The sequence below is a fragment of the Paenibacillus oceani genome (assembly GCF_014705615.1).
GTDB classification, from domain to species: domain Bacteria; phylum Bacillota; class Bacilli; order Paenibacillales; family NBRC-103111; genus Paenibacillus_AB; species Paenibacillus_AB oceani.
Map to the genome: position 1 here is coordinate 115343 of NZ_JACXJA010000010.1, position 57671 is coordinate 173013.

Genomic DNA, 57671 nt, shown 5'->3' on the forward strand with positions numbered 1-57671 from the left:
TCACTTTGAAATCCACGTCGACGACATGGAACGCGGTAAGACGTTTTACGGAGAAGTGTTTGGCTGGACATTCGAGGATTGGAGCGAATTTGCGGGCATGCCTTATTTTGGAGCAGTAACGGGCGACTCTGAGGAGATGGGGATCAACGGAGCCCTGGTGCAGCGGAAAGGAGCCTCCCCGAAGCAGGGCCAGGCGGTTAACGGCTATGCATGTACAATCAGTGTTGCCAATTACGATGCCGCGGAAGAAAAAATTATTGCTCTCGGCGGCACTGTGGCGTTGCCTAAGTATGCACTTCCCGGCATGGCCTGGCAAGGCTACTACCACGATACGGAGGGAAATCTTTTCGGGATCCACCAGCCGGATAAAAATGCCGGTTAATCTAACCGTATGCGGAAAAGCCACCGTCACTCATCAAATGAGAAGAAGATCGCAATCACCTGCCCGAGAGGACAGGAGGATTGCGATCTTCCAGTATGAAAGCCGGATTTGGAGGCTATTGCTTTTTCTTATGTCAGCGTTTTGATATAGCGCATGAGCTCGGAGGAATAATCCGTCTGGATGATGTTGACGTTCTGCTTTAGCAGCCAGCCCCAGCCCTGATCCGGGTTTATTAAGGACAAGCTGTCATTGTGCCCGCCGTTCTTAGATCCGTCCAAGGCGTTCACCCAGATATTCATGGTGACCCCCGGCCGTTTGCGAAATACTTCCTGTAAAACCGGGCTGTTGTCACTTGTAAAGCCGATTTCGATCGCTACCGGGTTAATCACCTCCAAAATGAAATCAAGTTCTTGATAGTTGCTCTCGTTTATTTTATGCATATAGTTCAAATTGCTGGGGGCGGTACTCAGGAAGTGGTTGACCTCCTCCACATTGGCTCTGCTTTTTAACAAGGCGTGCTCCATACAATCGGTCTGCTCCAGCAGCCGGACAACCTGTTCGCGGAGATGCCAGCATTTATCGAGATTGGCCAGCGCTTTTCCCTTGATCAAGCTCAACGCCTGTTCCAGCGTCGGGATCCTTTCCTCGGTCAGAACTGCCTCGCCTCGTCCGTTCCTGCTCTTCAGATTCAATCGCTGAATGTCCTCGAGCTTCAGTTCGGACACTTTCCCTGTTCCGTTCGTCATCCTGTCAACCGTACTGTCATGCATCAGGATGAGATAGCCGTCCTTCGTTTGCTGAACGTCGATTTCAATAATATAGATCCCGTTATTCATACTGTCTTGAATTGCGGCTAACGAATTTTCAGGCGCTTCGTTCCAGCAGCCCCGATGGTCGGCCAAAAACAAGGCGCTGCCTTTATTCATAAAGCTTCCAAAAAAGTCAACATAGCTTGCAAAACTTAAGTTCTTCATTAAGCAATACCGCTCCACTGTGTCGTTATTTAGATGAGAAGCTTTAGGTAAGACCTGTCGTCAAAGGACGCGTTTCCTTTGGTCAAGCCTTTGGTCGAACGGTAACTTCGATAACATAAAGGATCCTCTGCAAGCAATTCGTGCAGCAGCCTCTCGGACTCCTGCCGGTCTTCCTGTAAAACGGGGTATCCGTCGCTCGCCATTACGATTACTTTTGCGTCCGAAACGGCTATGACTCTAATATCGGATTCACGGACCGGAAATCCGTCCAATACCGCATAAGATAACAGAGAGTCATACCTGTTGTTCTGAAACTCGTACTGAGTGACCAAAAAGCGGGACAAATCTTCTCTGCTCCGGTCATTGGCGAGAAGCTCATCCACGGAATACTTGAGCAAATACTGCTCGACAAGCTTGCTCCTCCAATCCGAGAGCAGGTGGTCAACCAGCTTCTCGTTTGTCACGTGAACACCGTCAATCAAGCATTGGCAATCGCCAACGAGCCAAAGCTCTTTCCGGCAGGAGCTGTACAGGATGAGGCTCGCAGCCATTCTATTCGCCGGATGAAGCGACACTTCCTCAAGGATCCCGCGCTGCTTATAATACCTGTACAAGCAGCGGGTCAGCTTGCTTACCGCATCCGGGTATGGAATGTCGGCGCTGAAGCTATTGATTTCCCGGGCCAGCAAGTCAACAGCAATCCGGGCCGACGATTGACCGTCGTAAAGCGCCTTTTCCTTCGGCGTCATCCCGTCGATGATTGCCGCAAAATGATCTGTGACAACGATGGCATCTTCGTTGTCACAAGGCTGCCCTGTTTTGGACATGGAGAACTGCTCGACAATTTTCACAACATCGCTCCCGAACGCCGGGTTCTCTCGGCATAATGCGGCGACACGATCGGCGGCTTGCCTGCTTGGCAAACGAGCCGATTGCCATCGGTCAAACCGGCGCTGCGGGGAGCCAGCACGCCGATCAAGCGTTCCCGCCACATCAGCAGTTCGGACGCGTGCGCCTCGCTGCCCGCCAGATCGTTCAACTCTGCCGGGTCGCGGCGCAAATCGAACAATTGCTCCGAACCGATCCGCGGAAACCATATGTACTTCCATTTGCCGTCGGTCAAATATTGCATCTCCTGCTCTTCGGAGTAACAGGTGGAATGCTCCCCGTGCACATACGGCCTCCAGTCCGGACATTCGCCTTGCATAAGCGGCAGCAAGCTTCTGCCGTCCACCGTCTGCGGGATAGGGGTACCGGCCGCTTCCAGAATGGTCGGCATAATGTCCTGCAAGCATACGGGATTCTCCACCCGCTGTGTTGCGGGCGTTCCCATGCCGGCCGGCAGCTTGACGATCAGGGGGATGTGGGCCGATCCTTCGTATGCATACGTTTTTCTCCACAAGTTGTGATCCCCCTGCATATCCCCGTGATCAGAGGTGAAAATGACAATGGTATCGCGCAGCAGCTTATGCTTTGTCATGAATTGCAGCAAACGCCCGATTTGGTGATCAATAAAGTGAATCGATCCGTAATACCCGGCACGAGCGCGCCGGGTTTCTTCCGCACTGCGCCCCCCTCTCCACGCATCCGGGCTGGCGGCGTCCTGGGGTACATCGTGCATAGACGCCCACTCCCCTACATGCGGCTCCGGCATTTTCTTGTTCGCGTACAAATCGAAATAAAACGCCGGGGGATCGTAGGGGGAATGCGGCCTTGAGAACGACACTTTCAGGAAGAAAGGCTTGGTCGGATCGCGCCGGTTCAGAAATTCGATCGATTCCTTGATCGTCCAAAACGTGGGGTGCAAAAACTCTGGCGCATGCGTCGGCCGGGCCATCCATGAATTCGGACCGATGCCATGATCGAATATTTCGTAATCCCCCGTCTTGTTCCGATCGAACCAGGAACGGAAATCGGATCCGATTCCTTGCTCATCCACTTTGTTGAACTCGTCCAATACCGTATGATGAAAACCGTTCAAAGCACGCATCGGATGGAAACTCATCTTTCCGATCCCTCGCGTGTGGTAACCGGACTTCGCCAGTTCTCCGGGCAGCGTATGTTCGAACCCGACTCCCATCGGCCCCTGGCCCTTGCCTGTGCCCAATATTCCCGTATTCCACGGATTCATCCCCGTAATCAGGCTGGCGCGTGCAGGGACGCAGGAAGGGGTAGAGCTGTAGGCGCTGGTGAACACCGTGCCCTGTGACGCCAGCCAATCCAGATTAGGCGTTTCGATGACCCGATTGCCGTAACAGCCCAGCGTATCCCAGCGCTGCTGATCGGTCATAAGCAGCAGCACATTCGGTTTATTGGCCATCCCTATCTTCACTCCCACATCACGTATCCTGAACCTCTTATCATTCGTTGAAGCTAAGCTGCGCTGCGTCCAAAAATGTCATAATCATTCCATTCGGCCAATGCGTTATAATCGCTGCCGCACAAACTCGATGATTGACTCGCGCATCTCTTCCGTCTCTGCGTGTCCCGCATCGTATCTGAGCAGCGACCATGCCCCGGGCTCGCCGTACCCCGCATACACCCGCTTCATCTCGGCATCGATTTTGTCCAATCCGGCAGCCGGTGTCAATGGATCGTGGATGCCAGCCGTACAAAGATGCGGCCGGGGGGCAATCAAGGCGTTAATTTGGGATGTAGTAAAATGATGGAGCAAATCGGGTACATAATAATACAGTCCGTGCTTACGAACGTTCTGCTCCTTTAGCAGCTCCTGAAAATCGGTCATGCAGCACATATCGACAACAAGCCGTATGCGCGTATCGAGGGCTGCAAGCCACCACGCCATCGTGCTTCCCATCGAAATCCCCATCGTCCCGATTCGAGCCGGATCTACATCCGCTCTGCTTGTTACATAATCGACGGCGCGCAAGCTGTCGTACACCATCATCCCCCACATGACCTGGCCATTCCAAAGCATTTCTTTGAAAATATCCGATTCGCTCCGGCCATTGCGCTCCCCGAAAGCCCAGCTGTCGAAGCAGAGCACCGAAATGCCGAGAGCGGTCAATACTTCCCCGTAAGGCGGGGACTGCAACGCACCGCGTCCGTGCAGGATTTCCTCCTTGCCGATCTCGTACTTTCCGCCGTGGGCATGATTGTACAGCATGACCGGCGCCTTGTCCGAAGCCTGCTTTGCCCGCAAATAATAGGCAGGCACTGGCTCGATTCCATTCAGATCCAGAACGAGCTTCTCCAGTACGAACGAATCGTATTCCTGCTCCTCCAGCAATTGAGCCGAAATCGGCCTTGATCGTGAAGGTAGTCTGCCGAGAAGTCCGTACAACCGTTCCCTTTCCGCAACTTGACTCATAATACCCCTCCCATGATCCCTATAGTAACATTTATTTCCTCCCTGCGGGTGTGAGAAAAAACAAGCGGTTATAATGAAGCTTCTGCACGTTTAAAGCTGCAGGACCATACTGGATGAATGGCGGATACCGGCATGCGCCATATCCGCCATGTAAAGTTCGTTTATGAAACCGCGAATTCAGTCGAGCGGGGTTTATTTGATTCCCTTCATTGCCCGTTCTTCCTCGATTTTACGGTTCGCTTTCTCTTCTGCTTCCCTCAGCGCCGTATTGATATCGCTTTTGTTATAGGCAATATCTTTGAGGGCGCTATCTATAAACGGCTTGACTGCCGGTGTCCAGGTGGAGTAATCCGGAAGTGGGGAAGGGGGAACCGAAAGCACCGCTTTTAAGTTTTTTCCTTCAAATACTTTGGAGTCGGAAGCATACGTTAATTTCACATTCGGATCATTCAGGATCGAGAGGCGGCCCGATTTGCTTAGAGCAAGCTGCATTTCTTCGGACATCATCGTAAGCAGAACCCGGTATGCCGCCTCTTTATGTTTACTTGTCTTCGATACGGTCATCATATGAAAGTCGACAGGATTACCGGTTTGTTTGTCCTTGAACACCGGATAAGCCGTCAGGTCCCAATCGTATTCCGGCGGGTTCTTGGTAAAAAAAGCAGCGAAAGAGGCAATCCAGTTCGATTTCATGGCGATTGTGTTGCTGTTGACATTCGTCGGCAAGTGCACCTTATCGTTTACGAGTCCCGGTATTTCAAACAATTCCTTCATGTAGGAAAATACATACTGGTGTTTTTCCGTGGTCAGTATCGCCTTTTCATCCTTGGCATCCATATTCGATATGCCGTTTTGCTTTAATAAATTCATGATTCGATCGGGCGTGCCTCCGATATATTGGACCTCGCCGTCCATGCGGGTCAGCCGTTTCGATAAATCGAGAAATTGTTCCCATGTAATCGAATCTGTCGGATATGGGACGCCGAACTTATCAAAAATATCTTTGTTGTAAACCATCGCGCCATAATTCATGCCAAAAGGGATGCCGTAAATGCCCCCGTCCTTGCCATATTGTTTCAATGTCTCCAAAACAGTCGGGTCGATTCGATTCAAATCAACTTTGAAACGTTTGATCATCGGATTTAAATCTTCGGGGTAGTCGATATCCAGATACGTGCCCAAGGAAGGATTGCTCACCGTCACCAGATCCGGAACCGTGCCGGCAGCGAGCAGCGTATCGATGGGGTCTTTTGTCATTTTGAGCGATATATCCGGATATTTCACTTTCACCTGACGCGCGATTTTCTCAAATTCACTTTCCGTTAAAGCCGCATTCTGATCTTTAACAAGCAGTTCTACGGGACCTCCGCTATATTCGTCACTTGCCTGCGGCAAATCCGCGTTGTTCCCAACTGTATTGCTAGCCTCTTCGCCGCCTGCGCATCCGGCGATTAGAACGATTGATCCTGCCAAGAACAAACCGCCTAAGTAATTTTTGCGTTTTGTGACCACAAAAAACCCTCCGATTCGTCAATTTAATAAGTCCTGCTGAACCATCCGACTGAACGACCCGACCGATACCTCATTGACGTGGAACCCCTATTCGATCACCCCTTTCAAGCTGCTTACGGTTCGATTTCAATTCAAAAAGTAATCGATTACAAAATAGACACAAAAAAAAGAAGACGGATGGATGCTGGATTTATGTCTCCCTGATCACAAGCTGGTGGTTTAAAATGACCTGTTTGCTTTTATGGATCTCTTTATTTTTAATTTTCCTCAAAAGCAATTGGACGGAGGTGAAACCCAGCTCATAAGCGGGTTGAACAATGGACGATATTCGGGGAGATGTAATCTGGGTAACGAAGGTTCCCGCGAAGCTGATCAACCCGGTTTTCCGATCAAGATGTATCGTCCGATCTTCCATTCCCTTTAAAATATGAGCGGCATATAAATCCGAATGGGTTAGCAGGCCGTCGATTGGTATACCTCGATCGACCATATCGTTTAGCAAGGTCCCGATTTCCTCGCGCCCCTTTTTTGGCTGTACAAAAAAATGAGGCTGAAACGTCACCCCTGCATCCGCCAAAGCCTGCTTGAACCCTCCCAAACGGTCCTTGACCGAGCTGGAATCCTTGGCGCCGGCCACATAAACGATATGTTTGCAGCCTCTTTGCAGAAGCTCGCATGCGGCGTCATAGCTTGCTTTCCGGTTGTCGATCGCTACGTACGAGAGATTCATATTTTCATAATATTCATTGCACATGACAACCGGATAGTGTGCGTTCAAGTCTTGAATGGTCTGTTCATTGGCCCAGGAAGAAATAACCAAAATTCCATCCACCTGATTCGTCCTCAGCATGTTCCTGTAAGTGTCCGCCTGCCACTCTGTCGTGCCGATGATCATGTTGTAGCCGTTGCTATCTCGGATGGCTTCCTGCGCCCCCTTCACAATATCCGCGAAAAAAGGGTTCGAGATCGAAGACATGACGATCACAATTGTGGAGCTGGATTTTTTTCTTAAGTTTTTGGCCAAAATATTCGGCGAAAAATGCAATTCATCAATTGCTTTCAGCACTTTGAGCCGATTTTTCGTTTTCACGGTGGGATCCTGGTTCAACACTCTAGAAACGGTTGCCACCGAAACCTCTGCCAGCTTGGCGACATCTTTGACGGAACTCATCTTTTTTTATCCTTTTCAAGAAATAATCGATTACAAAATGATGCAAAGCAATCTTCTATCAGAATAAAAGCCGATTGTTATCGGGATGTTATACCGGTGTAAAGAATATATAAATTCGGTTGCTGTGATCCTACTCAATTATTGTAGACTGCAACCAATGTCATGAACGCGAAGTTCTCTGGTCTTCCGAAATGAATTAGAAAACGGAGTCCCCGCAAACCCACGTGGCTCCGTTTTCGTTATTACCAAATGTACTAAAGAGCTCCTTGTCCAGCTACAACGTCTCCATATCCCGCCTTCTGAACCCGACAAAGCCAGCCGTAATCAGCACGATCGCGATAACGCCAAGCACAAACAACGGCAGGAACGTCACATCTTCAACAGGTGCGCGCGGCACATAGCCATAGGGCGTTACCTGCTTCATCCAGTCCGGCAGTTGAAGCAATCCTCCCATGAATAAGACAACAAACGAATAGATCAGGTATAACCAGTTCACAGTGGTCATCTTCGGGAAACAACCTGTGAATAAAACCGAGATGCCGATCATAACAAGGATGGCCGGATAATACACTGCCGCCGCTCCGTAGATCGTGCCGAAGTTCAAACCGTTCTCCATCGAAGCGTTACCGGCAGACCATAGGCCAAGTACGGCAAGCAAAACCATTACGAACCCGATGACAATCGCAGCAAGCAAGTAACTTCCCAGCAAACTGTCACGAGAGACCGCCCTGCCCAGCAGCGGGTCGATGAGGCCCTTCTTTTCTTCGCCTCGAAGCCTGTTTACAACTAAAATCGGTGGAATCGTTGCTGCAAGCGTCATGACTGTCATGAGGAGCGCAATGAATTGTTCGGTTATCGTTAAACCTTCAGCCTCGCCCAGCATTTTACCCGCCATTTCGTTGTTTCCGAGAAACCCTTCAAGATCGCCGAGAATCGAACCATACGATGCGCCGAGTACATACATCCCGATCGCCCATGCGAACAACCCGGTGCGCTGAAGCCGAAAGACGAGTGCGATCGGGCTCTGCAGAAAGCGGGAGGCGCGCGATCTGCCCGGTCTCGACGGTATAAAGCCTCTGTCCAGGTCCCGGATTGCATGCAGCCCGTTTGCAACGATAAAAAGAAGCAGAGCAAACGCCGTCATCAAGGCCACAACTCCCCAATTGTTGACCGAATATACGCCTGCCTTCGTCACCCATCCGAGCGGAGACAGCCAGGACAGCGTCTCATTGCCGACGTCGCCGGCCGCACGGACCAAGTAAGAAATCAAAAGCACCGCAATGGAATAACCGATCGTGCCGCGGGAATTGTCCGAAAGCTGGGCAAACAGAGCTGCCACTCCCGCGAATACTAGGCCGGTTGCCCCAAGGATCACCCCATACAAAAGCGATCCTTCCAAATCCATACTTTCCACCCCAAGCATAGTCAGACCGATCCCCGTAACTGCCGCAAGCAGCGCAAATATTCCAACCTGTACTACTAACGTTGCGTTCAGCCAGGAAAGGCGGCCAACCGGGAGCGAGCGGACCAGTTCCATACGTCCCTCTTCCTCATCGCCCCTCGTATGACGCGCCACGAGCAGAATAGCCATAAGACCGACAACAAGAGCCGTCAAAAGCAGCATCTGGTGTGCGGTCATAGCCCCAATCGTATAGTTGTCCAGCTCCCCCGGCCCGAGCATCGCCGTCATGGCAGGGTTGGCCATCGACCCGGCCATGACATCTCTTTCCTGCTGGGAACCGTATATCTCGGACAATGCGGGCGGCACTATCAAGGTGAAAAAGGCAATGCCCAGCATCCATAGTGGAACGCGCATTCGATCGAGCCTCACGATAAAACCGATCAATCGGCCCATTCCGGCCAATAACGGATAACTCATGAGCGATAGCCTCCTCCGGTTGCTTCATAGTGGCGAATGAAAATGTCCTCGAGCGTAGGCGGCGAACATTCCAGCTTCACAATGCCGAACTGGCTTAGATGCCGAATAACGTGATCCATCTCTTCTGTATCTATTTGGAAGGACAAAGCGGCGCCATTCGCTTCCAACTCGTAAATACCGTTCAGCCGATCGATCGAGGGAACCGCTTGTTTCGTTTCCACCTTAACGTGTGTGCGGGTCAGGTGACGCATTTCCTGCAAGGTGCCGCTCTCAATGATCTTCCCCTGTCGAATAATTCCAACCTTGTCGCATAGACGTTCCACTTCGGACAAAATGTGGCTGGACAGCAGAACGCTCTTCCCATGCTTCTTCACTTCCATTACGCAATCCTGAAAGACATTTTCCATCAAAGGGTCCAGCCCGGAGGTTGGTTCGTCTAAAATATACAAATCCGAGTCGGAGGAAAATGCCGCGATCAAAGCTACTTTTTGCCTGTTTCCTTTGGAATAGGTCCTGCATTTCTTCGTCGGGTCCAGATCGAATTTCTGAATGAGCTCTTCCCGCTTGCTACTGCTGCATCCTCCTCGCAATTTGATGAACAAATCAATCACTTCGCCGCCAGTCAAATTGGGCCACAGATTCACGTCGCCAGGTACGTAGGCGAGACGCTTGTGGATCTCGACCGCATCATGCCATGCATCCTTCCCAAACAATCGGGCCTCGCCAGAGGTAGCTCGCAATACGCCGAGCAGTACACGAATGGTCGTCGATTTACCCGCGCCGTTCGGGCCAATGAATCCGAATATTTCTCCGCTGTTTACTTCCAGATTCACTCCGTCCAGCGCCGTAAATGCGCCGAATTTCTTGGACAAGTTCCTAACTCGCAACAAAGACATGACCGTGTCCTCCCATTAATGTTTTGAAATATTTTTATTCATATCTTTCATATTATATGATAATACATTCGCTTTCAATCTCTTTTGAACTCTGTTCATTGTTTTATTTCATAACTTAAGATAAACTTGTTGCTGAGGTGAATGGAAATGGACGGATACCAGAGACGCAGAGAGCAGAAAAAAAAGGACATCTTGCGGACAGCCGTCGACCTGTTTTTGACTTACGGCATTCAGAAAGTGTCCATCGCGGAAATTGCCAGCCAGGCCAACGTATCGCAAGTAACGATTTATAACTATTTCGGCAGCAAACATAATCTTGTCGAGGAAATGCTCGTTTATTATCTCGATCAGTTATGGTCGGAATATGAAAAGATGCTGTCCAGTGACTTGCCTTTTATCGAAAAAATTAAAAACATGATGTTTACCAAGATCGATTCGGCAAATCAAGTGCACCCCGACGCCTTTACCCATTTCATGAAAAAGTACGCCGCCGGCGTCCCTTATCTGGAAAAGATGATGCAGGAACAAATATTGCCGCGGCTGATCACATTAATTGATGAAGGCAGACAGGAGGGTTATGTCGATCCCGGATTATCGAACGAATCGGTCCTCGTGTTCATTCAAATGTTCAAGGATTATATGCAAAAAGAAGAGGCCTTTCCGCATCTTCAAAAGATGACGGGAGACCTCACGAAACTGTTTTTTTATGGACTTGTCGGAAGCAAACACAATTTGGAGGAGTGATCGATTGACCTCGCTGGCGCTAAAAGTGCGTCAGCTTCTTCTCATTGTATAGCAGCATCCTTCCTGCGGCTGTAAGTTTGCCCTTGATTTACACCCGAGTCCGCAACCTTTCTTAATTTTCATGCAATAAAAGCCGCTGTTCACGAGTATTTCGTTGACTTTACCAGGTAACCGCCTCTCCGCCTCGGCCCGACACATACCGGTTCTCTTGTTGAACCGTCCAGTCCGTAAAACGAAGCAGTAGACGCAGCTTCACGTCTGCATAGGCGGGATCGTACCATAAATTAATCTCTTCGCCCGGGTCGGCAGCCGTATCGAATAGTTCCCCTTCCTGACGCTGCTCTCCCTCCGGCACATCGTGATACAGATGGAGTTTGTACCGATTATCTCGGAACATCGTGCAGTTCAGCGATGGGGTCCAGTAACTTCCTTGATCGCTGTACCCGGAATTTCGATATTGGGTAACTGCATAATCCCGTCCTGGTTTATTGTCCGCAGCCAAGGGAAGCACGTTGATCGCATCGGGCATCAACTGATCCAGCTCATCCGGACCGAATCCAGCAGCCGCCACTACGGAAGCGGCAATATCGTGGAGCTGGACCAACTGCTGCCTGCGTACGCCGGGAGGAATCGTTCCCGGCATTTTCAACAGAAACGGCACCTTGACGCAAGCATCGTAAAAGTAAGCGCCTTTCGTATAGAGTTGTTTATCCCCCAGCATCTCACCATGATCACTTACAAAAATAACCAATGTTCGATCGTCGAATCCGCATTCCTCCAGCTTACGTAATACCCTTCCAATCTGTTGGTCGAGGAAACCGACGGATGCGTGGTAACCCCGGCAGAGATCATCGGAAATCTCTTTGTCCGCATATCGGCCTACATATTTGCGTTTTTCTCGGTGTACGCCATCCGGAACGTCTGTCAGCCGATCCGTCGCCGGTCCGCCAGCTCCGATTCGGCTGCCGTCGATCGTGTCCAAAGCCTCAAGCGGATAATCGTCGTACGGATCGTGTGGGTCAAATAGGCTCATCATGCAAAAGAACGGTTGCTCGTCCGTTTGCCTTTCCAGAAAATCGATCGTCCGGTCAGCGGCCCAATACGTATGGTGAGCGTCTATCGGAAAATGCTTCAGATTGCGATTTTCTTCCTGCAGTCGAGCCCAAAAATCCGGGTGATGCTCGCGAATCCAAGCCGCATAGGCATTCAGCTCGCTGTCCAAATGCAGAGTCGGATCGTTGCAGAGCTCATAGACGTTGAATCCGTCGTGAGGATGTCTTTGGTTGGCTTCGGTTACTCTTCCGCTTACATGAAGCTTGCCGAACAAAGCCGTTCTGTAGCCTTTTCGTTGCAGCAGCTTCGGAAACAAAACCTGATCTTCAGGCAAATTGTCATGCAGCTTGTAGACGCCATGTCCCGGCAGCGGCTTGCCGGTCATCAGGCTGGCGCGGCTCGGCGTGCAGATTGTTGCGTTGACGCATGCGTTCTCGAATAAGGCCCCTTCTGCTGCAAGCCGGTCCAGTACCGGCGTACGGGCTATACGACCTCCATAGCAGCCTAACGAATCGCACCGCTGCTGATCGGTCATTATGAGTAGTATGTTCGGAGCTTGTGGCATCGTGTCTCCCTTCTCCATTCCGCTTCATGCACTCTGGCGGAGACTGGCAAGATGTTGGCGGAATTTCAAAACGGTTCTCCCGCTCAGAAGCTTAACGCTCCGTATTCGGCCATTACCTGCCTTCGTCCGATATACCTCCAGACGGCGGTGCCGTCGGTAATGGACGTCTCTTCATCCCCGGGAAAACCGCCCGGCCCGGTCGTTCCAGCGGTTACGCAGAAATACGCCTTATCGACCGATATGACCGTCGCCCACACAACATCGCCTTGCGCGTAAGCCGTTGAAGCTTGACGCTGTTGCGCGTCTGCCAGCAAAAAGCCGTCATGAATAGCGATGAGTCCCTCCGAGGTTTTTCCCTCCAAGTTGCCATACGGAAACTTGGTCCCGGACGCAAGCTGCACGCCATCCCCGAGCTGGTCAATGATCGGCGGTCCGTCTCCGCTCGGAAAAGACTTGCCGTTTAATCCGAAATTCCCTTCCAGCTGGAGCAGTATCCGTGCCCGCTTGGCGCTTTTATGATGAAGCTTTTTCATCAGATTCTGTTTCATAATGAGAACATGGATGGTTGACGCTCCGGTTGACGCTCCTTCATAAGCAATATCGTTATCGATGTTGTTGTTCTTGTCATAGATTCGGTTACCGGCTATTACCGTTTTGACCGGCTGACCCGCATTGTTGAACAGATTGATGACACTCGTACCTGCGGACTGCTTCGCTTTCACATAAAACGTGTTGTATTCGATCGTCGTCCATTCAGCGGCGGTCCCTGACAAATCGCCAATATCGATTATGTCCAGCTTCACATCCTGCGTGATGTGAAATTCGTTATGCGATATCAAGCTGTTCCCCGAATTGTTGAAGTTCATATCGAAGACGACATTCATCAGCTTATTGCCCCGAAACGTATAATGCGAGAAATCTCCTACGTTGATGATGCCGGCGCCTTCCTGACCGAGCCACGTCAGCTCATTGCCCGCAAATACGCATTCATCCGAGCCCGGGCGATTGGTAAATCCGGTTCCCTTGTTGACAATGAGGGTGTTACCGCTGCTCGGGTCCCATTTCGAGCCCAAATGAAACACATCGTTGATGTTTTTGGCCGAACCGTCCTCCATACACGTATTGCCGATAAATTTGTTGCCGATCGATGCATAAAAGGTGGCGAGCGATCCGTTCCCGGTATTTTTGACCGTGTTGTTCGCCGCCGTGCAATAAAAGCAGCCTTCGAAATCAATCCCGAGATCGATCCCGCGCTCCACGTAATTCCCAATATCGTTGCACATGTAGCCATTTATTATATACAGCGCATTGGGCTCGTACAAGCGGTTGTTCACACGATTCACATGGCGGCAGCGGCGGTAATGCTGCAAATTGCCGCCTTCGTCGATTACCGCTGAGCCGCCCCAGCCGCTGATCGCTCCCCGGACCGAAGTATTGTCGCGAATAAGACCGTATTCGCAAAACTCGTAACGGAACATTTGCAGAAGAGCCTGCTCCTGGACAACGGTTTCGTTTTCGGCGAACAAAAACGAAGCGTTGAGATCGCCGCCAATCGGCGACAGTCCGGCAGTTACGGCGGGATCGATATCAGGGTTCGTATTGTTCAGGAGCAGTTGCCAATAGTTGCCCCAATATCGGACGGCATGCGTCATGTACTGAAGACCCATATTGTGCGAGGTGCATCTTTGCATCGAAACATGCTTGACGTTCGCACAGTGCCACGCACAGTATGTGTCGAAATAGGAGCCGGGTGAAAGCGTCAGATCGTTGACAAAGTCAAGCCCGTACAGGTGAATATCGGTAGCAAATACGGTAAAGTCCGTCTCGCAATGCGCCGTCGTCAGCAGCGGCACTTTCAATCCCGTGCCGCTAACGATCATACGGGCCGTACCGGGCTCGGCGTACAGCGTGATGCGGGAAGGAAGCTGCAGGGCTGCGGTCAGCCGGTACTCCCCTTTCGGGAAATAGACACCCCCTCCTCCCAAACCGGCCAAAAAATCGATAGCTGCTTGAATAGCCGCACTGTCACTGCTCGTGCCATTTCCCTCCGCTCCAAAATCGAGCACGGATACCCGCTCCCGCAGCTTTTGCGCCACAGTGCGCTCCGGCAACCCTTCCGCATACCGGAACGAGACTTCCTGCGCATCGACAGTTGCGGATGTCCCGTAGACCGATTCGACGACTGAAGCGTTGCCGTTAAATGCTTGCCAGATTCCTCCTGCCGCCAGAGCGGCTCCCGTCGCCCCGAGCGTTGCCACCAGTTTGCGGCGGCTGATCGATGGATTGGCTTCTCCGTCCGACTGATTCATTTGCTAGCCCCCTCGCCTTACTTGCTTCAGAGTAAAATCCACTAGCCCTGCAAATCCGAATGATCCGTCAGCAACTCCCGGAAGCTTCCTACCTCTCCGTACACGATCCGGTTCGAGTCGTGGAACGTATGGGCACCGGCATACGATGCCCGCACCACATACAGGATGTCAGCACCGTCAAACTGCCAGTCTACGTATTGAAAGCCGGTTTTGAGGCGCGACTTTTTGCCTTCTAGCAGATCGTCGACCAGCAGTGTCTTCAGATGGGTCCAGGTTCGCAGATCGGACGAAACGAACAACGACAGCACCTCTCGAAGCACCGGCTTGTCCGGGTCCTTATCCTTATTGGACAATGTGAAATAAAGACCGGTGAGCGGATCACGGCGAATCGTAAACTTGTGGGAACCACCGGGAAATTCGATGAAATCGGCGGATTCAAAGGTAACACGGCTGCCTTCGTCATGAATCCGGACGATCGCCGCCTTATCCCATACCGGCGATGTGGTCAGCCGGAGTACGTTGACGAGGCCCTCCGGAGAGGGAACAATATTACCTTCAAGCCAGCCGGCGCCGCTATCCCCGCCCCAGTCGTCCGGATCGCAAGCCTGATCGTAGGCAAGCTTGTTGCTCATCCGCCAATTGCCCGATTTCAACAAATCCGCATCTGCGTCACAGGAAATGACGAATGCTTTAAACCCTCCGGGCCGCACAGGCGGATCAAAGTCTTCAAAAGCTCGGTACAATCGGCCTTCATGCTCGACAACCGGCGTAGGAGCACCGTGATAGTTGGGTGCATATAACCTCTCGCCGGCGACAAACAGCAGACCGTTATCCCCGTCGGTCGGCTGCGTCCAGGAGCGTCCGCCGTCGCTGCTGCGCATGATAACGATATGGGAAAATTTTTGCGAGGTTCCGAGCAAGTAGACGTCGCCCCGGTGGACAAACAGAGTGGCCCAGTACATACCCTCGATCCTCCGCGTTTCCTGCCAGCTCGTCCCATTGTCCTCCGAACGGTAGACGCTGGATATCCGACATTCGCCACTGAAATCCCCGAAATAATCATGCGAAACAAGTAGCGCTCCGTCAGGCAGCCGGACAATACTTGGGCTGCCAAGATATTCGCCTATAAGTTGGTCCATAAACTTAATTTCGCTTTTCCATTGCATGGCTGTTCCTCCATCACTTCAAATGAAACGCTTTATTATAAAGGCGATGCATCTCAGATGCCGATTATTTGGACGGGGCCTTGTCAAGCTGTTGATTCGCCTTTTCTTCCGCCTCGCGCAATGCCGTATAAATGTCTTTTCCGTTGATCATCTCTTTTTGAGCGGCCACCATTGCGTCGCGTACTACCCCGAGATTTTCTCCGGTATAACCCGGCTTTGCCGGCTTGGTGCCAAAAAACGCTTTCAAGTTTACCGGATTGTTGAATTTCAGATTGCTTCCGAACGCGTCGATAAACGTCTGCCCCTTGACTCCCGGCGCTCTGCCTAGCTTCGAAATCGCCATCTGCACCTCGTCCGACGTCATCACCTCAATAACGCGGAACGCTTCTTCCTTATACTTACTTGTCGAAGTAATCGCCATCGCCTGCGCTTCGTACTGAAGTCCCATTCCCGGCGCCTGCGACCATGTAGGCAAGGTGACCATGTCCCAGTTGAGATCTTTCACTTCTCCTAGCTGAGAAATGAAATTCGTAAATGTCAGCATCGCCAAGCTCCGATCCTTCATAAACATGTTGGTAGCTCCTGCATTGGCAACGATTGCTTCATTGCCCGGCAGCAAGTAAAACCGGTTAATCTGATCGAAGAAGTTTTTCCATGGATCAGTGACGATTTTCGCCTTGCCCGTGGCTCGGTCGACGAAATCAAGCGATAATTGAGAAGCGGACATCGTAAACAGATGCGGCTTCAGGCCGGAGATGAATACCCCATCATCCGTTCTATTGAACCTTTTGGCTACCTCATAGACTTGATCCCAGGTCATGCCGTCGGTCGGATAAGAAACGGCGTAGCGGTCAAACAAATCTTTGTTGTAATAAAGCGCCGCCGTATTCATCGAATACGGTATCGCGTTCAGCTCGTTTTTCGGACTGTTCGCTCGAATATATTGCAGCGCATCGTTCTCGAAACGGTTCAGGTCAATATTATACTGCTTGGCCATCGCTTCCATGTCGTAGGAAATGCCGTACTGGTACAGCTTGTTCATATCAAAGGTCGGCACCAGCAAAATATCGGGAATGGTTTTGCTGGCCGCCCAGTTTTCAAGCTGATTTCCCTGGCCTTGCTTAATCATTTTCACCGTAATGTACGGATACTTGTTTTTGATGGGCTCCTGAATGTAGCGGGCAAACTCCTCGGCCGTCAAATAATTGTCCCCCGGGACAGCGACCGAGATTTCAACCGGCTCTTTTTTCTCCGGCGTTGCCGGTACGTCGGGAGCTTTCGAAGCGGAACAACCGACAAGCGCAACCGGCAGCAATCCCAACATCATCATCTTCCATTTGGTCATCATTCTGAATGTCCTCCCCTAATCTGATCGTTGATCAATACTCCTCATCATCTCCGGTAGCGCCTGACGGACGGGATCTCCTCTTTGCGGAAACCGCTTAACCATCCGCGATATTGGAAAGCACTCCTGCTCAAGTCTTCCCTCCTTGTCGTAGAAGTCGCCTATCCCTTCATGTTGTAATTATAAGAAATATATTGTTGCAGCACCTATACACATCTGATTTGTACATTACCGATTCGGCTACAATTTATGTTGGAACAGCCATTTCGGTATGCGCTGTCAGTTCCGCGGGCATACTCGGCGCTGCATGCAGCTTTTCATATCCATTCGCATCGCGTATAATGCCTGTATGATCCTCATTCACCTTTCCTATACGGCTATCGAATGTGGAGGTTTACAGATGAACGAGTTGAAACTCCAACTATGCGGCTATTCGTATCACACCCAGCCGGCCAAATATTTGGACCATCAGGACGGTCTGCCGCACTATTTGTTCCGGCTTCAAATGGAAGGGTACTGTCAGGCTATGGTCGACGGCGCTTTAACTACAATCCGGCCGGGTGATTTACTGCTTTATATGCCAGGTGACCGGTACGAGCTCGTCATCGGCGCTCAGAAGAGCGAGCTGGGCGAGACCGCTTTGCTTAATGCGGACTATTTTCTTTCGTGCACGGGAGATTGGGTTGACGAATGGTGGAGACGAACTGCCAAAAGCCAAAAGACGAAAATTCACTCCAGTGACAAATTGGTCTCTTTATGGCGCCATCTGGTGCTCGAAAAGCGGAGATTTCGGATGGGCGCCGACAATCTGGAGCTTCTCGGATATTTGCTGCGCGCGCTTTGCTTGTGCATCGATCAAGCCTTGTTGGAAACCACTGCCCCTCACGGACGATCGTTCGCTGCCGTAAGGATGAAAACTTTTATCGAAGAAAACGCGTTATTCGCTTTCAAGGTCGAGCACGTCGCACGTCATGTCAGCTTAAGCGTGTCCCGTTCCATTCACTTGTTCAAAGAATGCTTCGGTCTTTCGATTATGGAATACGCCAAAGAGGTCAGACTTGCTGCTGCGATCGAACGGATCAAGTACAGTACGCTGCCGCTGGAACAAATCGCCGAAGCGTCGGGCTTTGCCAGCTACAGCTTCTTTTACCGGGCGTTTCGGCAAAAATACGGCCTCTCTCCGCTCGAATACCGGAAGCAGGAGTGGGACAGAGCCGGTATTTATCAAAAATAGCCGATGCCCCCGAAGACAGGTTGCAAAAAAGCGACTTGAACGAAAGCCGTTCGAGTCGCTTTGGTTATGCCAGTTATTGTTGAAGCTTAACTTCCTCGCCCGTTTCAGCGGACAAATAAATCGCATTCAATATTTTGATGATGTCCACGCCATCCCCCGGTACCATGATCGGTGAAGCATTGCCGAGCAGACACTCTACGAAATGATGAATGTTCTTCGTATGTTCCTTTCCGCCATTTTCGAGACGGGGAGTGATGTCGCACAACACCTCTTCGATTTCCGTCATCAGTTTCAGGTCCCTTCCCTCCAGACGGCAACCCGACTTCGTGCCGCGAAGCTCCAGAAACTTCAGATCGTCCTCGATGTTCGAAGCCCAGCTGAACTCGATCTGCAGTGTCGCCCCATTGTCGAAGCGGATAAATCCGGTGGCCAAATCCTCAACATCAAATATTCCATTTTCGCATGCTACTCCGAAGCTGCTGTCCTTTGACGCAGCAACCTTATTGTCCGCAAATTTCGTATACGTTGCTCCGCTAACCGCTACCGGCGATGGATTGCCCATCAGCCATACGGCAAGATCAATCATATGGACACCAAGATCGATCAGCGGTCCTCCGCCGGATAACGATTTGGTCGTAAACCAGCCTCCCCTCCCCGGAATGCCTCTTCTTCGGATCCATCCGACGCGCCCGGTGTAGATGTCTCCCATATGCCCGGTTTCGATGTATCGTTTTAAAAATCGGGATGTGGGCATGAAACGGTTATTACGCATGATCATCAATAGGTTGCCGGATAATGCCGCGGCGTCCGCCATTTGCTGCGCTTCTTCAGGAGTCATCGCGTCGGGCTTCTCGCAAAATACATGCAGCCCTTTGTTCAATGCGTATATGGAAATCTCAGCATGATATTTATTCGGCGTGGCGACTCCGACGGCATCCAGCTTCTCTTGCTCAAGCATAACCCGATAATCGGAATACACTTTCGTCACCCCGTATTGTTGAGCCAGCCGTTTCGCTTCGTCCTCTCTGGGATCGCAAAACGCAACAAGCTCGACGTGGGAATGGGACGTCCACCCGGGAGCATGCCCCAGTCTGAAAATTGCGCCTGTTCCAATGATGCCGACTCTGATTTTATTCATGGTATCCTCCCTGTTCGTTATGCGACTCCCATTGCTTGCAAGTTTCTCATACTTATTTCAATGCTTCGCAGAGGAGAATGCCGCTCGCACTTGTCCTGCTCTACGATGTAGTGCTGCACGCCTGCTTCCGCAGCGGCTGCGAAAATGGCCGGATAGTCGATGATGCCCTCGCCAACCTCCGCAAACGTTCCTTCGTCATCATCCGCCATATCCTTAACATGAACCAGCGGGCAGCGTCCTTTGTTAGCTAGTAAATACTGCAGCGGGTCCAATCCGGCTTTTCGAATCCAGTACAGATCCAATTCCGCATGAAGCAAATGAGGTTCCACCTGATTATAGATCCGATCCAGTATGTATTCGCCATGTATCTGCTCAAATTCGAAAGCATGATTGTGATAAGCGAATGTCAGACCTTGCCGGGCGCATTCCGAACCGATCAGCCTGAATTCATCTATCATGGCTTGAAAGTCCGACTCCTCCGTCAAATTGACTATTTTTGCCGAAGGACAAACGAGATAACTGGCGCCGATCTCGAGGCATTGTTCGATTTGCCGGGATAGCTCGCTTCGCAAAAGCGGCAGCGACACATGGGCGGACACAGCACGAAGTCCGGTGTCATCGAGAAGTTTACGGATGTAACCGGCCTCCTTCCCATAGTAGCCGGCGAACTCTAAGGTTTTAAAGCCGATCTCCGCAACTTGCCGAATCACGCCGTCAAAATCGTCCTTCAGCTCGTTACGTAGGGTGAATAATTGCAGACCGACCGGAATTGGGGTCATCGTAATCGCTCCTTCAGCTCGTTAGTTTTAAGCAGATGCCTAACAAACAGTGTAATCAAGCTGCCACTCGATGCCCATATCATATTCGCCTGCTCTATGAACTATTGTGCTATCATTCTTCGAAAGTGACAGTTGATCAGTTCGTTCCCCTCGCCCCGGATCCAGTTTGTGACAACTCATGACCACAAGAAAAAGAGTAAGCCCGCATCGGACATTTCGATGCGGGCACCTTATATATATGATTGTTTAGAGGATCCGGAACATACAGCACCATAATGACTTTTAGTCGCATTAAGGATAATCACGTCGTCTCAATACTCCGCCTTCTGAACCCGACAAAGCCAGCTGTAATTACGCGATCATGGACTGGTATTCCCGGTACATCATCGACTGGCAGCTCGAACAATCCCTAGAGATTATAGACGATTTTTCAATGGAAATCTCTTTATCCAGCAGATTCATTTAAGGCGTTCAACAGAGCAAGAGCCTCAACATGTTCAGGCTCCAGTACCAGTGCCTTTCGCAAGAACTTCGTAGTCTCTTCAGCCAAACCAAGTTCATAGCTGCATATAGCTAGACAATAGAAGACAGTCGGGACCGACTCTTCTTCATCATTACGTAAAGATAAAGATGTTTCCAAGAACATCTTTGCATCTTCATACATGTCCATCTCGAACAGAAGTAGCCCAGCATCCATAGCTAAATCATAGCGCTGCTTCAACTCGTAGTATGAAGCCCACATAATGTGAATGCTTCTCTGGATATCCAGCCTTTCTTCATCATTCATCTCTGGTAGCAAGTCCGAAAGGTGTTTTGCGCTCTGGATGAAAAACTCCGCATCATATCCACCCAAACGCCAAAAAGCCAGAATTTGCTGTATTCCCATTGTGTCGAGCCGCCGGTCTACCCATTCCTTCATACTAAAAAATTCATCCGGCCCAAAACGTTCGATAAATCGCCGGTAAGCCAATCTAGTGTTGGCATAACACATTGGCGATTCCATCATGAATATACATCCGACATTTAAATTTTTATAATGATGCGTGGTGAAGAGTGACTTTGCACCCTTTTGCTCATACTCATATTGAATCGCATGATAGTTTACCGTTAATGAAAAACTACCATGATGAATGAACTGGGGTGGCTCCGCAAATTTCCAGTTCTCCAGCCGGTGATCGCCCTTATCGGCTGTGATCAGAAGAAAGCCTGCTTGAGACAGCTGATTCAGCCGATCCAAGCATGTCAATCCTGCCATTGGAAACAGGATATACGAATCCTCAAGCTCATGCATATAAAGCTTGAGCAGATTGTGATATTGGTAATTTTCTTCTTCATATTCAATCGCTCTGCGACGCTCGTATTTCAATGTCATTTTTTCCATTACTTCTGACAGCTTTAGTTGCTTGGAATTGTTCGGAAGCTCGACTAAAACATCGCATTCAAATATTTTACCGTCATCCACATGAATTAGCTCTTGCGGAATACTGTCAAAAAAATAATTTGCTACAATCAGCAGCGGCTGCTTCAGATCACCCGGCCGGATGCTTGCTTGAGAAACGACCAAATTTAACTCCGTGTCGTGCACGGCATCAAATACTGCGAAATCCAGCAGTCCCTCTCGAATAAAAGATTGCATTGCAGGGTGTTTTTCCCAAATCTTAACATTTTTTAAAACCAGATCGGTCATAACATAACGAAAAGGAGGCAGAGCAATACCCGCGTAATCTCTCAGTTTACACAGTTCATGTAATACATGAAATGCAAGACGGCCAGCTCCCGCACCCAGTTCTAGGATGATAACGGGATCAGAATTTTCTCCCCTATCAGACTGGTCTTGAAGAAATCCGAATATCATTTCTGCGTATGCTGTTGCAATCATGGGATTGCTTGTTATATATTGCGGAACCTGGTCATTACTCCAAGCGTTTAGTCCTTGTTCTTCAAAATAATTGCGCTGTAAATCCCAGAGGGGTGATTCGCTGAAGCGAAATCTTTGTTGTCCATTCTCTCCCATTCGTAATAAACCTGCTTTCTGGCATCATTTGCGACAGTCTTTTATCACAAAGGATGTTACTACAACATCCGGCAGCCACCAAAGAAATGTCTTTTGAATCGTACCACAAGAGTCCCTTATACTGCAGCCCAGGCCGAAAAAATGGTCGTGGTCGGTCGTTAATACGTCTATCGTTTTGTGATCATTCCCACCTAGCTCTAGCTTGACGTGCGCATGAAACGGATTATTCGGGCACCGGCTCATCCTCCGCCAGAAGCCGTTTCAACCGGCGTCTGAGCCGTTTTTCCTCAGCCCGTCGTATTTTATCCTCTTCCCTCAGCGATTTCAGCAGCGAAACGCACATGCCGAGCAAAATAGCCGCAAAAGGCAGTGCCGCCGCGATCGAAGCCGTTTGCAGACCGCTGAGTCCCCCGCTTAGAAGCAACACAACGGCGATGGACGATTGCAGCACGCCCCATGTGATTTTGATGCCGGTTCCCGGGTTCAGATTCCCTTTCGAGGTAAACATGCCGAGAACAAAGGTCGCCGAATCGGCGGAAGTGATAAAAAACGTAATAATGAGCAGCGTCGCAATCGAGACAATCACCGTACCGAGCGGCAGCTGCTTCAGTGCTACAAATAGCGCCGTCGTCATATCCTGCTTGACGGAATCGGCCAACTCCAGCCTGTCAAACAACTCCAGATGCAAGCCCGTGCCTCCGAACACGGAAAACCAGATAAAACCGAAGGCGCTCGGTACCAGCAGCACACCGAGTATAAACTCTTTAATCGTCCTGCCTTTCGATACGCGAGCGATAAAACTGCCTACGAAAGGAGCCCAGGCAATCCACCAGGCCCAATAAAACAGCGTCCATTCTCCGACCCAGGTACCCTTGGAGAACGGTGTCAGCCTGAGACTCATATTGATCACATTTTGCAAATAGCTGCCCAGCGTCGTAGTTAACGTATCGAAGATAAACGCGGAAGGACCGGTGACCCATACAAAAAGCATCAGGACAACCGCAACGATTAGGTTGGAATTGCTGAGCGTCTTAATCCCCCGGTCCAGGCCGGTCGTTGCCGATACCAGGAACAGAACCGTTACGACCGCTATAATTGAAATCTGGACGGTGACGGTATTCGGCAATCCGAACAGGAACCTCAAGCCTCCGTTGATTTGCAAGGCTCCAAGCCCTAGTGAGGTCGCAACACCGAAAACGGTCGCGATGACGGCCAGCATATCGATTGCCTGCCCGGCGATTCCCTTGACGGCTTTCTCTCCAAGCAGAGGAACAAACGTGGAGCTGATCAGGCCTTTATATCCTTTACGAAACTGAAAATAAGCGAGCGTCAAAGCGATAACCGTATATACAGCCCAAGGATGCAGTCCCCAGTGAAAAAACGAATATCGCATTGCCAGCCGCGCCGCCTCCGTTGTACGGCCTGCGACCCCTTCGGGCGGAGTCAAGTAATGGGACAACGGTTCGGCCACTCCCCAGAAGATCAGTCCGATTCCCATCCCGGCGCTGAACAGCATCGCGAACCAAGAGATCAGCGAATATTCCGGTTCATCGTCATCGTCTCCAAGACGGATGTTTCCGAATTTGCTAAACGCCAAATAAAGCGAAAACACAAGAAAAAATAACGTTGCCATCAAGTAAAACCAGCCGAAATTTTGAATCGAAAACTGATAGGCCTGATTGGCGAATGCCGCCAGCTGTTCCGGAGCAGCCGTTCCCCAGACGGCAAACAATACGATGACGATGATTGTTGCAACGAAGACCACACGTGTCCCTCCATTCTCTGGGAGTTATACCCGCAGGTCTTCATTATGTGCGTGCCGCCTGTCCGTTATGCAGCCCGACTTGCATTGTCCTCCGGTTATTTTGCTACTCGCCCTTTTCTTGCTCCAGACTTTGCTGCGCCCAGTCATCCTGAACGCTTTTTTTCCATAAAGGGACGCCGGTCCGGTAAGCGGCTCTGCCGTTCAGATGACCCGCTACAGGGGCGGTAACAAATACGAACAAAATGCCCAGCAGCAGCTTGGCGCTTACATGGTCCAAATAAAAGGCAAAGTATAGAAACACGCCAAGCAGGATAAGCAAGACTCCAAGTGTCGCGCTTTTGGTAGCCGCATGCGAGCGCAAGTAAACGTCCGGAAGCCGGATCAAGCCGAAGGCGCTCAGTGCGCTGATCAAAGCGCCGGCCAATATGAGGATGCCGATTAATATTTCACCGAACTGACTCATCGTCTCCGCTTTCAAGGACAGCCCCCCTTTCCATATAGCGGGCAAAGGCCGCGGTGCCGATAAAGGTAAGAATGCCTATCACCAATATGATGTCGAAATAAACACTCGTTCTCAGCAGGACACTTATGATCGCAATCATCGACAGCAGCAGGACGCCGATCAGATCCAGCGAAGCGATCCTGTCGGGGACGGAAGGTCCCTTCAACAGACGGTAAATACAGCCGATGACGGCAAGAGCCATCAGTGCAAGCGACAATAGCAGCAGACTGGTCATCAAGGCCGGGTCACCTCCAAAATCGCTTTTTCAAACGTTTCTTTGATTTGTTTGGAAAGCTCGTCTGCGTCCTCGATATCCATCGCGTGAATATATAGTATTTGTCCGTCCTTCGACACATCGAGCGTTAAAGTGCCTGGAGTCAGGCAAATCAAGCAGGACAAAATCGTAATCTCCCAATCCGACTTCAGCTCCGTCTTTAAGGCGAAGATGCCCGGACGAATCGAAAGGCGGGGCTTGACGATTTGTACCATAACGGCAAAGCTGGATATCAGCAGTTCTTTAACAAATAAGAGCAGCAGCTTCACGATCGCCCACAGACGTTTCATATAAAACTCGTGCGGCCAAAACCGGTGGAGCAGACCGATCAGCAGCACACCGAGCAGATACCCGACAAGGAGCCGCTGGAACGACCAGTCGTTAAACAGGAACATCCAGACGAAGGCAATGATCAGGTTTAATAAAAGCTGTAGGGCCATCTCATCTACTCCTTCAAGACCGAATGAATATACGTATTTGGATGCAGCAGCGTGTCCGAGGCGTCCGTCGCGAACCGGTACACCCATTCCGATCCGAGCCCCATCGCGATCATGACGATGAGCAGGAGTGCCGTCGAGACGTAAGCCGTTCGGGGTGAACCCGCAGCGGGAGCCTCAGCGGGCCGCTTCTCCTCCCCCCAAAAAGCCGCCATGAACATACGCACCAGCGAATACAGCACGACAAGGCTAGTTAGCAGGGAAATCCCGGTTAACCAGAACGCGTGATCTTTCAGTCCGCCCTGGACGATCAGTAACTTCCCTGTAAATCCGCTTAGTGGAGGGATACCCGCGACGGACAAAGCCGTAATGAAAAACATCCAGCCGATCGCGGGACGGCGCCTGATCAGCCCTCCCATCTCGTCCAGCCGGCTCGTGCCTGCCGCGGTGATCAGCAGCCCCCCTAGCATAAACAGCAGCGCTTTCGCTATCATATCGTGAAGCAAATAAATAACAACTCCGTTCAAGGCTTCCCCGTTCGAAACGGACATGCCGAATCCGATAAATCCGACCGACAAAATGACGTTGTAATTCAAAATCCGGTAAACGTCGGTATAAGCGATCGCCCCTATGGCGCCAAGCAGCATCGTAGCGGCGGACATCCACCCCAGCCACTGATGCGTGATGCCCGGATCGTGATGAAAAATAAGCGTGAACATCCGCAGCAGCGCGTAAAGACCCACTTTCGTCAGCAATGCGCCGAACAAGGCGGATACGGCAGCCGGCGGAACGCTATAGGAACCCGGCAGCCAAAAAAACAAAAACAAGCCGGCCTTCAGCGAGAATACGATCAAAAACAAAATGGCGATGACATTTATAATTCCTGATTGTCCGATTTCCGCCACACGAAGCGACAGATCCGCCATATTTAACGTGCCCACTGTTCCGTACAGATAGGCTACCGCCGCGACGAACAAGGTAGAGGACAGGATGTTGATCATCATGTACTTCAACGTTTCCCGCAACTGCCGTTTCGTTCCCCCAAGCACGATCAGCGCGTATGAGGCGATCAGCATGACCTCGAAGCAGACAAACAGGTTGAATATATCGCCGGTCAGAAACGATCCATTCACCCCAACGAGCAGAAACTGAAATAGTGGATAATAATAATAACGCTCGCGCTGCTCCCCGACCGTACCGAAGGAATACAGCAAACAAAAGGCGGAGGCGATCGTTGCGGCGAGTACGAGCAAGGCCGCGGTCATATCGGCGACGAATACGATCCCGTAAGGCGGGCTCCAGCCGCCCATATACAGGGTCTGGATACCTTCCTTCCTCACCTGCAGGAGCAAGATCAACGCGGAACCGATGGTGGCCGATAAACTGACCGCGCTCAGCCATCGTTGGACGAAAATGTTGTTTTTGAAAAAGATGAGCGCAGCCGCCGTGCATAAAGGGATCAGTAAAGGCCAGATCAGCAAGTTATTCATGCTCGTCCCCCTTCAACTGTTCCATATCATCCGTTCCCAGCCTTTGATAAGCTTTGTACGCCAGTACGAAGAAAAAGGAGGTCACGCCGAAGCTGATGACGATCGAAGTCAAGATCAGCGCCTGCGGCAGCGGATCGACGTAAGCTTCGGCCTTCTGGCCGAGCAGCGGGGCCGCTCCCGTTTTTAACCGGGACATGGTGAGCAGCAGCAAGTGAACGCCGTGCGTCAGCAAAGCCGTTCCAAGAATGATCCGCAGCAGGCTTCGGGTCAGGATCATATAGACGCCTACGGTAAACAACACGCCGATCGCTATAGCCATATAAAGTTCCATAGTTTACCTGTCCCTCCCTATAGCCAAAATAATCGTCATCGTAATCCCTACCACGGTTAAATACACTCCGAGATCGAACAGCATCGCCGTTGCCAGCTCAGTATGCCCGAGCAGCGGCAGATCGAAGTAACCGAACGTATGGCTGAGAAACGGCGCGCCGAACAGGAAGGAGCCGATTCCTGTGAGCAGGGCGACCAAAATCCCGATGGCGCTGACAAGACGGAAATCGATCGGAATCACTTCCTTGATGGTGCTCATGCCAAACGCCATCGTAAATAGCACCAGCGCCCCCGCCGTCATCAGGCCGCCGATAAACCCGCCGCCCGGCTCGTTGTGACCCGAGAAGAACAAAAATAACGAGAAAGTCAGAATGATGAAAATAACCAGCTTGGCGATCGTGTTGAAGATCACGTCGTTGCTGCGGATCAGCTTGATCGGACTGCGCTCTTCCCGCTGTCCGGCGGAAGCCGAGATAGCTTCATCGTCACGTTTCATCCGGATCAGGGCATAGATCCCGTACGAAGCGATGCCCAGTACAGTGATTTCCAGCAGTGTGTCGAAGCCGCGGAAATCGACCAGGATGACGTTTACGACATTTTTCCCGCCACCCAGATTGTAGCTTTCTTTAAGGAAAAAGTCGGAGATTGACTCGAACGAACGGCCGCCCGCAGCAAACAGAGCGATGAGCGTCATCGTGACTCCTACGCCCAGAGCGATCAGGAAATTGGGCAGCCGGAAACGCAATGACTCCAGTTCTTTTTTCAGCTTGGGCAGATGATAAAAACATAATAAAAACAGCGTTACGGATACCGTCTCCACGATCATTTGGGTCAGCGCCAAGTCAGGGGCGCGGAAAATAACGAAAAACAAAGTGACGATATAACCGACCGTCCCGGTCAAAATAATCGCCATCATCCGCGAACGGGCAAACGGCACGGCAATAACGGCCACGATGAGTGCGAAAATGATGACCGCCTCATACAGCGATATCGGGGCGAAGCCGGTAAAATCCCATCTCAAATTGGTGGACCGGACCATCGTTATTCCGAGTGAACCGATCAGAAAGACAAAAATGTAAATCAGGTATTGACGAATCGAGCCGGTCATATACCAGTCGGTCAGCCGCTTCGCACCGGATACAGCCCCTCTCAACCCTCTGTCGTACACCCCGTTCAGGCTGATCTTTTCGAACAAAGGCTGATGCAGCACTTTCGAACGGCTATGCAAGCGGTACAGCAGCGTGCCCGCTGCAATAACGCCAACGGTCATCGCAATTTCGGGCGTCCATCCGTGCCAGAGATGGATCGAAACTTCGAATTGCCCCCCTTCGGCAAGCAGCGCCGGATGAATGGCCGCCATGGCGGGCGCGATGAGCGTATACGACAGCAGATTCGGGAACAGCCCGAACACAACCGCGAGCGAGGCGAGTATGACTGCCGGAACGAGCATCCCAAGCGGAGCTTCATGCGGCTGCCTCGGGAGCTTTTCGAATTTCTTATTTCCTGCAAAGGTCCGGAATAACAGCAGCATGCTATATACAAACGTGAAAATGCTGGCGATCCAAGCAATCGCGGGGAAAATCGCCCCCAGTTGCTGCATATTCCACACGTCCAGCTTCAAAACGCTCAAGACGGCCGTAAAAAACATTTCCTTGCTCAAGAAACCGTTAAACGGCGGTAGACCCGCCATCGAGAAAGCTCCGATCAGCGCGATCGTAAAGGTGACAGGCATAACGGACATGAGCCCGCCGAGCTTGCGGATATCCCTCGTGCCGGTTTCATGGTCGACGATGCCGACGACCATAAACAGCGCGCCTTTAAATATCGCATGATTGATCAAGTGAAAGACGGCGGCCGTCGTCGCCTTGACATACAGCAGCGATTCGCCGGTTAACGAGTAAAAGGCCGCGGCCGAGCCAAGGCCAAGCAGACTCATGATTAGTCCCAGCTGGCTGATCGTGGAGAATGCGAGCATCGCCTTCAGATCCGTTTGCTTCAGCGCCCGGTACGCCCCGTAGATCAGCGTCGCGATACCAGTCCCCGACACAAGCCAAAACCAGACGGGCTCCCCGGCAAAAACCGGGCTGAGACGTGCCGCCAAGTAGATGCCGGCTTTGACCATCGTCGCCGAATGGAGGTAGGCGCTAACAGGAGTAGGTGCCTCCATCGCATCCGGCAGCCAAATATGGAACGGAAACTGGGCCGATTTCGTAAAAGCGCCCAGCAGCACGAGAAGCATGGCAGGGATGAACAACTCCTGCCCGCTTATTACGTCCACGTTCGCCACGAGTTCACGGATACTGAACGTACCCGTCATCATATAGAGCAGCACAAATCCGGCCAGCATCGCCAAGCCGCCGAACACCGTAATGAGCATGGACTTCAATGCGCCGTAAAGCGATCTTTCTCTGCGATGCCAAAAGGCAATCAGCAGAAACGAAGATATGCTGGTCAACTCCCAGAAACCGTACAGCGCTATTAAATTATCGGACAGCACAACGCCGAGCATCGCTCCCATAAACAGCAGCAAGTAGATGTAAAACGGCCCGAGCGCTTCCTTTTGCTTATCCATATAAAAGATCGAATATAGCACGACCAGGGAGCCTATTCCGGATATGAGCAGAGCGAACAATAAGCTGAGTCCGTCCAAATAAACGGTAAAATAAATGTGTAAGGAAGTAATCCATGGCAGTGCGGCGAGCGTGTAGGATTGGTTCCCGATTTCGCTTATTTGTCCGATAAAATAGGCGAAGAGCACAGCCGGCAACGGAATAATCAACCAGCCAACATGCAACCGCCTTGTCCATTTACGCATAAGCGGAACGGCGGCCGCCCACAAAAATGGAATAAGTACAACCACGTGCAAAACAGACAACTTCCATCCTCCTCTTTGTTGAATTGTCTACCCCATCCAGCATCTCCAACTATCCGTCACCAATAGACCTGCAACCGGAAAAAAAGCAAAGAGGAGCCTGCGTTGACAGGCTCCTCCGGTTGAATCCTCATATTCAATTACAACTTGCACCGCTTTACAGTATAGCTTGCCGGGACACGGTTGTCAAAACAAGAATAAGCTGCCCGGACTGTGGGGATAACTTTTAAAAAAGAAAGGAGACGGCTCCCCTTGTTAAAGCGGAAAATTACGATCTCGTTGCTTCTGTTCGTGCTGCTTCTAGCTGCGGGATGGCTGGGGAACGCCAATCTGGCCAGTCTGCGCAGCCATAGCCACCACAGCGGCGGCTCTTCAACGGTACCGTATACGAATCTCTCGACGACGGAAGCACCGCAAACGCCAAATCGCCACTTGCCTTTTTTTCCGAGAGAGTATGTGAGGATCAACAATTTGAATTCCCCGGCCCCTCCTCTCCCTAAATCCGATTAGGCGCCCGGAATGTCCAAATTTGGGATTATTCCTTCACAAGCAGGCGCATTTCCCGTACAATGGAACGTACAATTATATGGGGGGTGGAGGCATGAGTTGGTTAACCGAGCAGCCGGAACAGCTGGCCAAGCTGTTGACCTGGGAGTTTTGGTCGTCATTGACGGGGCTGCTCCTTAACAAGTCATTTATGATTGTGTTTATTATCGGACTGACCTGGCTGGCACTGAAAGTGCGGCAGTTGCTAATCAACCGGGTTTTCCGTATCGCTCGGCTGGAAGAAAAGCAGCGCAATACGCTGGAATCGCTGCTGATGTCGTTTACCCGGTATGTGCTGTTTATTTTGGCCTTTATGATGTGTTTGAGCAATTTAGGACTTGAGGTCGGGCCGATCATAGCGGGAGCCGGGGTAATCGGACTTGCCGTCGGTTTTGGCGCCCAGACGCTCGTCAAAGATTTGATTACCGGATTTTTTATCATTTTCGAAGATCAGTTTTCGGTCGGCGACTATGTCTCGATCAACAACGGGCAAATTAACGGCACTGTAGTCAGCGTCGGGCTTCGCGCGACGAAAATCCGCACATGGGCTCAGCATGTCGTTGTCATCCAAAATTCGGAAATCCGCATCAGTCAAAACTTCAACCGGGAACGTATGCGAGCGATCGTGAATATCACCGTTCCTTACGAACGCGATCCTGCGGAAATCGAGTTTGCCGTGCAAACCGTCTCCTCGCAGATGGTCCAGGAGTGGCCGCAGTTGTTTCTCAAGGACGATAAGGGAGAGCCGGTAGAGCCTCCTCAGCTGTATGGGATTACCGACGTAGAAAACAACGCCCTCGGGGCCAAATATACAATTACGAGCCTGGTTAAGGACGAGCATTACTGGACGGCCTGCAAAGAAATCCGCAAAGCGCTCGTCCGCGAGCTTAGAGGAAAAGGCATTCAAATTTCTTATCCGCGCCGAATCGAGCGCAAAGATCCGGACGACGGCTACGACTCGGTCACAACCTCGGGATAAGCGGCGCTTCGCCCGGTTCCGCAACTCCGGGAAGCGCCGGCATACGATAAAAAAGCGGTACGCCTCACTTCGGGGCGTCCGCTTTTTTGCGTCTTTCGCGCCAACTCGACTCGGGGGCCGGCACTACCCTTCTGGTTCCCCGCCTGCAGCGTTATGATAACGTTTCCTGTACTCCCCCGGCGTCATACCGGCAATCCGTTTAAACACACGGATGAAATTTTGCGAGTTGTTGTAGTTCATCCGCTCCGCGATGTCAGCCACCTTCATCTCTGTGGAGCGAAGCAGCTCCTTGGCTTTCTCTACACGGAACGAGATCAAATAATCGGTAAAAGTAAGGCCAACCTCCCGTTTGAATAGCTGGCTCAGCTGCGTCTCCGGCATACCGGTCAACTCGGCCAGCATGCCGAGAGAAAGCTCCCGGTCGTAATGATGCTGCACATAAGCGATCGTCTGTCGGATGACATCGTCCTTCACCCCCTCGCGCATCCGTCTCTCCCGCGTTACCTGATCCACAATCCGGACGAATAATTCCCCCTCCAGCCAACCGATGATCTCTTCAACCGTTCTAAGGCTCTTCAACCGATCGTAGCCGTTGTAGGGGAGCAATGAGAGAGCGGGAAGGCTGTTTCCATCAAACAACAGACGCAGAATGGATGCCAGCAGCATCGCAAAAGCCTGATTGGCCTGCCTTTCGTCGATCGTGGGTGCGGCAAGCAACGTGTCGACAAAGTCCCTCAGCGCTTGCGCCGCCTTCTCCCGGTCGCCCAGCTTCAACTGCGCCACGATCATTTTCTCCTGCTCAAACGGGTATTCAAGCGGCTCTGCTGTCCGCCTATCCAGCCCGTAGATAAACAGCTTCCGCTCGGGATCGACCAGCCGCTGTCGGAGCGCACGCTGCGCTTCGTCAAAAGAACCGCTTACGTCCGCAGCCGCTTCCTTTGTTTTCCCGATCCCAACAGATATGGTCGCCAAGGCTTCCAATTCCACGTATGCCAACAGCGCTGCTCCCCAATTTTCCGAAGCCCACTCCGTTGCCGAGTCCGCATCGGTTCGTTGTATCAGTACGCCTGCGATTCGGTCATTTCCCATCCGGATGTAGTGTCCCGACACTTGTTCCGTATTCAACCGCCGCAACAAATCAAGCAGTTGGCCGGAACGGGTGCCAGCTTCGATCTCGCCGCAGTCCCTGAGTTCGTCCGCTTCCAGACAAACGGCGGTGAACCGGCGGCTGTATAGTTCAATCCCTAGCCCTTCCAGATGACCACCAATGTCAGACCCGAACGGTTCATGCAGCCATCTCTGTACCCAATAGGCTCTCAGTTCCGGCTCCGTCTCTCCGATCCGGCGCTCCAGTACGGTGTTCTCAAATTGCAGGCGATCGATTACCCGTCGTACCCGATTGTACAAATTCGTCGTCAGCAGCAATATCGTAACCAGCGAGATTGAAGCCAGTGCAATGCAGATGACCGTTACAATTCGTCTCACCGTCCCTATAGAACGGGTCAGTTCCTCAAACGGAACGATGGACATATAGGTCCATCCTGATTCTGCGGATTTTCGGGCATGCACCAGCCAGTCGCGTCCTCCGACCGTCTCCAGCGAATCCGCGGTAACGCCGTCATTCAGCTTAGCCGAGAGCCACTGCTTAAGCTCCTCCGGCGGAAGGTGCTCCCCGATAAACGTCTGCGTCTCGTCATCGGCATACACATTCCCGCCCGGACTGACGGCCAGCATGCCCCACGCCTGACCGGCATCGGCATCCTCGAGCACATCAAACATCGCCTGTTCCCGGAGCAGCACGACAAAATAGCCAAGCGGAGACGAAAAGGAGGACGGCAGCCGCCTGGCGTAGCCGATGCTTTGAATGACGCCGTAACTGCCAGGATCGGCGGGTGCCGCCAGTCTGTCATGCCAGAACGACAGCTCCTTGTTGCTCACCATCGCCTGATACAAGGAAGCCCCCAGCGTCCGCTCCGGCAGAGAGTCGATCCCGTCCGAGGTCACAAGCACTTCTTCCTCTGGGACGAATAAATATACCGCTTCCGCATGATCAATCAGCGTCTCCATCGCGGATAAAGCCGTCTTCACCTGTCCCAGCTCGTATTCGTTGCTCAGCAGCGTGCCGTCCTTCAGCAATACGGTCAGCGCGTCGTCCATTACATGCTGCATCACGGCCCGGTCGACCGTTTCCATCATCTTGTCCGTACGCTGCTGCACCTGCTTCATCAGCATATGATTGTAGTTCTCCACCTCGCGGACGAGACTGCCTCTGGCCGCCGTATAGGCGGTCCAGCCGACAACAAGAACGGGAACGATCGCGATCATCGCCGCGAGCATGACGATTTTAAGCCGCATCGCGGTTTTGGCGGACAACCGCTTGTCACCTGTCCGCACCCTGATTGCCGCTTCTAACCGCCGATTACTATCCGCCATCCCGTCTGCCCTGTTCTCCGTTCGACCGGTAGGTTCGATACCATTCATTTACTTCCTGTGTCGCCTCCTTCCCACCTCGATCGAGCCATTCCCGCCGAAACCATGCGAAATCTTGCACCGGCACGTTTCCTTTGACGAAATCGGTTTCGAATCTCTGGATTTTTTTCGTATAAATACTGGCAACCGACAATCCGGTGTTCGGCATAAAACCTTCCGCCGGATTCGGGATTCCTTTATCCCGTACCAGATCGAGCATCGTTCTTTGCTTCTCCTGCACGTATTCAGGCGCGCTCGTGGATACGTAATAATACGGATCGTACGGATTCATCAGCAGCAGCGACCCGAGATCCTCCACCTGTAGCGATTCACGGTTAATCTGCAGCGTCCTGTCTTCCTTTACGGTATGATGAACGCCCTCCAGACCGAATTTGCGAATCCGGTTCGCTTCTTCGCCGCTTTGCCAGTCCAGCAACTCGACGATCCGTTTTACTTTTTCCTCCGGCACCCGTTTCGGAATAAGAAACAGACCGTAATACCCCGGCCGCTCGCCGAAACCCGATATGCCTTCCGGACCGACAGGCGGCCCCAGCATCAACAGTTCCGCTCTCGGGTTTGCACTGGCCAACCTTGCCCGGAACCGCTCGTAATCGGCGATGGGAGCGACGATAATGCCGGTTTTGCCGGAGGTAAACCGGTCCCATACTTGCGACTGCTGCAGCGAAGAGAAGCTTTGGTCGATTCCCCTCTCGGCATATAGCTTGCGGAGCCACAGCAGCCCCGATTCGCGTTCTGGAGATACCTTGCTCGCTTCCAGCGAACCGTCGGACCGCAAAATCCAGGAGTTGCCCGCTCCAAACGCCGGAAGCAGGTTGTGCAAAAAGTTCAACCCTTCTCCCGCCGCGAACCCGTATGTATCCTTCCTGCCGTTGCCGTCGGGGTCCGACTGCCCGAACTTGACCGCCGTGTTATAGTAATCGTCGATCGTTTCCGGAACAGGCAGCCGAAGGGCCTCAAGCCAGTCCTTGCGGATCATGACAGCCTGATCGACTTCGGCGCGCGGACGCGGAATCCCGTAATAACTCCCGTTCAGCTCCACCCGGTTCCAGATGCGCTGCGGAATCGCCGTTTTCAAATTCGCCGAATTTCCGATATATGGCGTTAAGTCGTGAAACAACCCGCTTTCGATAAAATTGATCAGTTCCGACATAAAAGACGTCCATAAAACGATATCCGGAGGTTTCCCCGAGGATACCGCCATCATCAGCTTCGTACTGTAAGAAGCAGCCGGTATGGAGACGGGCTCGTAGCGAATGTTGAACTTGTTCTCCAGAAGGTCCCAGACTTCCGATCTCTGCGGCTTCCGGTCGTACATCGGCTGCATGATAGAAACGGTCAACCGATCCGAAGCCTCGCCCGGTCCGGCACTGCCGTGCAGCCGGTATCCCGGCTGGCCCAGAAGCACCGCCGTTGTAGCCAAACCCGCCGCGGCAAGCAGGGCTGTCAATCCAGCCGCCCAGAACCTTCTTCTCATGGTGGTGCCCCCCGTCGACGAATAATCCCCTCATTTCCTATATTATACATACACGACACTTAATTTGTCTCCCGTCGAATACGGCAAACCCCGGCAAACGATGGTTCGCCGGGGTTCGCCAAGTTTATAACAGTCCGAACGCTTGCGCAATATTCATGATGATTTGCGCCGCTTGGGCGCGGGTAATATCGGAATGAGGGTCAAACCGTCCGTCGGGATAGCCGTTCACGAGTCCCCGACCGCTCAAATGCCGGACGGCTTCCCCGGCCCACGGCGACAGGAGCTCCTCATCGGCATATGTTTCCGTCTGCCTGTCTCCGCTGGCTGCAGCCCCGTTGGCTCCGGCAGCCGGATTGCCGGTGCCGGTTTCCGGTACGTGAAGCATGCCGATGATCCGGTAAGCGATAACGGCAGCTTCTTCCCGGGTTGCCGGGTCGTTCGGGCGAAGCTTCGTGCCGCTGCCTTCAAGCAGGCCGATTTGAACGGCGCGCTCCAGCACGGGTGCATACCATGCCGATGTGTCCGCATCGCTGTACCGTTCGAGTGCGGGATAGCCGCCTCCGCTTGAGGCGCCGGAATCCAAGCCGTTGCCCGTAGCAGCACCGCCGGCGAGATCCAGAAGACGGATCAGGAATGCGGCCAGCTCGGCACGCGTTACCGGAAGATCGGGAGCAAAAACCCCCTCGTCTACTCCATTCGCCAACTGCCTCGAGGCCAGCAGGCGGACTGTCTGCTCCGACCAATGTCCGGCCAGGTCAACGAAGGAAGGGGCAAAGGCCATAACCGCATATACCCCTGGCTGCCCGATGACCGCTTCAAGCCGGCCGCTGTCCGGATCCCATCTCCCGCCTGCATAGTGCCACGTACCCGGCTTATCCGGATCAGCTCGGTATATGGCAAGCAAACGCCGGTCGAGCTGCTCCCATTTCTCTTCATCGATAGACATCCGTATCCGCAATATTCGTTCGGAATGGGGCAGCCAATCGCCGGATATACCCAGTTCGAAAGCTCCGGCTGCATGAATGAATCGTATATCTGCAGGCCAGCGAACGTCTGAAGCTTCCCGGACCGCAAGTTCGTAATTGCCGGCGGAGGACGTCTGCGGGCCTTCGGCGCGAAGCAGCAGCCTGCCGCCAAGCGCCGGATAATACGTATTGCCTAGAAAGAGATCTCGCCATTTTATCGTCTCCGCTCCATCCGTTACAGCAGGCGGAGTCCCGGGAGGCGTTCCGGCTCCCGGTCCCGTATTCGGATACGATCCGCCTGGATTCGTCCCGGTATCGGAGCCGCTTGTCGCAGTTGTCAGCACAACGGCTTCCGAGCGATTGCCCGATTCGTCGTCCGCCATCAGCCGGATTTCGTACGTCCTTCCCGGCTGCAAACCTATTATCGTATAGCGCTGCTGTCCTTTCACAACCGTTGCGCCACCGTCGTCTTCCGCCTTCCCCCGCTCCCGCCAGTTGACGAGCACTCCGTTCAGATCCGGATCTGCCGGATCGCTCCAGGCTATCGTAATCTGATCGGTTCCCGCAGCGGCGCTGGCCCCTATAACAGCCGACGGACCAATAAGATCGGCTTTTCCCGCCGTTAGTCCCGGCTTCTCCCGCAATGCTGCGCCGTCGGAACGATTCCCCGCGGCATCGACCGCAACAATCCGGATCTCGTAATCCGTCCACGCTTGAAGGGAAACAAGCTCAGCCAGACCGACGCCCTTGCCGACCGTAAGCTGCCGGTAGCCGGTGCCTGACGTTTCCTTCCATTCGATCAGCATCGATTCAAGATCGTCGTCTTCCGGATCGTTCCATGTGACGATCAGCTTGCGGTGGCCCGGCGTAACCCGCACATTCGTTGCGGGGTCCGGCGGAGTGCGGTCGTCTGCCATCACTTCAATCAGGAACGTCTGATCGTACGCCGTAGCAAGCCCGTTGTAACTAGGCGTTCCCGCCTTCACCGTCACTTCCAGCCGATCTCCGGCGGCAAGACCAGCGCCCGGTTCAGGCTCGAACGACCAGAGCTTTGCGAGAGCACCGTCCGCTGCAGGGGCAACCGGCTTCAGAACGCCGGCAATCAGCGCCCCCCCTCTCTTCACTTGAACGGCAGCCGCGGGAAAACCGTCCGTTCTCATATGCTTGGAAAAGACGATGTCGACCGACCGGCCTCCGTTCTCCGATCGCACTCCCGATACGACTGGCGCAGTAGTGGACGTCATCGCGATATTGACATCAAAATGCGGCGGCAACACGGTCATTTCATGGCTGTATACCGTTTCGTAGCCGTCCTTCTCGTAGCGTACCTTCCATCTGCCCGGCGGCACGTCCCAGCGGTATTTGCCGCTTCGGTCCGTAACTTGCGGATTTTGTTGCAAGAACCATTCCGCGTCCCAATCCGTCCAGGCTGAAGCGGCTTCGTCCCACTGCATTACCGTCGCCTTTACGCCCTCCAGCCTCTCTTCGGGGACGGCCTCATACACATACCCGCTCGGATCGTACAGCCAGGTCGGCTTGGCGATAATGCGAAACCCTTCGCTTGTTTTCCCGCTCTCCGAGTTCGGATCCTTCGGCTCGCATTCGATATCGCGATCCACGGCACGGTCAATCTCGGCCAGCTCATACGACATCTCCTTGTCGATCACTTTTCCGAGACCTTGCCCGGCTACGGCGGTCAGACCGGCAATCAGCGTTCCCGGACCCGGAGCTCCCGCCCCGATGGCGAACAGCCCCAGACTTGCGACCCATTTCGCAGACTCTGCAGCCATCATGTCGCCCATAATGTCCTCGTAGGCGTTATGATATCTATGGGCGGAATGCGAGCTGCATCGGGCGTAAGCGGACTTGATGCGCTCCTGAATGCTGTCCAGCGTCGATTCGAAGCCTCCGCTTCCTTCCAGCGTCAGCCCCATATCGATGCCCTCGACCAGAATCTGAGTGCCCGTCTTGGCAATCTCGGCGGGAGCCGACAATATTTTGACGTTCCCGCCGCCAGCCTGCTCATAGCGGACGTAAGCGGAAAACTCGGCGATCAGACTCATGTTTTTCGCTTGATCGCTGCGGATGAACGATCTGACCATTTCCGCAGAGTCGCGGTATCCCGTCGGCGCGGACGGAAACGGCGTCGGAGAACCCGGAGCGAGCTTCGCCGATCCGGAAGCTCCATACAGCGTCCGGCCGTTTACGCTCATCCGCGGCTTGCCCGCGGGATCGTAGGCGACTGAGGTCTCCGCATACAAGCTCAGCTCGGCCCGCGCTCCCGAACCGAGGCGCGAAGGCAGATCATAGCTCACGCTGTAAGTTTCTTTGCCGCTTCCGTCCCGGACCGTCTCCACCTCGTCCGGCTGCGGGATGTCGGCGTCGCGCAGCCACCATGCCAGCGTTTGCCTCAATTCTGTTTCGGTTCTGGGAGCGATGCCGCTGTCCGCCGGAACTTCATGGTAAGACACATACAAAGGACCGGTGATCTCCTCCATGTTGACCACCTTGATCAGCGACCTGTATATGCCGCTTTCGGTCCGGTAGGCTCCCTCCCTATGGAATCCGAGACTCACAATCGCCTCGGAGACGGCGTCCGGTTCGTCAAATTCCAGGTCGATGAACATGTTCCCCGGCTCCAGCAGAAACGGAAACTTGGAAATTCCCTTGTTCGGGTCAAAGCTGTGGTAAAAACCCCAATCGTTGCTCAGCGTTACTTTCGTAAGCCTCGGTCCTACGGACGTGTAAATCACCTCGCGGGCATCCGAAGCCCGGGACAGGCCGTTGATCTCGGCTACCGCCGACAACTGGTAGCTGTAATTCACGCCCCGGTCCGGCAGCTCGACGGCATACTGCCAGACCCCGGAATCGGCGGTTCTGGTCTGGCCGAGCAGCTGTTCGCGTTCATAAATCAGAATATTGCTTCCTGCCGTGGCACGTCCTTGCAGAAGCAGCTCCCGGGTTTTCGTCCGGTCCGGCGCCTCCAGTGTGACCGGCGCAACGGATATCGTCCGTTGGCCAAGCGAAAGCGTGCCGCTCTCGGACCCTGCGGTGTATCGGAGTGTGCCGGTCAAGACGGCGGTGCGGTCCGGATAATCGACCGGCAACTTCACTGTCGCCCGGACGAGCTTGCGCCCGTAATAAAAGGAGATCGAGCCCGTCTTCACGACAAGCTTGCCGTCCTGTACGGTCCACAACGAGCTTGCCAGCGGCTTCTCATCCACAAGCACGCTACCCGGCACCACAGCCCCCCCGGCAGGGAGCGCTACTTCAAATGTCGTTTCGGTAAGCGAAGTGGCGGGCGGACCGACATCCGGAGACCTTGTATACTCGGCTCTTATATCGACCGAATCTCCCGGAACCGCGTCCATCGTGCTGACGGCAAAGCTGGCTCCCTTGGTCGCTGGATTCATCCGCTCCCTGAATAAATCGATTTGCACCTCTTGATCTCCGGCCTCTCCCCCGCGAATCGTAAACGTGCGGCTGTAGCTTTCCGCTAGACCTCGCTCCGCATGGTATATGAGCACCGTATACTCGCCGGCTGGCAGGTACTCGGAGAATGAAAATCTCGGCATCCATGGGAAAAAAAATGTCTCGTCAAAGCGGCCGTTAGCCGACGTCACCCGGTACATCCAGCCCGAATTCCAGGGCATACCCGGCTGAAACATAAGAGTCGGATCGAAAACCCAGCGTACCATTCCACCACCCGCGGCAAAGCTGAATTCCACATGTCCCTCGCGGTTATCGTCCAAAGTAAAAATCTTACAGCTGTAATCTATTTTGTACTCATTGTATCGCATGCACAACCGGAACTCATCTCCCGGCTTGCCGGACACGTTAAACGGATAGTACCTCGAATCGATCCGCTGACCGTTGGATACGTAAGTGAGAACCGGCTCATAGGATTGCATCGTATACGAAGCTATCCCCGACTCGCCGTGAACGATCCACGATCCGTCGACATTTTGCCGCTTGACCGTCACACGAATGGTGCCCGGCCTTTTTTCGACCGGCGTCAGATCCTGCTGTACGTCGGTGTCTCCCACGACCACCGCGAGGGGCGGGAGCGAAGCATGTTCGTTATAGCCGTTAATCCGCAGCTCCACACCGGCGAAAACCTGAACCGCATAACGGCCGTTTGCATCGGTTTGCAATTGACGCACGTACCCTTTGTTATCCTGATTGCCGCTGTAAGGCGACACTGTCAGATGAAAGCCTTCGATCGGGCCGGTATGACGGGTTACCTGACCGGATAACATAACGAGCTTGCCCCTTTCCAGCGTGACGATCTCCTCGTTTAACCCTTCGGTTAACGTTAAATGCCGCTCGCCAAGCAATTCCTTCAAGTGCAGAGGGATTCGGCTCAGCTTCACGCTGACCGGATCACCCTTCGCCACCCCTTCGCGAATGCGTAGCCGGCCGGTGTCGTCCGTAATCGCCGAACGCCACTCCTTTTCTGCGATCCGGTAATAGGTTCGGACCCCCGGTACGGGTACGCCGGCATCGTCCTGTACCGTAATACGAAGCTCCGTCGATTCCGTATCGACGTTCATCGGCTCGCGTACCGTCTGCGATCCCTTCACTTGAACAGAGCGATCCGGCAGCAGAGAAACGCCGCTGACTTTGTCCTTGAGCTGAACGGTAGCCATACCCGGAAACAGCTGTGTGAACGAGTAGGAGCCAGGACCGGGAATGTCCAGATAAAACGCCGACATATTGGAAGGCGACACCCAAACGAACGCATTCGACACGTCGCCCTCTATGTCGAGCTTCAAATTTCCGGTTACGTAAGGGCTGCCGCTGCCTTGCGCATTGATATCCCCGAAGGCAACGGGCGATGATATTACCGTCCCGCTCCGCTTCAACACGGCTACCGCCTGCTCGATCCGTTCTATGCCGAGCGATTCGGCCACGATCCAATCGGCCGTATACAATCCCGGTTCAGCCGGCGATTCGGTCAGGCCGACCTCCAGCTCTCGTTTCACCAGCTCCGGCTGAAGATCGCCGTTCCCGTCAATCCAGCTGTCGTATTGGATCGATACGGACGCCTCGTAACCGCTGTTCGTCGTTTGCAGCGAGATGCCAAGCGGCTCCCCCGCTTTTAAGGCCATCTTCCCGTAAAGACCTACCGATTGCGGTGAAAATTCCAGTTTCAGGACACCTTGCTCCAGTGCCAGCGGCTCGCTTTCCCGTCCGGCCCCGTCGACGGCTTTTACCGAGACGCCGACCCGGTCCCCGGCTTCCAGACCGGCTTCCAGACCGAACGTAAATTTCGTACGGTCCCGGCAAACCTCCGGAAACCCTTCGCACTGTACAGCCGCAAGCGTCTGTTCGACCGGCGCTCCGCCGTTTTTGGCCCAGCTCAGCTTGTATTCGGTGACGCCACCCGATGCTTTCGGCCAGTTAACCGAAAATCCTTCCTGCGACAGATCGCTTACCGATAAGGATGCGCCTGCTGGCCACTTGGGGGACAAAGGCACAGCCTCTCCCACGCGCTGCGACAGCAGCAGCGGCGCACTCGCGGCATAGGTCGATCCGACAACCGTCATCGCCACATCTACCAAATCTCCACGGGATAAGCCGGTGAATGTATAACCGCGCGGCAAAATCCCCAGCATCCGGCTGACGGGAGCCCCGCCGTTAACCCCATAGGAAAGCCCGTAGGCGGCGACGTCCCCGGTTCCTTGCGGCCATTCGATCGTAAACCCGTTGTCGGTCAGCCCGCTGACTGTTAATTGGGCGTCCGGCGGCCATAACGGGCTGCCCGCTCCTCCCGGAACCGTTATCCGGGTTTCCAGAAGCTCGATGTTGTAAGCCGCGTCGAAGGCGGCCAGCTGTACGTCGTAGCTTTGCCCCGGCTGAAGGCCGGATACGCTGTAGTCGTAACCCGGTGCCCCCGGCGTATGGGCGATATCATCGCTGAACGACCATTCTCCTCCCGCCGTTCCTACCTTTCGGACAACAAGAGAATATACGGTCGTTTGCGGCCTTACGCTGGGCTTCCAGTGCAGCTTCATTCTTTTCGTCTGATTCGTCTCCTCCTCATATGAGACGGCGAGCTCCGCGTAATATTGGAACGTATCCTGCAAACGGATCGTCCCGCTTTTCGTACCGAGGATGTCGGTTTCTCCCTCCTTGCGCGCCATAACCCTGACCTCGTATTCGACAGCAGGGTCCATACCGGTCTGAATCCACCTCGTCGATATAAACGTTCCCGGATCCTCCCACTGTTCGGGAGATGAGAAATATCCCGGTGCGCCAAGCGGCTCAAGCCCCGGCCTGCTGTAGAACTTCACCTCATAACTGAAGCGCTGCTCATAGTCCTCGGTGTCATAAGGCGGATCCCAATACACCTGGACCTGGTTGCCCTCCATCGGTGCGAAATTCGGTGCGGAATTCCAGTAGAAAGCGGCGTTCGCCTTCCCGATCACGCCGTTCAGCCCCGGCCAGCCTGCCATCTGTACGAGCATCGCAATTAGGAGCAGCACGGAGATTTTCCGCCTGACCTTCAGCTTTCCCATTAACTTGACGCCTCCTGCCCATGCATAGTAATGGGCTCATGGTAGCACGCGCCGTGTCCTCCGATAAATAATCATTTATAATGATTACTCTGCCTGCGGCTGAACAACTTGAAAAACGCGATAACCAGCCGGACGGCTTCTTATCGCACTGCATAAAGTACTATCATCGCTCGCACAGCAGCAAGTTCCAAAAAACTCCGCCCGAAATTCAGCTGACGAAATCGGCGGTACCCGCCCGCAGCCTATTTCGCAAACGTGGTGCAATCCGGCCTATCCGAGGAAGAGCGTTCGTTCCATACCACTTGATCGCCGTATTCTTTTCCCCAGCTGTACATCATTTGCAGGATCGGCATTAAGCTTTCCCCGTAAGAGGTAAGCGAATATTCGACGCGCGGTGGAACCTCCGCATACACTTTCCGGGCTACCAGCTGATCCTCTTCCAGCTCACGCAATTGATTGGTTAACATTTTTTGCGTAATGGACGGGATTCGCTTTTTCAGCTCGCTAAATCGTTTCGTTCCTTCCAGCCCCAGATGCCATAAAATAATCAGCTTCCACTTCCCGCCGATCACAGCAAGCGTCAGTTCCTTCTCACAATTGATCTCTTTCAGATTAATCCGCTCTTTCAACACATTCGCCATGCGCTCACTCCTCGTCAATTCATACGAAATTGCCTATCGATAGAAGTCCCTGTACCCCCAAGTTCAACATCCGCTGCGTTCTTGATAAACGTCCAATAGTATCCTTACGGTAACTACCCCACTTTAAAGTGCGTACTTCCTCAATTGAAACTCAACAATTAGAATAAAGCGTGTTACGAGAAATTACAACCCTTGCCGTCCGGCTCTGCGCAGCCATTGAAGCCACCCGGGGGCAAGCTTACTACATCGAAACAAGGAGCGATTATCCCTATGGAATTGCAATTAGCGTTGGATCTGGTCAACATCCCGGAAGCTATAGAAGTCGTGAAAGAAGTCGAAGCTTACATCGATATCGTCGAGATCGGCACACCGGTCGTGATCAATGAAGGACTGCGGGCCGTAAAAGAAATGAAAGAGGCTTTCCCGAATCTGAAAGTTCTGGCCGATCTGAAAATTATGGACGCCGGCGGTTACGAAGTTATGAAAGCTTCCGAAGCCGGTGCGGATATTATTACCGTACTGGGCGTTTCGGACGATTCGACCATTCGCGGCGCTGTGGAAGAAGCCCGCAAACAAGGCCGGAAAATTATGGTTGACATGATCAATGTGAAGCATATGGAAGAGCGGGCTCAAGAAATCGATGCGATGGGCGTCGACTACATCTGTGTGCATTCCGGATACGATCATCAAGCGGCGGGCAAAAACTCGTTCGAGGAGCTTACAGCGATCAAGCGCGTCGTCAAACATGCAAAAACCGCCATTGCTGGCGGCATTAAACTGGAAACCTTGCCGGAGGTCGTCAAAGCGAACCCCGATCTGGTTATCGTAGGCGGCGGAATTACCGGACAGCCAGACAAAAAATCGGTAGCCTCCGAAATGCGCGAGCTGGTCGCTCAAGGACATTAATCCATGACAACACTGACCGAAATCCCTGCACTCACCCGCAGCATCCTACATGAGCTGGAGCGGACCGTCAAGTCGATCCCGGTGGAAGAGATCGAGCGGCTGGTCGGGCAAATTGCCGAGACAGGTGCCCGGGCAGGCCGCATCTTCGTCGCCGGTGCAGGCCGCTCCGGCCTGATGTTGCGCGCCTTTGCCATGCGCCTGATGCATGCGGGATTCCATGCTTATGTAGTTGGCGAGGCGGTCACACCCGGACTACAAGCAGGCGATCTGCTGATTATCGGCTCCGGCTCCGGTGAAACCGGCAGTCTGGTCCACATGGCGGCCAAGGCCAAAAAGCTGGGCGCCAGCGTAGCGCTCGCCACCGTCCGTCCGGATTCCACAATCGGACAAATGGCCGACACCGTCATCGCCGTTCCGGCTGCGGCCAAAGAAAGAAATGACGGCAGTGCGACCACGACGATTCAGCCGATGGGCTCCTTGTTCGAGCAGAGCCTCCTGCTCCTTCTCGATACGGTTGTCTTATGCTGCATGGACAGGCTTGGCATCGATTCCGCAGCTATGTTCGGCAGACATGCGAACCTGGAATAGTCCGAATCGGCAGCCAAGCGAGCCTGATGAGCAGTTGAAGGTTTAGAACTGCAATCCTCTAAAAGCCGCAGAGACCCAGAATCTGCGGCTTTTTAACTTTTACACGCTCACAGGCAGTACGACTTCCACCGTCGTTCCTTTGCCGATCACACTGGTGACCGCGATTTTCCCTCCGTGATCGCCAATGATTTTATAACACATCATCAGCCCGAGTCCTGTCCCCTTTTCCTTTGTCGTATAAAACGGCTCCCCCAAGCCTGCGGATCTGTTCCTCCCTAATGCCGTCACCCTGATCTATAATCCGGATACGCACATGCTGATGAGGCTGCGCCGAAGCGACGACACGAATCGCTCCGCCGTTTGGCATCGCCTCAATCGCATTTTTGAGCAGGTTAATAAAGACCTGCTTGATCTCCACCTCCGAGCATTTGATGAACGGGAGCGCTCCCTCCGATTCGAAAACGATTTGGACATTGCTTATAGCGGCCTGCGATTCCAGTAAGTTGATAACGTTCAGCACAATCACCGCCAGATCCTGTGTGCGGAGACTGGTTACGTGCGGCTTGGCAATAAGGATCAGCTCGCTGACCATACTGTTGATCCGATCCAATTCAGAAATTAAAATATCGTAATATTCCAGCTTCCCGCTACCGCTTGAATGCATCAGCTGCAGCAGCCCGCGCAGCGTCGTTAACGGGTTGCGGATCTCGTGAGCCAATCCGGCGGCCAATTGGCCGACCACATTTAATTTATCGGCTTTTTGCAGAAAGTCCTCCGCTTTTTTTTGTTCCGATATATCTCTCGTTATACCGGCCAGAGCAATCACTATACCTGCCGCATCTTTAATTGGCGATATGGTGATGCAGACATGAAGCAACTCGCCGTCTTTTCGCTGCCGGACCGCTTGTTGATTGACGATATGATTCCCGGCTTCCAGCATGGTGCAAATGACGCCCAGCTCATGCTTTAAATAATCGGGGTAGATCGGCAGCTCCCGCCCGACCAGTTCTTCTTCCGTCCACCCGTACATGTTCAGGTAAGCGGCATTTGCCCGGATCACTTTGCCCGCCGTGTCCGTCACGCATATGCCGTCTGCGGAATTTCGGAACAGCGAATCCAGCAGCTCCTTGGTCGCTCTTAATTCTTCCTCCGCGCGTTTCCGCTCCGTAATATCAACACAGGAAGCGACTACCTCGACGATCTTGCCGGACACTCGAATTGGTCTCAGCGAAGCGAGATAAGAGACTCCGCCGATTTCCCCCTCGTAGGTCACATTTTCTTCACCTTCCCAGGCGCGCGCGTAAAACGTTTCTTTCCGAATCGCGATCTGGGCCGGATAAAACTCGATAAGTTCCCTGCCCACCACCTCTTCCGGCGTTAAACCCAGCTTCAGCAGCAGCCTTCCGGTGCAATACGTATGGATAAACTTGCCCCCTGTTTTGTAAAAACGGAACGTCATCCCTTGTTGTTCCCGTAACGTTTCTTCGAGCTCCAACTGCACCAGTTGCTGGTCCCCCTCGCCGTCTAGAGTGCTCATCAACCATTCACCTCGGATAGTCAAGTTAGGTTTCGACGATTCTCGAACGTCACTTCTTTTCTCGTAACGGGGTTTTTCTTAATGAAGTAACTCCTGTGGCGGTCAGATTCGATGTTGTATTCTACATGTAAATTAACATTTATCATCCCATTTGATCAATGGATAGTTTCCGGCTTTTCGAAGCAGACGCCAAAAAAGCAAAAAAGCCGGCAGACGAACGCTGCCTGGCTCCTTTGCTTCTTGATCTGTGCGGTTTTGGTTTCTCTGCCCCAGTCGTCTCCCGGACCGGGTTCCTGCATGGGAGACCGGCTCCGGCATTTTAGTTCAGGTTGATGATTCTGCCTGTAATAACGCCCTGCTCGTCTTTATGAAACTGCATGGCTTTATACGTATCCTCCGACCCGCTGAACTGGACGGAGTCCGAGAAGCCCGTCTGGCCTTCCTCGAACAAGATGCCGGGGGCCAGCGTAACGCGCCAACCATCATGATCATAGTGAATATATCCTTTTTGGTCGATAGTCGCTGCTTTGACGGATTCGGGTACGACTGTGCCTTCAGGCATCTTTTTCTTCCATTGTTCCAGACGGTATGCATGCTCCGCTCCGGCTTCATCGGCAGGCGCAGCCCGGCCGGAAGCGTCGCCGGCGGAGTGCGGTTCCTTCAACAGTTTCTGCAGATACGCTTCGGCCTTGGCGGGGTCGGCCTTCGCTTTATTCAGAGGCAGGTCGAACAGGATCGAGCTTCCTTGAAAGTCGGCTCTCGGTCTAATTTCGCCCGTACTTTCCTCATAGGCAAATGCTTCGTTGGAATAAAAGGTGCTGCCGCTAATAATCGCCAAATACACTCCCCGGTCGGCGAACATTTCCACTCCGTCGCATTCGATCAGCCTGTACATCGTTCCGTCGATCACCACTTCGCTATAACCGCCGTTCATCGTAACGATGTTTACCTGCCAGGGCTTCTGGCCTTTAATCAGAGGCGAGATAAAAAATGGAACTTGGCCGTATTCCGGATCGGTTGCCGCGGGCATCGGGCCGCCATCTTGTCTGGCGATCGAAACGACGGCATACGTTCTGTCGGGATTCAAACGCTGCGACGTGCTGTTAAATTCCGTTAGTCCCGCACCGGAGACGATCCCGTGCAAGGTAAACGTATAGTCGCCGGCAGCGGCGGATTGATTGATTTCGATCGCGTCGGCGCTTTCGAAAGCTTTGGCCAATAGTTGCTGGCCCAGACGCTCAGCCACCTGTTTGGAGCTGAATAGCTGCGTGGCGGCAATAGCCGTTATCGATATAACAATCGTGAAGACGGCGGCCAAGACGCCGGCGGAAATCCTTTTCCTATATCCTCGCTTCATCGCAGTTCGCTCCTTATACAAATGGATAATGCTTTCGTTCAAGCTATCGCCCGGTTCCTCCGTTGAAGCGAGAGCTTGCTTGAACATCCGGTCCCATTTCGTGGGATCGCTCATGAGAGCTCCACCTCCAATATTTGTTTCATCGCTTTGCGGGCGTGGTATAACCTGCTCTTGACCGTACCTGAGGGAATCTTCAATGCCGATGCGATCTCATCGACGGACACCGGAGCCGACTGCTTACGGCATGCAAAAAAACGCCCCTCGTTGATAACACGAAGGGCGTCGCTTCCGGCTACAGACTCCGACTACGATTCGGAATCCCTGTCGTCCCGCTTGAACCGGCAGGCTGAATCGGCCGGTCAGTTGAGGCGCGACAACAAACAGGTTTCGTTGTAGAATCGTTAAGAACCGTTTGGATTGTTAATGTAAGTTTGAAAGCCCTTCCAATATAATGAATCCAGTAGACCACATATAAAGGAAGGGGACATTGTACTCATGAGGAACAGGAAACTAGGCATAGCGGCTATGCTGCTTGCGGCTGTGTCGGCGGCCGGCTGCGGCGGCAATACCGGGGGGACGGACAATCCGGGAGCAGAGAAGGCGGAAGGGAAAGCATTTAACTATGGGCAGTCCGCTACATTGACGTTTTACAATAACATCGGGGTTCCGGATTCATATTTTACAGACTATATCGAACCTCACGTGAAGAAGAAGTTTCCCAACGTTACGCTTACCTACATCAGCAGCGCGGTCAAAGAAAATACGATGGAAAACTTTGTGACGGCCGGTACGGTGCCCGATATTATATTGACTACAGACAGTTCCCTCATCCGCTATATGGATCTTGGCGTCATGCAAAATCTCGATCCGGTCGCCAAAACGAACGGCATCGATCTGAACGTATTTCGCGACGATATGATCCAGACGCTTCGCGGTTATTCCGACAAGGGCGAGCTGTATGTGCTTCCCTGGACATTCGGCACGTATGCGCTCTTCTACAACAAAGATATATTCGATAAATTCGGGGTCGCTTACCCGAAAGACGGCATGACCTGGGATTCGCCGGAATTTAAAGCGATTGTCGAGAAATTAAGCCGGACGGACGGCGGCGTTCCGTATCGTGGACTGGAAATCAATATGGGCGGGTTAATCGGACAAAATCAGCTCTCCCTCCCGCTGGTGAATGCCCAGACGGATAAAGCCGCCGTGAATACGGACGAATGGAAGAAATTGATCGAAACGTATAAAGCGTTTTACGAGATTTCCGGCAATCAAAAGCCCGATTCGGCCACCTTTGACGGTGCAAAAGCGTTCATCGAGGAGCGTTCGGCCGCGATGTGGGTCGGCAACGCGGTATATCCCCGCCTGATCGATCTGGAGAAGAAAGGGGACGGCTTTAACTGGGACATCGTCTCCGTGCCGACATTCAAGCAGACTCCGAATACGACCATTCAGTACGGCGGAGCGTTGTACGGCATTTCTTCCATGGGCGGCAACAAAGATTTAGCCATGCATATCATTTCCATGCTGACATCCGCCGAAGTTCAAACCGAGGGAGGCCGTCTGCTGAGATATCCGACGCTGAAAGCGGTGGATGTCAAGGAAGCGTTCGGCAAGGGCGAAAGCTTCCTCGATCAGAAAAATATGAAATCGCTGCATATGACGAAAATTGCATCGTCGCCGAAACCGACGAAATACGACTCGATTGCGAGATCCGTGCTAAGCGGTAAAGTGAACGAAATTTTAAAGGGTGTCAAGGATACGAACACGGCGCTCCGGGAAGCCGAGGAAGAAATCAATAAAAAGATCGCGGAACAAAAAGCGGCGGGCAAATGATTCGGAGCCCCGCCCTCTCCCTATAGCTGCTTTCTTCGCTTCACCATGGCAGACGGCGGCTCGCCGCACCATTTTTTAAACATCCGGTTGAAGTAGGTAGGGTCGCAATAACCAAGGTAATCGGATATTTCGGCCACATTCATACTGGTGTGCAGCAACAAATCCTGGGCAGTCGTCGTGCGCATCTGATGGACGTATTCGATCGGCGTTTGTCCGGTCACTTCTTTAAAAATCGTACTCACATAATTCGGGGTCCGGCTGACATGCCGGGCCAGCTGTTCGATTTTGATCTCCTCTCTGAAGCGGGCCAATATATAATTTTCCATTTCCTTGACCACCATCCATTTATGAGGAGCGATATTTTGCTTTCGAATATCGTCCAGCACCGCTCCGACCAGTTCCATCGCTATGCCAGTGCTCGTCACTTCGCGGAATGTCGTCTGGGTTCGCCATGCGCGGTACAACGTGGCCATCCGCTGCCTGAAATATTCGAAACGCCGCAATTTGACCGGCGTGTTCGCAATCCGGTTGATTTCCTTGGCGAGCGAAGGTTCGGCGGAACTGTCCATTCTGAAATGAGCGGAATATTTTCGATGCGGGGGAAACTGGCCGTTGGTGCCGATCCGATTGGTCCGATCGCGAATAAACATGATTTCCCCTTTGTTCATTTGGACGGTGGCTGAATTAAGCGAATACAAAAACTGGCCTTCCGCAGCCAACAGAAAGATGTAGTTTTCGTTCTGCGGGCGCGTTACATGCCAGTTCGGGATAAGATCATCGTAATAAACGCCATCCAGTACTATCGACACGGCAACGCCCTCCCAGTCTTGTAACGAATGATTTCACTTCGCAGAAGCATAATCCTTCCACCACTTACGGACCGATAAACGTCCCGCTCGGCCGGATTCGAAGAGACTGACTGAAAGCGGACCGCCGCATCGTCAGTCTCTTCCTCCTATTAACGTCTGGCCGCCTCACCGGAAGGAATGGTTAAGCCAGCTTGAACAATGTTCTGGCGTTTTCGCTTAATATTTTTTTTCGTTTCTCCACCGGAAGCTGCTTCAAAATTTTCATCGGGTCGTCGAAATCCCAATGCGGATAATCGCTGGAGAACAGCAGCATGTTTTCGGCATCGAACATTTCGAACATCATGGCCAGATGTTTCGGGTTATCCGGCTCCTCGATCGGCTGTGTCGTCATGAAGATGTGGTCCCGGACGTATTCGCTCGGCATCCTTTTCAGCCATGGATTGGACGAGCGCAGCGCCTTGAAGTTTTTGTCCAGTCTCCACAGCAGCGGAGGAAGCCACGAGACCCCGCCCTCGCTGAGCACAAGCTTGAAATTAGGAAACTTCTCGAATACGCCCTCGCATACAAAGCTGACCAGATGCGCCATATAAGTCTGCGGCAGGCACGTATGCCACTCCAGGTAGTTCGACACATAACCGACGGCGGTCGGCGGATTGAAGATACCGGACCCTTCCGCCCCGGGATGAATTACTAGCGGCAGATCGTTGCGCTGGCATGCCTCATAGATCGGATGGAAGAAACGTTGCCCATACGGCATTCGCGATCCGCCGACAATCGAGACGCCGACGATGTCAGGATGGGGACCGATCCGGTCGATCTCTTTCGCCGCCTGAAGCGGATCTTGCGTCGCTACGCACAAAAACCCTTTAAATTTAGGACTATACGATAGCCACTCGGCAATTTGGTAATCGTTATAGGCACGGCATAGAGCCGCCGCGTAGTCCGCATCCGCAAAAGCTGATACCGCGATAATTCCATCCGAGCACAGCAGCGCGTAATCCATGTTGTAAGGCTCGATCAATTGTTGGATCATATACTCCGGGTCCGCTCCGACCGGCAAGCCGCTGGGCGGATTCGCATCTTTGCGCTTATTGCCGATCGGGGTCGCGTAAGGCAGCCCGCCTCCGCGCAGTACCGCCTGACTCTTCCATGTTTCCTCCAGATAGGGAAAGAGATCCTTGCCGGTGCGAAATTGGTTGTGCACATCGCAATCAATGACCCGCAATACTTCTTCTTTTTCCATATGCATCTTCTGTTCTCCTCCTTATTGGCCGATAACTACACACACTTGGCCATCTGTAATCTGAACCGGATACTTTCTCGCGCGGACCTTGTCGCTGAACAGCGATTTGCCCGTCTTCAAGTCAAACTCCCATCCATGCCAAGGACAGCGGACAATCTCCTGATCCCGGCCGTATATAAATTCATAAACGCCCGATTCAAGCGTCGTGCCGCACACGGGCCCCCTGCACAGCTCCGCGCCTTGATGGGGACAGTAGTTGTGAATGGCAAAATACTCCCCATGTACGTTGTAAATGCCGATCGAGCGGCCTTCCACCTCGACGACCTTTCTCGTCCCGACCGGTATTTCGCTTGCGGCCGCTACTGGGAACAATGTCATCCTGCTCTCCTCCTGATAAGACTGGTAACGAACGGATCTACAAGAAGTTCGCTATTGGCTTTCATTATAGAGTGAATGGCTTGGAACAGCGATAAACAATACCTCCGGATCTGAACGATTCTACGATTCATTTAAAAAAGGATACAAAAAAATCGCCCGACCTGGCAATAAGCCATCAAGGGAGCGATCGCATTATATATCTATAGGTAACTCGTGCAATTCGTACAACTCGTCCATACCGTCCCGAGGAACACACCCCCGAACCTGTCGAAAATATCCTTGACCGAACCATTAACTGGAAAGTTCTAAACTGCTATTTCGTATACCTCAACGATACAATGTGATTGATCCCGATATTCTTTGCCCGTTTCATTGGAATTTGCTTGCGTTTGTATTCTTCAAAACCTAACTTTTGATAAAGTTTCATGGCTGGAATATTGGTATCGGCGACTTCTTCAATCAAGTAAACCTTATAAGGTGTATGCTCGAGGATATGACGAATCAATTGGGAAGCCACGCCTTGCCCCCTGAATTCGACGGCCGTCCCCACAAATTCGATGGAGCCTGACTCGTGTAAAGGATAAACAAAGGAGGTTTCAAACTCTTTTTTCAAGAAAATACCGGCCATTGTGCCTTTATAAAAGCCTAAATGTTTGCGAAGTTCCTTGTTATCCAGTTTTACCGAAAGTGAAGTTCCGTCTGTGCAGGCCGCCATACCGACCACTTGCCCCTTGTGCAAAGCCACATAAAATTGATCCAAAACGAAGATGTGGGCAAACGCTTCAGCAATCTTATTCGGATCCTTGGAGAAAAAACCAAGCCACTGGGTGAATCCCTCTGCGAATATTTCAGCTATACCTCGCCTCACATCAAACTCAGCCTGATCGGCTCTAACCATGTTAAGCACGCAAGGTCACTCCCTTCCATTAAATAGAAATGCGGTAAGAACGGATGGTGAGGGCATAGTAAAGTTACACTTCAGCAGTACTTTCATCTCAGCCAACCCCTGAATCGATGCGTATAAAAAAACGGCCATCTCCTGTGCATCGCCCGAGCAAATTTCCCCAAGCTGCTGCCCCTGACGAATGAGCTGTGCCGTAGTATCCAGCAGCCTGGCATTAACCCGAAGAATCTCTTCATAGGATTCAGAAGCTGTGGCAGCGCCAGCTAACAGCGATTGATGGATAAGGATCAGCAGATGGGCCAGTTCCTCCCCATGGATCATGTCGGAGTAGACTTCGTCTACAAACTGTGTCAATAACGTTTTAGGGGATTGACCGGATTCGAAGAAAGCAATATTACGTTTCAAACCTTCAACAGCGTAGGCAACCAATTCTTGAAATAACTGATCCTTCGTTTTGTAATGACGATACAACAAACCGATACTAATACCGGCTTTATCCGCGATATCCTGAACATTCGTTGAACCGAAACCTTGATGCACAAATAACTGCATCGCAGCTGAATGGATTTTTTCCCTGGTGGCCTTGCGCATTTCTTCAAACTGTTCCTTGCTGCGTGGCAAACGAATCGCCCCTTTTTTATGAGTGAATATTTACTCATTATAAATTAAAAAAAACGGAATAACAAGACTCAATTCCATTTGCGTAAATCTCCATGGCAACTCTCCACTACATTCTGCTTAATCACGGAAGATATTTAGTTCAACTTGAAGACAAAAGCGGCAGCAATGCCGCCTATGTCCCTGAAGGAATAGCCTTCGGAATTCCTACACTCTCCCAATGGTACTATTCCTCCTGTTGCGTACATGAAAAGTTACCTTCGTCCCTGTACCTAACTCACTTTTGATATGAAGTCCTGTTCCGAAGTGCCGTTTTAATCGCAGATCCGTATTTATCAATCCGACACCCGACCTGCCATCTACTTTTCTCTCTAATATTTGTTGCACTTGAACTTCGTCCATCCCCACCCCGTCGTCTTCAACGGTTATCTCCGCATGCGTTTCATGGACAGAAATCCGAATAAAGATCTTTCCCCCGCGAGCGCGTTTCATAATGCCATGTCTTATTGCATTTTCAACCAGAGGCTGGATCGTAAGAAAGGGGACTCTCAACTCGTCGCAGCCGTCTGTCTCCCAAATAACCTGCAGCCTTTCTTCAAACCGGACCTGCTCAATGTATAAATAAGAGCGCACTAGACTTAGTTCCTCATCGATCGAAACAAGTTCATCCATATTTTGAAATTTGAATTTATTTCTCAAAAAATTGCCGAACTCATCAAGCAAATTACGCATCTTATCCAGATTAATGGTACTTAAAGCTGTGACTGCATTCATTGCATTAAATAAAAAATGAGGCTGGATTTGCGCTTGCAGCCATGCAGCTTCTAGCCGCAGCTGTTCCCGGACGGATTGTTTAATCGTAGTTAGCGCCTCTATCCGCGATTTTATTTCTATTGCTTCCACCGGTTTAGTTACATAATCGTTTGCTCCCGTTATAAAGCCTCTTTGAATATCATTCGGTTGGCTTCTTGCGGTAAGGAGCAAAACAGGGAGCTCCGTAAGTGTAAACCGCTCACGAATCAAACGCGTCAGCTCGTAACCAGACATTTGCGGCATCATAATATCAGAGATGACCAGATCCCATTCCTTTGTATCCAGTACAGCCAACGCTTCTTTACCGCTCGTTACCATCGTTACATCATATTCGTCCGGCGGCAGTATAGCTTCAAGCACTTGAAGGTTGACCGGATCATCATCCACAATTAATAGGAGCGGACGGTCCCGATTCATTTCCAATAAAGTAATTGGTTTCGTAGGCGGGAGGATATCCGCTTCTTCCATAGTGATCGGGACTTTTTCCTGAATCGGTATAGGTGGCGAGACTCCCTGTTCCAACAGGCTAGCAGCATCCTCCTCGTCCTCCGCTTGCAAACTTGCCAGCTTTAACGAAAATGTAAAGGTTGAACCTTCTCCTAATACAGAGGACACATCCAATCGGCCTCCATGAAGCTCAACCAATTGCCTGCTTATACTCAAACCTAACCCAAAGCCGCCTTCAATCAGGGTCTCACTCGTGCTGGCTTGCTCATACGGACGGAACAGGCGCTTAAGCATGTCTTCATCCATCCCGATCCCGGTATCCGAAATGACGATATAAGCTCGTTCATCCTTTGCATAAGCTTGAATCGAAATGATCCCTTCGTTCGTATATTTCACAGCATTATGAAGCAGATTGAATACGATTTGAATTACCCGGTTTTCATCCGCATGTACCGGAGGACAATCTTCAGGAATCTGATTTACGATGATTACAGATTTCACTTCAGCATTTAATTGCAGCATATCAATTACACCGGTCACGATCGGCTGAATATGGATGTTTTTTTTCTGTAGACGCGGATTGCCTTCCCGTAAACTCATCACATCTATCAAATCGTCTAATATCAAGGTCAGCCGGCGTCCTACGGATAAAACCGTTTCAAGCTCTTTGACACTTCTTTCCTGCAGCAAATGACGTTCCCTTTTTAAAACGGATTGTGACATGTTAAGAATGCTATGAAGCGGATTTTTAAATTCATGAGAAGTATTTGCCAGAAATTGATCCTTATGATCATTCATTCGTTGCAAGGTTGTAGCAATCTCTTTTGTGCTGGCATGCATGACAAAATAACCCTTAAACCATACAGAGGCTAAACACCCCATCGAAATAATCAGATCAAACGGATAGTAGACAAGACTCCATCCGCTTTCCCGCCAGAATAACGACCAAAGAAAATGGTGAAGCAGAGCAAGAATAGAAATAAGCAGTAATAGATTACTCTTTATATCCTTGATTACTTTTTTTAAGATCGCAATCATCGTGATAACTGCAGCAATACCGCCCCATAGAAAATAAACCGGAAAGAGCATGATCACCTGATGCGGATCTAAAAACAACGTAATGCCGGCTGTCCCTAAAATTAGCACCCTATATACCGGGTATATCCTGCTCCAATAAGGAAGTTCGCGATGGTTCGTACACTCGAGCAATGCATAAGCTCCAATAACTAGAGCCGCATTAGCCAGTCGAAAATCCCAATCGCTGCCCATGTAAAATAATTGGTGGAACAACTTCTCATCATTACTCAAGACATTAGTAAGGGTTATACATAAAGCGAGCAAAGAAAAATAAAGCAGTTTCTTTTCCTTATCTCCCAGTACGAACAAAATAAGCGCATAGGCAGAATGCATAAGGAATATAATCGCTGCCAGAAGCTGCATAGAAACGGAGGCTTTCATTTCCTTCGCAATTGCTTCTTCCGAACCGAATTTAATAGACCGGACAATACCGCTGCTTCGACTATCCACATAATTGGCCGCCTGAATCACTAGTTCGATGACGCCGTTTTCGTCTGCCGCAAAAGCCGCAGAATAAGGCAGGTTCTTCGCCGTATATTCATCCTTCGATTCCGCCACACGTCCGGATTTGGCAAGCAATCGGCCATTAACATATAATTCCGATGAGGTCCGTACGCTGGGTACACGTATACTATAATTCAGGTCCTTTTCGGGATTTACATAAAGACGCAAGCGATAAGAAGCAAATCCGTATGAAGTTGATTTTTCGGCATGCAGAGCTTCGTTCCATCTACCCGGAACCTGAATAAATGTTGGCTCACTCCCCCCTTGCCGTTCGCCATCCATCAACCATTGCGAGGGATACAACTCCCATTCCCCATCAAGTAAGAGAATGTCGCCATCTTCGGCATTCCAGTCGCGCAAATTTAACTGCCCGTTTTTAATAGGCTCCAGTTTTTGATCACGAAACGATTCCATCCACAAAAAACGAAATCCGGATAAAATAACTAATAATATCCCTATTCCTATTAGAATATGGCTCTTTTTCCTTTGGAATTTTGGTGCATGATCGGCCAAGACGTTTTCCTCTCCTTGTCATGGATAGAGAAGTCCATTCGTCTATTATACAGCTATACCTAGCCGAGGAAGTAGTTTCTTCTATTTTAATGCAGCCGCACATCTGCATCTCTCCGTTTCTGTTTGCTTCACCGATTGCCCTATCCCGTTATTCTATACTTTTTAAGGATTCGATCCTATTAATTTGGGTTACCTTTCTCCTGAGCAGCAAATTGGCCAGTATGGTAAGTACAAATGCAAAGCAAACAGCTGCCGCCTCTATGAAAATGTTGAGTTGATCCGGGATTTGTTGATGGGCGCTAGAGAGCGCCTTTACAATAAGCGTGTACATATAGCCGCTAATCGGTAATGCAACTAGTAACG

General features: G+C 52.0%; 42 protein-coding genes and 2 pseudogenes (2 of these 44 running past the window's edge). 8 read left to right on the forward strand and 36 right to left on the reverse strand.

Going from position 1 to position 57671, the window contains the following annotated elements; translation table 11 throughout:
• Nucleotides 1–382 carry the 3' portion of a VOC family protein gene (locus tag IDH45_RS09955; RefSeq protein ID WP_190927060.1) on the forward strand. 14 nt of this gene lie to the left of the window's left edge, so only the last 382 of its 396 coding nucleotides appear in the window; its start codon lies beyond the left edge, outside the window; the stop codon is at nt 380–382.
• Between the two features lie 128 nt (nt 383–510).
• On the opposite strand, the gene IDH45_RS09960 is transcribed toward IDH45_RS09955, so the two are convergent.
• From IDH45_RS09960 to IDH45_RS09995, 8 genes are all read right to left on the reverse strand, one after another.
• Nucleotides 511–1308, reverse strand: coding sequence for a glycerophosphodiester phosphodiesterase family protein (locus IDH45_RS09960; protein WP_190927061.1), 798 nt, complete (start codon nt 1306–1308; stop codon nt 511–513).
• A gap of 77 nt (nt 1309–1385) precedes the next feature.
• Nucleotides 1386–2207 (reverse strand): hypothetical protein, encoded by an 822-nt coding sequence (locus IDH45_RS09965; RefSeq protein WP_190927063.1) that lies wholly within the window; start codon nt 2205–2207, stop codon nt 1386–1388.
• Entirely contained in the window at nt 2204–3676 is a 1473-nt protein-coding gene (locus tag IDH45_RS09970) for an arylsulfatase (protein ID WP_190927065.1), read from the reverse strand. Before IDH45_RS09970 ends, IDH45_RS09965 begins: the two co-directional genes overlap by 4 nt.
• A gap of 105 nt (nt 3677–3781) precedes the next feature.
• Nucleotides 3782–4687: an alpha/beta hydrolase gene (locus tag IDH45_RS09975; protein WP_190927067.1), complete on the reverse strand. Its 906-nt coding sequence runs from the start codon at nt 4685–4687 to the stop codon at nt 3782–3784.
• A gap of 192 nt (nt 4688–4879) precedes the next feature.
• Nucleotides 4880–6160 (reverse strand): ABC transporter substrate-binding protein, encoded by a 1281-nt coding sequence (locus tag IDH45_RS09980; RefSeq protein WP_190927068.1) that lies wholly within the window; start codon nt 6158–6160, stop codon nt 4880–4882.
• A gap of 229 nt (nt 6161–6389) precedes the next feature.
• Nucleotides 6390–7370: a LacI family DNA-binding transcriptional regulator gene (locus IDH45_RS09985; protein WP_190927070.1), complete on the reverse strand. Its 981-nt coding sequence runs from the start codon at nt 7368–7370 to the stop codon at nt 6390–6392.
• A gap of 274 nt (nt 7371–7644) precedes the next feature.
• Entirely contained in the window at nt 7645–9249 is a 1605-nt protein-coding gene (locus tag IDH45_RS09990; protein WP_190927072.1) for an ABC transporter permease, read from the reverse strand.
• Nucleotides 9246–10145 carry an ABC transporter ATP-binding protein gene (locus tag IDH45_RS09995; protein WP_190927074.1) on the reverse strand — a complete coding sequence of 300 codons (900 nt, stop codon included), beginning with the start codon at nt 10143–10145 and terminating at the stop codon, nt 9246–9248. Before IDH45_RS09995 ends, IDH45_RS09990 begins: the two co-directional genes overlap by 4 nt.
• Before the next feature lie 147 nt (nt 10146–10292).
• On the opposite strand from IDH45_RS09995, the gene IDH45_RS10000 reads away from it, so the two are divergent.
• Nucleotides 10293–10889 (forward strand): TetR/AcrR family transcriptional regulator, encoded by a 597-nt coding sequence (locus IDH45_RS10000; protein ID WP_190927076.1) that lies wholly within the window; start codon nt 10293–10295, stop codon nt 10887–10889.
• A 160-nt stretch (nt 10890–11049) separates the two neighbouring features.
• Here the strand turns inward: IDH45_RS10000 and IDH45_RS10005 are convergent, their stop codons facing one another.
• The 4 genes from IDH45_RS10005 to IDH45_RS10020 all read right to left on the reverse strand — a co-directional run bounded on the left by IDH45_RS10005 (nt 11050) and on the right by IDH45_RS10020 (nt 17330).
• The gene (locus tag IDH45_RS10005; protein ID WP_190927078.1) at nt 11050–12507 is read right to left on the reverse strand and encodes a sulfatase family protein; all 1458 of its coding nucleotides are present in this window, start codon (nt 12505–12507) and stop codon (nt 11050–11052) included.
• Nucleotides 12508–12590: 83 nt separating this feature from the next.
• A complete protein-coding gene (locus tag IDH45_RS34620) occupies nt 12591–14816 on the reverse strand; it encodes a glycosyl hydrolase family 28-related protein (protein ID WP_190927080.1) in 2226 nt (741 codons plus the stop codon).
• Between the two features lie 41 nt (nt 14817–14857).
• Nucleotides 14858–15778: a hypothetical protein gene (locus IDH45_RS10015; protein ID WP_223836518.1), complete on the reverse strand. Its 921-nt coding sequence runs from the start codon at nt 15776–15778 to the stop codon at nt 14858–14860.
• Between the two features lie 268 nt (nt 15779–16046).
• Nucleotides 16047–17330, reverse strand: coding sequence for an ABC transporter substrate-binding protein (locus tag IDH45_RS10020; protein ID WP_190927083.1), 1284 nt, complete (start codon nt 17328–17330; stop codon nt 16047–16049).
• 397 nt (nt 17331–17727) lie between these two features.
• On the opposite strand from IDH45_RS10020, the gene IDH45_RS10025 reads away from it, so the two are divergent.
• Nucleotides 17728–18561, forward strand: a complete 834-nt coding sequence (locus IDH45_RS10025) for a helix-turn-helix domain-containing protein (RefSeq protein WP_190927085.1) — start codon at nt 17728–17730, stop codon at nt 18559–18561.
• 73 nt (nt 18562–18634) lie between these two features.
• Here the strand turns inward: IDH45_RS10025 and IDH45_RS10030 are convergent, their stop codons facing one another.
• From IDH45_RS10030 to IDH45_RS10075, 10 genes are all read right to left on the reverse strand, one after another.
• Nucleotides 18635–19699, reverse strand: coding sequence for a Gfo/Idh/MocA family protein (locus IDH45_RS10030; RefSeq protein ID WP_190927087.1), 1065 nt, complete (start codon nt 19697–19699; stop codon nt 18635–18637).
• A gap of 17 nt (nt 19700–19716) precedes the next feature.
• Entirely contained in the window at nt 19717–20478 is a 762-nt protein-coding gene (locus IDH45_RS10035) for a sugar phosphate isomerase/epimerase family protein (RefSeq protein WP_190927088.1), read from the reverse strand.
• A 445-nt stretch (nt 20479–20923) separates the two neighbouring features.
• Nucleotides 20924–22492, reverse strand: a complete 1569-nt coding sequence (locus tag IDH45_RS10040; RefSeq protein WP_190927090.1) for an SAM-dependent methyltransferase — start codon at nt 22490–22492, stop codon at nt 20924–20926.
• A gap of 223 nt (nt 22493–22715) precedes the next feature.
• Nucleotides 22716–24257, reverse strand: coding sequence for a glycine betaine uptake BCCT transporter (locus IDH45_RS10045; RefSeq protein ID WP_190927092.1), 1542 nt, complete (start codon nt 24255–24257; stop codon nt 22716–22718).
• A gap of 103 nt (nt 24258–24360) precedes the next feature.
• Entirely contained in the window at nt 24361–24720 is a 360-nt protein-coding gene (gene mnhG, locus IDH45_RS10050; RefSeq protein ID WP_190927271.1) for a monovalent cation/H(+) antiporter subunit G, read from the reverse strand.
• Nucleotides 24704–24997: a Na(+)/H(+) antiporter subunit F1 gene (locus tag IDH45_RS10055; RefSeq protein WP_190927095.1), complete on the reverse strand. Its 294-nt coding sequence runs from the start codon at nt 24995–24997 to the stop codon at nt 24704–24706. Before IDH45_RS10055 ends, mnhG begins: the two co-directional genes overlap by 17 nt.
• Entirely contained in the window at nt 24994–25473 is a 480-nt protein-coding gene (locus tag IDH45_RS10060; protein ID WP_190927096.1) for a Na+/H+ antiporter subunit E, read from the reverse strand. Before IDH45_RS10060 ends, IDH45_RS10055 begins: the two co-directional genes overlap by 4 nt.
• 5 nt (nt 25474–25478) lie before the next feature.
• A complete protein-coding gene (locus tag IDH45_RS10065; RefSeq protein WP_190927098.1) occupies nt 25479–26960 on the reverse strand; it encodes a Na+/H+ antiporter subunit D in 1482 nt (493 codons plus the stop codon).
• Nucleotides 26953–27291 (reverse strand): Na(+)/H(+) antiporter subunit C, encoded by a 339-nt coding sequence (locus tag IDH45_RS10070; protein ID WP_190927100.1) that lies wholly within the window; start codon nt 27289–27291, stop codon nt 26953–26955. The genes IDH45_RS10065 and IDH45_RS10070 overlap by 8 nt, the downstream gene beginning before the upstream one ends.
• Before the next feature lie 3 nt (nt 27292–27294).
• Nucleotides 27295–30165 carry a Na+/H+ antiporter subunit A gene (locus tag IDH45_RS10075; RefSeq protein WP_190927102.1) on the reverse strand — a complete coding sequence of 957 codons (2871 nt, stop codon included), beginning with the start codon at nt 30163–30165 and terminating at the stop codon, nt 27295–27297.
• A 249-nt stretch (nt 30166–30414) separates the two neighbouring features.
• On the opposite strand from IDH45_RS10075, the gene IDH45_RS10080 reads away from it, so the two are divergent.
• A complete protein-coding gene (locus tag IDH45_RS10080; RefSeq protein WP_190927104.1) occupies nt 30415–30672 on the forward strand; it encodes a hypothetical protein in 258 nt (85 codons plus the stop codon).
• Nucleotides 30673–30763: 91 nt separating this feature from the next.
• Nucleotides 30764–31687: a mechanosensitive ion channel family protein gene (locus IDH45_RS10085; protein ID WP_190927106.1), complete on the forward strand. Its 924-nt coding sequence runs from the start codon at nt 30764–30766 to the stop codon at nt 31685–31687.
• A 123-nt stretch (nt 31688–31810) separates the two neighbouring features.
• Here the strand turns inward: IDH45_RS10085 and IDH45_RS10090 are convergent, their stop codons facing one another.
• The 4 genes from IDH45_RS10090 to IDH45_RS10105 form a co-directional block, all read right to left on the reverse strand.
• Entirely contained in the window at nt 31811–34120 is a 2310-nt protein-coding gene (locus IDH45_RS10090) for a helix-turn-helix domain-containing protein (RefSeq protein ID WP_190927108.1), read from the reverse strand.
• Nucleotides 34110–35651 carry an extracellular solute-binding protein gene (locus tag IDH45_RS10095; protein WP_190927110.1) on the reverse strand — a complete coding sequence of 514 codons (1542 nt, stop codon included), beginning with the start codon at nt 35649–35651 and terminating at the stop codon, nt 34110–34112. Before IDH45_RS10095 ends, IDH45_RS10090 begins: the two co-directional genes overlap by 11 nt.
• Before the next feature lie 124 nt (nt 35652–35775).
• Complete coding sequence (locus tag IDH45_RS10100) at nt 35776–43137, reverse strand: fibronectin type III domain-containing protein (protein WP_190927112.1); 7362 nt, start codon at nt 43135–43137, stop codon at nt 35776–35778.
• A 242-nt stretch (nt 43138–43379) separates the two neighbouring features.
• A complete protein-coding gene (locus IDH45_RS10105; RefSeq protein WP_190927113.1) occupies nt 43380–43778 on the reverse strand; it encodes a winged helix-turn-helix transcriptional regulator in 399 nt (132 codons plus the stop codon).
• A 270-nt stretch (nt 43779–44048) separates the two neighbouring features.
• Here IDH45_RS10105 and hxlA point away from each other — a divergent pair, with 270 nt between their 5' ends.
• Together hxlA and hxlB are read left to right on the forward strand one after the other, a co-directional pair.
• Complete coding sequence (gene hxlA, locus IDH45_RS10110) at nt 44049–44684, forward strand: 3-hexulose-6-phosphate synthase (protein ID WP_190927115.1); 636 nt, start codon at nt 44049–44051, stop codon at nt 44682–44684.
• Between the two features lie 3 nt (nt 44685–44687).
• Nucleotides 44688–45272 carry a 6-phospho-3-hexuloisomerase gene (hxlB, locus tag IDH45_RS10115; RefSeq protein WP_190927117.1) on the forward strand — a complete coding sequence of 195 codons (585 nt, stop codon included), beginning with the start codon at nt 44688–44690 and terminating at the stop codon, nt 45270–45272.
• 99 nt (nt 45273–45371) lie between these two features.
• Here hxlB and IDH45_RS10125 read toward each other — a convergent pair.
• From IDH45_RS10125 to IDH45_RS33915, 3 genes and pseudogenes are all read right to left on the reverse strand, one after another.
• A pseudogene (locus IDH45_RS10125) lies at nt 45372–46809 on the reverse strand (PAS domain S-box protein).
• A gap of 319 nt (nt 46810–47128) precedes the next feature.
• Nucleotides 47129–48280: a hypothetical protein gene (locus tag IDH45_RS10130; RefSeq protein WP_190927123.1), complete on the reverse strand. Its 1152-nt coding sequence runs from the start codon at nt 48278–48280 to the stop codon at nt 47129–47131.
• Complete coding sequence (locus IDH45_RS33915) at nt 48277–48390, reverse strand: sigma factor-like helix-turn-helix DNA-binding protein (protein WP_397327015.1); 114 nt, start codon at nt 48388–48390, stop codon at nt 48277–48279. The genes IDH45_RS10130 and IDH45_RS33915 overlap by 4 nt, the downstream gene beginning before the upstream one ends.
• Before the next feature lie 271 nt (nt 48391–48661).
• On the opposite strand from IDH45_RS33915, the gene IDH45_RS10140 reads away from it, so the two are divergent.
• A complete protein-coding gene (locus tag IDH45_RS10140; protein WP_190927125.1) occupies nt 48662–50002 on the forward strand; it encodes an ABC transporter substrate-binding protein in 1341 nt (446 codons plus the stop codon).
• 20 nt (nt 50003–50022) lie between these two features.
• On the opposite strand, the gene IDH45_RS34950 is transcribed toward IDH45_RS10140, so the two are convergent.
• The 7 genes and pseudogenes from IDH45_RS34950 to IDH45_RS35225 form a co-directional block, all read right to left on the reverse strand.
• On the reverse strand, nt 50023–50811 hold the full coding sequence (locus tag IDH45_RS34950; RefSeq protein WP_190927127.1) for a helix-turn-helix domain-containing protein: 789 nt from the start codon (nt 50809–50811) through the stop codon (nt 50023–50025).
• Nucleotides 50812–50992: 181 nt separating this feature from the next.
• Nucleotides 50993–52054 carry an amidohydrolase family protein gene (locus tag IDH45_RS10150; RefSeq protein WP_190927275.1) on the reverse strand — a complete coding sequence of 354 codons (1062 nt, stop codon included), beginning with the start codon at nt 52052–52054 and terminating at the stop codon, nt 50993–50995.
• A gap of 21 nt (nt 52055–52075) precedes the next feature.
• Nucleotides 52076–52432: a Rieske (2Fe-2S) protein gene (locus IDH45_RS10155; RefSeq protein ID WP_190927129.1), complete on the reverse strand. Its 357-nt coding sequence runs from the start codon at nt 52430–52432 to the stop codon at nt 52076–52078.
• Nucleotides 52433–52745: 313 nt separating this feature from the next.
• The gene (locus IDH45_RS10160; protein WP_190927131.1) at nt 52746–53339 is read right to left on the reverse strand and encodes a GNAT family N-acetyltransferase; all 594 of its coding nucleotides are present in this window, start codon (nt 53337–53339) and stop codon (nt 52746–52748) included.
• 6 nt (nt 53340–53345) lie between these two features.
• Entirely contained in the window at nt 53346–53957 is a 612-nt protein-coding gene (locus IDH45_RS10165) for a TetR/AcrR family transcriptional regulator (protein WP_190927133.1), read from the reverse strand.
• 204 nt (nt 53958–54161) lie between these two features.
• The gene (locus tag IDH45_RS10170) at nt 54162–57308 is read right to left on the reverse strand and encodes a hybrid sensor histidine kinase/response regulator (protein ID WP_190927134.1); all 3147 of its coding nucleotides are present in this window, start codon (nt 57306–57308) and stop codon (nt 54162–54164) included.
• Nucleotides 57309–57456: 148 nt separating this feature from the next.
• Nucleotides 57457–57671 (reverse strand): annotated as a pseudogene (locus IDH45_RS35225) (ABC transporter permease); its annotated part runs 37 nt beyond the window's last position; the annotation flags it as partial.

Excerpts from the sequence above, each read along its gene's own strand:
- IDH45_RS09960 (WP_190927061.1), bottom strand. The coding sequence starts at position 1,308 with ATGAATAAAGGCAGCGCCTTGTTTTTGGCCGACCATCGGGGCTGCTGG.
- IDH45_RS09970 (WP_190927065.1), bottom strand. The coding sequence starts at position 3,676 with ATGGCCAATAAACCGAATGTGCTGCTGCTTATGACCGATCAGCAGCGC.
- IDH45_RS09975 (WP_190927067.1), bottom strand. The coding sequence starts at position 4,687 with ATGAGTCAAGTTGCGGAAAGGGAACGGTTGTACGGACTTCTCGGCAGA.
- IDH45_RS09985 (WP_190927070.1), bottom strand. The coding sequence starts at position 7,370 with ATGAGTTCCGTCAAAGATGTCGCCAAGCTGGCAGAGGTTTCGGTGGCA.
- IDH45_RS09990 (WP_190927072.1), bottom strand. The coding sequence starts at position 9,249 with ATGAGTTATCCGTTATTGGCCGGAATGGGCCGATTGATCGGTTTTATC.
- IDH45_RS09995 (WP_190927074.1), bottom strand. The coding sequence starts at position 10,145 with ATGTCTTTGTTGCGAGTTAGGAACTTGTCCAAGAAATTCGGCGCATTT.
- IDH45_RS10000 (WP_190927076.1), top strand. The coding sequence starts at position 10,293 with ATGGACGGATACCAGAGACGCAGAGAGCAGAAAAAAAAGGACATCTTG.
- IDH45_RS10005 (WP_190927078.1), bottom strand. The coding sequence starts at position 12,507 with ATGCCACAAGCTCCGAACATACTACTCATAATGACCGATCAGCAGCGG.
- IDH45_RS34620 (WP_190927080.1), bottom strand. The coding sequence starts at position 14,816 with ATGAATCAGTCGGACGGAGAAGCCAATCCATCGATCAGCCGCCGCAAA.
- IDH45_RS10015 (WP_223836518.1), bottom strand. The coding sequence starts at position 15,778 with ATGTACTGGGCCACTCTGTTTGTCCACCGGGGCGACGTCTACTTGCTC.
- IDH45_RS10020 (WP_190927083.1), bottom strand. The coding sequence starts at position 17,330 with ATGATGACCAAATGGAAGATGATGATGTTGGGATTGCTGCCGGTTGCG.
- IDH45_RS10025 (WP_190927085.1), top strand. The coding sequence starts at position 17,728 with ATGAACGAGTTGAAACTCCAACTATGCGGCTATTCGTATCACACCCAG.
- IDH45_RS10030 (WP_190927087.1), bottom strand. The coding sequence starts at position 19,699 with ATGAATAAAATCAGAGTCGGCATCATTGGAACAGGCGCAATTTTCAGA.
- IDH45_RS10035 (WP_190927088.1), bottom strand. The coding sequence starts at position 20,478 with ATGACCCCAATTCCGGTCGGTCTGCAATTATTCACCCTACGTAACGAG.
- IDH45_RS10040 (WP_190927090.1), bottom strand. The coding sequence starts at position 22,492 with ATGGGAGAGAATGGACAACAAAGATTTCGCTTCAGCGAATCACCCCTC.
- mnhG (WP_190927271.1), bottom strand. The coding sequence starts at position 24,720 with ATGAGTCAGTTCGGTGAAATATTAATCGGCATCCTCATATTGGCCGGC.
- IDH45_RS10060 (WP_190927096.1), bottom strand. The coding sequence starts at position 25,473 with ATGGCCCTACAGCTTTTATTAAACCTGATCATTGCCTTCGTCTGGATG.
- IDH45_RS10065 (WP_190927098.1), bottom strand. The coding sequence starts at position 26,960 with ATGAATAACTTGCTGATCTGGCCTTTACTGATCCCTTTATGCACGGCG.
- IDH45_RS10070 (WP_190927100.1), bottom strand. The coding sequence starts at position 27,291 with ATGGAACTTTATATGGCTATAGCGATCGGCGTGTTGTTTACCGTAGGC.
- IDH45_RS10085 (WP_190927106.1), top strand. The coding sequence starts at position 30,764 with ATGAGTTGGTTAACCGAGCAGCCGGAACAGCTGGCCAAGCTGTTGACC.
- IDH45_RS10090 (WP_190927108.1), bottom strand. The coding sequence starts at position 34,120 with ATGGCGGATAGTAATCGGCGGTTAGAAGCGGCAATCAGGGTGCGGACA.
- IDH45_RS10095 (WP_190927110.1), bottom strand. The coding sequence starts at position 35,651 with ATGAGAAGAAGGTTCTGGGCGGCTGGATTGACAGCCCTGCTTGCCGCG.
- IDH45_RS10100 (WP_190927112.1), bottom strand. The coding sequence starts at position 43,137 with ATGGGAAAGCTGAAGGTCAGGCGGAAAATCTCCGTGCTGCTCCTAATT.
- IDH45_RS10105 (WP_190927113.1), bottom strand. The coding sequence starts at position 43,778 with ATGGCGAATGTGTTGAAAGAGCGGATTAATCTGAAAGAGATCAATTGT.
- hxlA (WP_190927115.1), top strand. The coding sequence starts at position 44,049 with ATGGAATTGCAATTAGCGTTGGATCTGGTCAACATCCCGGAAGCTATA.
- hxlB (WP_190927117.1), top strand. The coding sequence starts at position 44,688 with ATGACAACACTGACCGAAATCCCTGCACTCACCCGCAGCATCCTACAT.
- IDH45_RS10130 (WP_190927123.1), bottom strand. The coding sequence starts at position 48,280 with ATGAGCGATCCCACGAAATGGGACCGGATGTTCAAGCAAGCTCTCGCT.
- IDH45_RS10140 (WP_190927125.1), top strand. The coding sequence starts at position 48,662 with ATGAGGAACAGGAAACTAGGCATAGCGGCTATGCTGCTTGCGGCTGTG.
- IDH45_RS10150 (WP_190927275.1), bottom strand. The coding sequence starts at position 52,054 with ATGGAAAAAGAAGAAGTATTGCGGGTCATTGATTGCGATGTGCACAAC.
- IDH45_RS10155 (WP_190927129.1), bottom strand. The coding sequence starts at position 52,432 with ATGACATTGTTCCCAGTAGCGGCCGCAAGCGAAATACCGGTCGGGACG.